Below are 57,671 nucleotides of genomic sequence, written 5' to 3' on the forward strand. Positions count from 1 at the left end.
CACTTTCGACTCACGATACCGAAAGAGCAATCACAGTTATGGCAGGCGAACCGCTTGACGGCAAGGACAGGGAATGGCAGGCTAACACTAAGCTTGATGACGAGCATAAAAAACTCGGTGTAAAGCTGCTCAAGGTTGCAAGTGCAATGCAGTTTACTCTCCCCGGATTTCCGTGTATTTATTACGGTGACGAGGCAGGAATGGAGGGATATCGTGATCCGTTCAACCGTTGCTGTTATCCGTGGGGCAAAGAAAATAAGGAACTCATTGAATGGCACAAAAAACTTGCCGATGTTAGAAAAAGCTGTTCGGCATTGTGGGACGGCGATTTTATAAATGTTCTTTCGGAGGAAAGAAGAATTTCGTACATCCGCCACGACAAAGATTCCGCTATTTTCTGCACATTCAATCTCTATGATTATGAAGTCGAGGCAAAAATGCCGCCCGGATATGCAGACGGCAAACCTGTTTTCGGTTCAAAGCTTGAGAACAGTATACTCACAATTCCGCCCATGTCCGCAGAATTTGTAGTTCTTGAACTCGGTAAATGATGTATATAGTATAAAACAGAATAAAATATAATTACAAGCGACAGAAATTAAACTGTCGCTTGTTTTGTTGCGGTATTTATATGTTTGTTATATTTGATTTACCGACTTACTCGCCTTCCGTTATCGGCGGAATAAAGCATTCTATCGCACTGCGAAGCTTGGGATAACACTCCGCAGGCAACGGCTGTTGACAGAAAGAAAAAGTAAAACAAATAACAGAACAGATTAAACTATAAGGCGGCTATCGAAAACGATAGTCGCCTTGTCTTTTTGCAAAATTCATTTTTAATTTGCGTTTGTTGTTACCTGGGTTGCATTTGCCACATAGCTTTCATACTCGTCAATGCCCCAGTTTTCTTTTACTTCATCAGAGATAGGAAAGGTGCGAAACAGCATTGTACTGCGTTCACTGTCTGCCTTATCCTCATTGGTGCTGAGAGCATAGACATTGCCGTTGTACCACAGCTCATTTGTATTTTCAAAGGTTGTAAGATAGAAAATATCCTGAATTGTATCAACCTTATTAATGCCCATTCCGCTTACTGCGGCAGCCATTACGGCACTTTTCATCAGGATTGTATCGCTGTTATTTTTCTCGTTTTCAATCGAAACAAAGTTGCTCATTGTTGTTCCGAGACCGATATTCATAATATAATTTGTCTTTGTTTCAACAGAGGCTGTGAAGTTGATTTTATCGGCATTGTAGTAATAATACTGATACTCCGTTCCGTTTGCATCATTCTGAGGACTGCCGAGCATTTTCCAACCCTTTGGATTAATCATATCAAGATTACCCGCCTCTTTGAGCATTTCGTTGTAATTATATGTAAATTCTTCAAGAGTGATTGCGTAGCACATTCCGTTTACATTTTCACTTTCTTTGCGAATGTTCGGATTTTCTGTTACCTTTGCCTCATCAAGAGTAGAAAATTTATCGGGCGCATCTACTACACCCGAAACATCGGCATTCTTCTTGTCAGAACAGCCGAAAAGTGAAAGCATGAGGATTGCCGCTACAATCAGAACTAAAGTTTTTTTCATCAAATCACCAAATTTTCATATGTGTCAAAAACTCCACTTAAAAAAGTGGAGTTTTCTTATTTTTATCAATTATTCTTCCGTATTTTCTTCGGTTGAATCAGAAGTTTCACCCTCGTTATTTTCGGAAACTTCTTCTGCAACCGCTTCTGACGGTTCACCGTTTTCTGCGTTATCTTCGCTCTCGGCTGATTCATCATCTTCACCGTCAATGTGGGGAACACGGGCGATTGTTACAACCCTGTCGTCACCGTTTACTTTCATTACGGTTACACCCTTTGAAGGACGGGCGCAAACACGAATTGATTCGGCGGCAATTCTGATAATAATACCTTCTTCCGAGATGATAATAATATCATCGTCAAGGTTAACCACCTTGATAGCGGCAACATCGCCGTATTTTTCCGTGTGGTAGTTGGTAAGACCTTTACCGCCACGGCTCTGAACACGGTAATCATCGGGACTTGAAAGTCTGCCGTAGCCTGTTTCGGAAACTGTGAGAACAAGACCGCCCTCACGGACAACACTCATTCCGACTACGCAATCGCCCTCTTTGAGAGCCATTGCCTTAACACCTCGAGCCTGTCTGCCCATTGCACGAATGTCGGTTTCGTTAAAGCGAATAGCCATACCTTTCTTGGTGGCGATAATAACCTGACTGTTACCGTCGGTCATTCTTACCCACGCAAGTTCGTCACCCTCATTGAGTTCAAGAGCGATAAGACCGCCCTTTCTTGAAGTATTGTATGCATTGAGTTCAATACGCTTGATAATGCCCTGACGGGTGACCATAACAAGGTATTTTTCCTCGTCAAATTCAGGCACTCTTATCATTGAGGTTACCTTTTCGTCGGGTGAAATCGGAATCAGATTTGCAATATTCACACCCTTTGACTGACGGCTTCCCTCGGGAACTTCATAGCATTTAAGGCGATAAACTCTGCCCTTGTCGGTAAAGAACAGAACATAATCGTGTGAATTGATAACGAACATTTCAGCAGCAATATCTTCTTCACGGCGTGACATACCCGATACACCGCGACCTCCTCTGCGCTGAATTTTGTAGGTATCGGCAGAAAGACGCTTTACATATCCAAACTGTGTAAGTGTAAGAACGCACTCCTCCTGCGGAATAAGATCCTCAATATCAACCTCACCGCTGACAGCACAAATTTCTGTTCTTCTCGGATCGGCATATTTATTACGAATCTGCATAATTTCTTCTTTTACGATTTCAAGCTGTCTTGGCTCGCTTGCAAGAATTTCGAGATATTCTTCAATTTTTGCGTGGAGGGCTGCAATTTCATCCTCAATCTTAGTCTGCTCCATATTTGTGAGCTGACCGAGACGCATCTGAACGATAGCCTGAGCCTGAACATCATCAAGACCGAAACGCTCCATAAGACCTGCTTTTGCGCTTGCAGTATCCTTGCTGTTTCTGATAATTTTGATTACCTCGTCAATGAAGTCAAGAGCAATCTTCAAGCCCTCAAGAATGTGAGCTCTGTCACGGGCTTTTTTGAGGTCAAAATCAGTACGGCGGCGAATAACCTCAGCCTGAAATTCAATATAGCATTGGAGCATTTCCTTGAGTGAAAGAATTTTAGGCTCGCCGTCAACGATAGAAAGCATAATTGCACCGAAGGTTGTCTGCAACTGCGTGTATGAGAACAGCTGGTTAAGAACAATCTGAGGTGAGGCATCTCTCTTGATGTCAATTTCAATGTGCATACCCTTACGGTCGGAATGATCCTCGATATTTGAAATACCCTCAATTCTCTTATCCTTTACGAGGTCGGCAATGTTTTCAATAAGTCTTGCTTTGTTGACCTTGTACGGAAGCTCCGTAACGATAATTTTATATCTGCCGTTTTTAGCTTCGATAATTTCGGTCTTGGCTCTTACGGTAATTTTTCCTCGACCTGTTGCATAGGCGGCACGAATACCGCTTCTGCCCATGATAATACCGCCTGTCGGAAAGTCGGGGCCGGGCATACACTCCATAATCTCTGCAAGCTCGGCATCGGGATTGTCAATGAGAGTACAAACTGCATCAATTGTTTCACCGAGGTTATGCGGCGGAATTTCGGTTGCCATACCAACGGCAATACCGCTTGAACCGTTTACGAGAAGGTTTGGAAAACGGCTTGGAAGAACAGTCGGTTCTTTAAGACGGTCATCGTAGTTCGACATAAAGTCAACCGTGTTTTTCTCGATATCCGTGAGCATTTCAAGAGAAATTTTACTCATTCTTGCCTCTGTATAACGGTAAGCGGCAGGCGGGTCACCGTCCACCGAACCGAAGTTACCGTGACCGTCAACAAGCATATATCTCATGGAAAAATCCTGTGCAAGACGAACCATTGCGTCATAAACCGAGGCGTCACCGTGAGGGTGATACGAACCAAGCACCTGACCTACCGTATCGGCACACTTGTGGTACGGCTTTGACGGATCAAGACCGATTTGATTCATTGTATAGAGTATTCTTCTGTGAACAGGTTTCAAACCGTCTCTGACATCGGGCAACGCACGGGAAACAATAACGCTCATGGAGTAGTCCAAAAAGCTTTTTCTCATTTCATTTTGCAGATCGACATCAATAATTCTCGAATTCTTGTTCTGATTCTGTTCGTTATCCATATTCTTTCCTCGCTTTTCAAGCTCTTGTTACTGTCTGTTCAATAATTTATAATAATGTTATTTTGCGCTTTTTTGGGTGGTTTAGTGTGTGATTTTGTTTCAGTAGGGGCGTTCATTGGACGCCCGCCTTGATGAAACGATTTGTTTTACACATATTTTTTGATGTGATGAAAAGTGTGTATGAATTTTGCGGCATTCATCAAAATTGATTTTAAATACAGTTTGTACCGTTACTTGCGGGCGGCCAATGACCTCCCGTCTGAAATATAGTCGCAATGCGTTGCACATAAATGTGCCGCCTTTTGCTCGTTATTTCAGACAGCGCTTTGCTCCCTTTTTCCGCCACCGGCGGCGGTCGCAAGGCTACCCCTACTAACCCGTTAAAACGAATTTCACTGATAAATAAATTTAAAAAATTTAATATCAAAAGTGTTTTACTGCGGCTGAAATATCTTCGTAGAGTTTCGGAAAGCGTTTTTTGATGCTTGTGGGACGGAATGTTTTGGAATCTACAAAACCGTGTTCGGTTGTGCCGTAGCCAAGTTCGGTTTCCGAACCGTCCTTTTCAATACGCTTTACCGTGTATGTAAAAATAATTCTTGCGGCTGTGATAGTCTGCACCCAAGTGCGGATAATCAGCTCGTCCTCATAAAGGGCAGGGATTCCAAAATGACAACTCAGGTTCAAAAGGGGAGTCATTACACCTGCATTTTCCATGTCTGTGTAGCTGATTCCGAACATTTTGATATAGTCATTTCTTGCTATTTCGTACCAAATCGGATAATTTGAGTGGTGTACAATTCCCATTCTATCCGTTTCTGCGTAACGAACTGTAACTTTTGTTCTTGCGTGCATAAAATCACCCCGTTTTCAAAATTTTGGTTTATCGTAATATATCAGACATCGAGATTCTGTACATACTTTGCATTTTTCTCAATGAAATCTCTTCTCGGCTCAACCTTGTCACCCATAAGAATTGTGAAGGTTTCGTCTGCCTGTTCTGCATCACTGAGATCAACACGAAGCATAAGTCTTGTTTCGGGATTCATTGTTGTTTCCCAAAGCTGCTCGGAGTCCATCTCACCAAGACCTTTGTATCGCTGAACTTCGGTTTTACCCTCAATTTGAGCCAGAATTTGGTCACGCTCAAGGTCCGAATACGCATATTTATGCTCTTTGCCCTTTGAAATTCTAAAGAGAGGCGGCTGGGCAATGTAAACATGGCCCTCTTCGATAAGCGGACGCATATATCTGAAAAAGAAAGTTAAAAGAAGGGTTCTGATGTGCGAACCGTCAACATCGGCATCCGCCATAATGATAACCTTGTCGTATCTGAGCTTTGCAATATCAAATTCATCACCTATGCCTGTGCCGAGCGCAGTGATAACGGGCATAAGCTTGTCATTTCCGTAAACTCTGTCAATTCTTGCTTTTTCAACATTGAGCATTTTACCCCAAAGAGGGAGGATAGCCTGAATTCTTCTGTCACGGCCGCCCTTTGCTGAACCGCCCGCAGAGTCACCCTCGACTATGAAGATTTCTGTTTCACTGCTGTCTTTTGACTGGCAGTCGGCAAGCTTACCCGGAAGCTGTGCGGAGTCAAGCGGAGATTTTCTTCTTGCATTTTCCCTTGCTTTTCTTGCAGCCTCTCTTGCTCTTGACGACGCAAGCGCCTTTTCAAAAATTACCTTTGCAACAGCAGGATTTTCTTCGAGATAAACAGAAAGCTTATCCCTCATAAGGCGGTCAACCATTGCTCTTACCTCGGTATTACCGAGTTTTGCCTTGGTCTGTCCTTCAAACTGAGCCTCTTTGAGCTTTACACTGACAATTGCGGTAAGTCCTTCACGAACATCTTCACCGCTGAGGTTCTTATCATTGTCCTTCAATTTTCCAAACTTTCTTGCATAGTCATTCATAACATAGGTGAGTGCTCTTTTGAAGCCTTCTTCATGAGTACCGCCGTCGGTTGTATGAATGTTGTTTGCAAAAGTGAGCAGATTTTCGTTGTAGCTTTCGTTGTACTGGAGTGCAATTTCAACCGCAATCGTGTCATCTGCGTTTCTTGACGCAAAGTAAATTACATCGGGATGAATAACTTCAAGAGAACGCTTTTTGTGAATATACTCAACAAAGCTCTTGATACCGCCCTCATAGACAAAGTTATTCTGAATAATATTTTCAAGGTCACGCTCGTCACGAAGCTCAATGTGAACACCTGCATTGAGAAATGCCTGTTCACGAAGTCTTCTTTCCAAAACGCTGTAATCGTAAACCGTAGTTTCTTTAAAAATTTCAGGGTCGGCTTTAAAGCGTACTTCCGTACCCTTAACATCAGACTTTCCGATTTTTTGAAGGTCGGTTACAATTTTTCCTCTTTCATAACGCTGGAAGTAAACATCCTCGCCGTCACAAACCTTGACTTCGAGCCACTCGGAAAGTGCATTTACAACAGACGCACCTACGCCGTGCAAACCGCCCGAAACCTTGTAACCGCCTCCGCCGAATTTTCCGCCGGCGTGGAGAACTGTGAATACAACCGTTACGGCAGGGAGTCCTGTTTTGCTGTTGACACCGACAGGAATACCACGGCCGTTATCGGTTACTCTGATTATATCGCCCTTTTCGATAACAACATCAATTTTTGTACAATAACCTGCAAGTGCTTCGTCAATTGAGTTATCTACGATTTCGTAAACAAGGTGGTGAAGTCCTCTCGGTCCTGTTGAACCGATGTACATGCCGGGACGCTTTCTTACAGCCTCAAGTCCTTCAAGAACCTGAATTTCATCTGCACCGTATTCCTGTTCAACCTTTGAAAGCTCCATACCCTCGGATTCGCCGTCAAATTCAACCAATTTTTCAGCCTCAATCTCTTTTTCGTAGGCTTCATCAATGGCTTCTTCGTTTATATTTTCGTTGGTTTCATCAATATTTTCATTCATATTTTCGTTGTTTTCAAGATTATCCAAAACACTTACCTCCGTTTATTCGATGAACGAACAGCGTTTTTGTTCGTTTGTTTTTTCTGCTGTTTTTTTGATATTTGAATACTTTCGCTTTTTTGAGCGTCTGCTCCGAATTTTCTGAATTTTGTAAAAAACGGCACAAAAAGCAGAAAAAACAGTATAAGTACGATGTTTGTAATCATCAACGCTATCACATTTGTGCCTGAAAAAGCCGTCATTTCAAAGATATTGACGAAAATTCCTATCACAACTGCAATCAAAAATAAAATCCAAAGTCCCGAAAATGAGGTTTTGAACTGCTTTTTGCAGTGATAGCAGGTGTGAATTTTTGTATTTAAGCTCTTCCTTGCATCACCGTAACGATAAATTGCGTGACAATGCGGGCATACGGGCAGTCTGAACACAATATCACCCGTTAAAACTTTCTGTTCACGGAATAACGGTTGCCGTCATCCGTTTTTTTATTTTCCGAAGCTTCCTCGGAATTTATGTAGTGTCTGCTTCTGTTCACCATATGGTGCTGGGGCATTTCGGAGTGAATTTTTTTGAGTGTTGCTCCGCTTGACGCATGATTCTCACTTGTATTATTAATCACGGAAACATATTCCTGCTTTTCAAAAGACGATGAATCGGAAGAAATCTCATTTGAATCAAGTCTTTGTCTTGCGGCATTTCTTTCGGCTCTGATTTTATTAAATACATCCGTGTTAATTTCAAAATTATCATCGGTATCATTCTGCTGAGGAGTGATACTCGGAAAAGTATAGTTTTCATCCTCGTCAAGTTCAGAGGTAAGAAGATTGTCGGAATAAGCGATACCTGCTTTTTTTGCCTCCATAGACTTACGGTATTTCTTGTACGGCTCATAGTGAACGAAGTTCGGTGAAGCTGCCGTAAAAATTATAAGCGGAATCGCAACGAGTAAAATTCCGAGAGGATTGCTCACAAGACCTGCAAGAATCCAACCTGCCATTATTGCAAGAGAAATTACCACAGCAACAATAAAAAACAAAATTACCTTCTTATCAACTGCAACCTTGCTCTCTTTTCCGCACTTTTGGCAGATATATTCTGCTTTTCTTCTGCTTGCAAACGATGAGGTATATGAAATTCTTCTTCCGCAGTAGGGGCATTTTCTCATTTTCATACACAGAACTCCTTTTTATATCCGTATCAACGGTACATAAGCTCCTTATAGGGAGATTGACTTCTTTTTATGAGTGTTTTGGATGAAAGCTGGCTGATATAAACGGTAATTTTGCCGTTTTTTTCACAGACAACAAAGGATTTCGGCAATTCAAACGAAACATTTACAACTCTGCCTCTTTTTTCGGCAGCAGTAAGATAATCCCTTGTCTTTTTTGACACTGTACACTCGTCCATATCGAAAATTCCGATAACCGTTTCGGTTGTGATAACGGTGTCCTGTCCGAGATGAAGATACATCAGCTCACCTCTCCGTTGTTCAGCAGAAAGATTTTTCCGTCTTTAAGCTGTTCTTTATTCGACTTTTCACAGCAGGTAATAAACACCTGACATCCGTGAAGTTCGTTGAGTAAAAAATCCTGTCTTTTTGCATCAAGCTCAGAAAGCACATCATCAAGCAGAATAACGGGTTCTTCGCCCATTCTTTCACGCAATACAGATGCCTCGGCAAGCTTCAGCGACAGAACCGCACTTCGCTGTTGTCCCTGAGATGCAAAAGCTCTGGCATTTTTACCGTTTATTATTATTTCAATATCATCACGATGAGGACCGTAATTTGTAAAACCCGTCCTTATATCGTCACTCTTGTGTTTTTCAAGCTTACACTTGAGTTTTTCATAAATTTCACCGACCGTATCATCCTCGGAGGCTTCATATCCCGACATATAACGGATTTTCAGCTCTTCTTTGCCTTTTGAAATTCCGTTATGATATTCAACGGCACGGTCGGAAAGCATTTTTACATAGTCGATTCTGTTTTTTACAAGCACTGCGCCGCTTTTCAAAAGCGGTTCATCCCATACGGGAAGTGTGTCCGCAAGTGACGGCCGCCTGTAAATGTCTTTCAAAAGCGAATTTCTTTGATTGAGAATCCTGTTGTATTTTGAGAGAACAACCGCATTTTTAAGCTTTTCACGACAGATTGCGCTGTCAATAAATTTTCTCCGCTCACCCGGACCTCTTTTTATAAGGCTGAGGTGCTCGGGAGAAAATACAACGGCGCAAAACCGTTCAATCAGTGCGGCGGCTGAATTTTTCTGCACACCGTTGATTTCTACGGACTTTTTTCCGCCCCTGAAAAGAATTTTTGCTGTTTGCTCACGCTCCTGACCGAGAAAACGCATCTCAATCCTCGCAAAATTCTCATCCCAATTGATAATTTCGCTGTCCTTTGAACCTCTGAAGCTGTGACCTCCGCAAAAAAACCACAGTGCCTCAAGCAAATTTGTCTTTCCCTGAGCATTGTCACCGTAAATTATATTTACTCCGTCACAAGGAGTGATTATATTGTCCTTTAAATTTCTGTAATTTTCAAATTTAAGAGCAATTACCTTCACTTACTTCATCAATCCCAAAGTTATTCAACGATTATTTCAAGACCGTCAAACACAGCCGTGTCGCCGACACGCATTTTTTTGCCTCTCATTGTGCAGATCTCACCGTTTACGGTAACATCTCCGTTCTGAATTACAACTTTTGCCTGTCCGCCGGTTTCAACCGCACCGCCGAGTTTAAGTAAATCCTGCAATTTTATGTATTCGCTGTCAATTTTAATTTTCTCAGTTTTCATTTGCCAACCTCATCGGAACAACTATGCTCAGATAGCTGTCACCCTTAACGGGTTTTACAATCATCGCCGTAAGTGAACCGTTGAGAATAAGCTTAATCTCATCGGTATCGGCATTTTTCAAAGCGTCAAGAAGGTATCTGTTGTTAAAGCCGATTTCAACCGACTCTCCGATGATAGGAACAGAGATTACATCATTGGCTCTGCCTACTGCAGATGTGCATGAAAGTTTAATTTCATCATCCGAAAAAATGCATCTTACCGGGCTTTGGATTCTATCGTTGTTCAAAAGCGACATTCTTTCAACTGCATCAATAATTGTTCTTGTATTGATAACTACCTCAGTTTTTGTCTCTTTCGGAATTGCAGACTTGTATTCTATGAATGTGCCCTCGATAAGACGGGAGATAATTCTGTAATTTTTGATTTTGAATGTGATATGTCGCTGACCGATGATAATTTCCGTATTTTCTTCGTCATCGGTGAGGAGTTTAAGCACCTCGTGCTGAGTTTTTCCCGGAACAACAAAACGGTTTTTGCTTTCGCTGTCTACATTTTCACTGCGAATTGCCATTCTGTAACCGTCAATGGCAATAATTTTGAATACACCGTCCTCAATTTCGTAAAGTGAACCTGTGTAAATAGGCTTTGCCGTGTTTTCGCTTACTGCGTAGACTGTCTGTCTGATCATATCACGCAGAATTTTTGCATTGAGAGTGATTCTGTCAGTCTGTTCAAATGACGGAAGGTCGGGATATTCAACAGATGACATACCGACAATCTGATAATTAACCTTTCCGCAGGCAATGTATGTAACCATACGCTCATCGGTTTCGATAAAGACAATCTCTTCGGGAAGTCGGCGTACAATATCAAGAAACAGCTTTGCGCTTACGACAATTTCGCCTTCTTCTTTGATTGTTGCCTCAATATCGGTTGTTATACCGATTTCAAGGTTATAACCTGAAATATTCAGTGTGTTACCGTATGCTTTTATAAGAACGCCTTCAAGTGCAGGAATTGATGCCTTTGTTGACACAGCTCTTGACACATTGGATATGGCTGTTGCCAAATCGGAGCGCAAACATGAAATTTTCATCGGGTGCATTCTCTCCTGTCTTTTTATTAATATTTTTATTGTAGTAGTAGTAGGGGATGTCAAAATGTCAAAAAGCGGTGAGATTCCGCATTGACACTGAAAAAAAGCATAAACAAAAGATTTTTTCGATTTGTTTGCTTTTGTTGACAAAAATATTTTTTAGTAAATTTTTCAACATCGGGTTGAAGAATGTTTATGGAATGTTGAAAAATATGTTAAATAATTCAGTCTATCTGTCACGGATATTTTTGATGGTATCGTCAATGATTTCTTTGACCTTTCTGTCCTTTTCCATCATCTTCTGAACCTTCTGAATTGTATATATAATGGTAGAATAATGACGGTTGCCGAATTCTTCACCGATTGCAACCATTGAAAGCGTTGTAAGCTCTCGTGTAACATATATTGCAATATGTCTTGCGTTGCTGATATTGGCACTGCGGTTTTTTTGTGAACGAATTTCGTCTGCCGAAACGCCGTAGGTTCTTGCAACCTCGTCAATAATGCGTTCAACGGTAACCTCGGGCGGAGCGTCATTGTTGAGAATGTCGGAAATTATGCCCTGAACCGAATTAATTGTCGGTTTTTCACCGTCAAGGTAGTATTTGGCTTTGATTTTTTTAACTGTTCCCTCAAGCTGACGAATATTTGCCTTGATTTTAGATGCAACATACTCGCAGACTTCGTCCGAAATTTCAACTCCGTCAAGCTCTGCCTTTCTTTTTATAATGGCAATTCTTGTTTCAAGATCCGGAGGCTGGATATCTGCAATAAGATCCTGCTCAAATCTTGAACGCAAACGATCCTCAAGAGTTTTGATTTCCTTAGGAGGACGGTCTGATGTGAGAACAATCTGTTTTCTTGCGTCATAAAGTGCGTTAAAGGTATGGAAAAATTCTTCCTGTGTACTTTCTTTACCGCCGATAAACTGAACATCGTCCACGAGCAGAATATCCGCCTGTCTGTATTTTTGTCTGAATTCATTCATCTTGGCAAGACGGAGCGACTCAACAAGCTCAACGGTAAAATCGTCGCCTTTTATGTAACAGATAACCTTTGACGGATCGTTTTTCTTGATTTCATTGCCGATTGCATACAAAAGGTGAGTCTTGCCGAGTCCCGAGTTTCCGTAAAGAAAGAGGGGGTTGTAGGCATGTGACGGATTTGTTGCAACTGCAAGACAGGCTGCATGAGCAAACTTATTTGACGAGCCGACAATAAATGTGTCAAAGGTGTATTCGTAAGAACTGCTGTCGGGGCTTTGCAAAAGAGGAGCGGTTGCCGCCGATGTTGTGATTGATGCCGCCGCAGACGGCTTTGATTTTTTCGGCGCATTTGCCGGTGTGCGGAACTCAATATTGAACTTTGTTCCGAAAATTTCTTCAAATCCCTCGTTGAGAAGCGACATATAGCATCTCCTCAATGTTTGGGCGTGAAAGTCATTTGGCACAAGCAGATAAGCGGTTCCGTTGTCAAAGTCAAGGTCAACGGGCTGAATTCTGCTGATCCATGTATTGTAGGCGATGTCGGTAATTTTAGATTTACAGTAATCGCTTATAACTTTCCATGCGTCTTCAAAGGAGTCCATTAATTTAATCTTTCCCTTCCACGGTGCAACACACTGCACCCATTTTCCATAATTATCCCATTTTGATAAAATACCATTCTGCTTTATTATAACGCAACAAATTTAAAATTGCAATTACAAAAAGCCATTTGTAATTTATTGTAATTTATACTTTATTATTATTAAAGTGCGCAAACAGGGTGCAAATTTTACAATAATTCGGATATATAGTGTGTGTTAAATTCTGCGTTGCAATATATTGTATTTACCGATAAAGAAAAATAATTTGCTGCTTTTTTTAAAATCAAAAGAAAATTTTAAATTTCATTTTTGAAAATAAAAAAATAAAAATTTTTGTTGACTACGGGCTGAAATTAAGATATAATGCTATATTGCAAGGTTATATTTTGAAGGGAGGGTTTTCATTATGTTGAGAACTTATCAGCCTAAGAAGCTCCACAGAAAAAAGGAGCACGGCTTCAGAAAGAGAATGTCTACATCTAACGGCAAGAAAGTTTTAGCCAGAAGAAGAGCTAAAGGTAGAAAAAGGTTGTCTTATTAAAGAGAAGACCACTTTTAACCGGTGGTCTTTCTTTTTTAATGCACCTGTTTGCAAGGTGGTAAATTTATGAGTGAATATATCACTTTGAAGGATAACAGGGATTTTTCCGGACTTTACAGACGGGGAAAATCCTTTGTTGGTCCTGTTTTGGTAACTTATGTGTTAAAGAATAAATCCGATAACCTGCGTTTTGGAATAACCACCGGCAAAAAAATCGGAAAAGCCGTAAGGCGCACAAGGTCAAGGAGGGTAATAAGAGAGGCTTATTACAAACTTTATCCCGATATAAAAAAAGGATATGACTTTGTTTTTGTTGCCAGAGGTAAAACACCCTATGTTAAAAGCACTGTTGTTTACAAGGAAATGAAAAAACAGCTTTCGCTTGCAGGTGTTCTTAAAGAGGGATAGTTTTATGAAACGAATTCTTCTGGCAATTATCAGGTTTTACCGGACCTCAGTTTCTCCGTTGACGGCAAGTCATTGTAAATACATTCCGACTTGTTCGCAATACGGTATTGAGGCAATTGAAAGGTTTGGTGCACTCAAGGGCACAGCGCTTACCGTTTGGCGTATTCTGCGCTGCAATCCGTTTTCAAAGGGCGGGTATGATCCCGTTCCGGAAAAAAAGCCAAAGAGTAAGAAATTAAAGTGAGGTAACCGTATGCAGATCTTTGGTTTTCTTGGAAGCTTGCTCGGCTATGTGCTGTGGGGAGCTTTCTATCTTCTTAAAGATTTCGGACTGTCAATTATCGTCTTTACAATTATTGTAAGACTTTGTATGTTTCCTTTTACAATCAAACAGCAAAAATCAATGGCAGGTACCGCAAGACTTTCCAAAAAACAAAAGGAAATTCAGGAAAAATATAAAAATAACAGACAAAAGGCACAGGAAGAAATATATAAGCTCTATGAAAAAGAGGGCGTAAAGCCGACAGGCGGCTGTCTTACGATGATTGTTCCGTTCCTTGTTCTTTTCGGAGTATTCTACGCTGTTGCATATCCGCTTACAAACACGCTTCATATCGACAGCGCAAAGGTAACCGAAGCTCTTAACTATGTAAATACAATTCCCGGATATACTGCGGCGTCGGGCGCAACCAATGCCACATATCAGGAAATTTATTTTTTGAAGGATTTCAGCTGTTTCCAAAATATTGACGCTATTCAGCAGATTTTTTCTGCCGACCAGCTCAATACAATCACTATGTTTGAAAAGGGATTTAATACATTCGGTATGAACCTTTTCGCAATTCCGCAGGACTACGGTCTTTGGAGTCCGATGATTCTTTTCCCTGTAATATGTTTTGCATCAAACGTACTTACACAGTTTATCACAATGAGAATCAACGGAAAGAACAATCCTATGCAGCAACAGCAGGGCTGTATGAAGGTTATGATGTATGCAATGCCGCTTTTCTCGGCATATATCGCCTACATTGTTCCGTCAGCCGTTGCATTTTACTGGATTGTATCTTCACTCGTAAGCCTTGTTCAGTCAGTTATCGTGGGCAAGCTTTTCAGCCCTCAGAAAATGACAGCAACATCCGAAGCAAGACACGCCGCTCTTATGTTTGAGCAGGAGGCTCTTGTTCAGTATAACTATGTTCCGCACGGTCTTTCAGAGAGTGCAGAAGAAAATACAAATTCCAAAAAGAAGAAAAAGAAGTAGAAGTTTGAAATCAGGTGATATTGTGATTAAAGAAGCTATCGGCATTGGCGATAACGAAGTTGACGCATTAAACGATGCAAAAAAGCAGCTTGGTCTTGACGAAAATGCAGAGGTTGATTTTGAGGTTATCCAGAGAGCCGAAAAGAAAAAATTCGGTCTTTTCGGAGGTCAGCCTGCAAAGGTTAGGGTTACTCTCAAAGAAACTCCTGCAGAAAAAGCAGAACAGTTTTTGAGAGATGTTCTCGACAACATGAAGCTTGAAAGCGTTATGATAGAGAAGAAAGAAATTGAAGGCGGTATCGAGTTCAATCTTTCGGGTGAGGATGTCGGTTTTGTAATCGGCAGAAGAGGTGAAACACTTGACTCACTTCAGTATCTTACAAGCCTTGTTGCCAACCACTCTGACAACAGCTATTTTAAGGTAACTATTGATACCGGAAACTACAGAGAAAAAAGAGAAAAGACTCTTGAAATTCTCGGTAGAAAGCTTGCTTTCAAAGCTGTTAAAACCGGCAGAAAGACAAATCTTGAGCCAATGAATCCTTATGAGAGAAGAATTATTCACACTTCTGTTCAGAAGGTAAACGGTGCTATTTCATGGAGCGAAGGCGAAAACGCAAACCGCCATGTTGTTATCGGTCCTGATCCAAAGGCAAAGCCCGTTCGCAGAAACGGCGGTTATAACAACAGAGGCAGAGGCGGCAGACGCCCATACAGCGCAAACCGTTCCGAGCATAACACTCCCGCAAACCCTGACAGAAAGCCCCTTAACGAGGGCGGTGCAACAGGTCTTTACGGAAGAATAGACAAATAATTACAGGGCGGTTTTTAACCGCCCTTTTTTCTTGGTGATTTTATGAATTACGATACAGTTGCCGCAATAAGTACCGCTCAGGGCGAGGGCGGTATCGGCGTTATTAGAATTTCGGGTGACGATGCACTTCGGATTGCCGACAAAATTTTCTACTCCGTTTCTGGTAAAAAGGTTACTGAGATGAAAGGCTATACGGCATCGTTCGGAAAAATTTCAGAAGACGGTGAAGATATTGACGAGGCGGTTGCACTTGTTTTTAAGGCGCCTCACAGCTATACCGGTGAAGATGTTGTTGAACTTTCGTGCCACGGCGGACTTTACATTACAAAAAGAGTTCTGCGTGCTGTTCTCAATGCCGGCGCCGTTCCGGCTCAGGCAGGAGAATTTACAAAGCGAGCATTCCTAAACGGCAAAATTGACCTCACCGAAGCAGAGGCTGTAATTGATATTATAAGCGCTAAAAGCAGAGGGGCGGCAAGGTCTGCTCTTTGTGTAAAAGAGGGTGCTTTGCGTAAGAAAATTGACGGTGTAAAAAATGACCTCCTCTCAATGGCGGCTCACCTTTCTGCGTGGGCAGATTACCCCGAGGAGGATATTGCCGAGGTTACGGCTGATTCCGTAATTGAAACCTGTGACAATGCAATCAAGTGTTTTAAGTCCTTACTTGACAGCTATGACTGCGGTCAGGCGATAAAAAAAGGCATTGATACCGTAATTGCCGGCAGACCGAATGTAGGAAAAAGCACGCTTATGAATTTGCTTTCGGGATATGAAAAGAGTATTGTAACCGATATTCCCGGAACTACGAGAGATATTGTTGAAGATACGGTAACTGTGGGTGATGTTGTTCTGAATCTCAGCGATACGGCAGGACTTCGTGATACTGAGGATACGGTTGAGAAAATCGGTGTTGACAGAGCGAGAAAAAGACTTGAGCAATGCGGTCTTTTGCTTGCTGTTTTTGATAACAGCAGAGAACTTGACGAGGACGATTATGCACTCATTGAGTCTGCAAAGCTTGTGCCTTCAATTGCTGTAATTAACAAGACTGATCTTGATAATAAGCTTGATATAGAATATATCAGTAAAAATATAAAATATATAGTATATATATCTGCAATCAGTGGTGACGGCAGAGATGAATTAACAAAGGCTGTTGAAAAAATTGCAGGAACTCAAAACTTTAATCCGAGTGAAGGCGTTCTCTCAAATGAAAGACAGCGAATTGCCGTTAAAAATGCACTTGATTCGGTTGTTGAGGCAATGAACGCACTTAAATGCGGTATGACATTTGACGCAGTAACAGTTTCAATTGAGGATGCAATTTCACACTTGCTTGAATTAACGGGTGAGAGAACAAGTGATGAGGTTGTGGATAGGGTGTTTCACAACTTCTGCGTAGGAAAATAGGTGATATTATGAATTATTTTGCAGGTGAATATGATGTTGCAGTAGTCGGTGCAGGTCACGCCGGAATCGAGGCGGCTCTTGCGGCGGCAAGGCTTGGCTGTAAAACTGCAATATTTACCATAAATATGGATGCGGTCGGAAACTGTCCCTGCAATCCGTCAATCGGAGGAACAGCAAAAGGACATCTCGTCCGTGAGATTGACGCACTCGGCGGTGAAATGGGAAAGACTGCCGATGAATGTTTTTTGCAGTCCAGAATGCTTAACAGGGGAAAAGGTCCGGCTGTTCATTCGCTGAGAGCACAGATTGACAGAAGAAAATATTCTTCCGTTATGAAACATAAGATTGAATTACAGAAAAATCTCGACCTTCGTCAGGCTGAAATTACGGATATTGAAAAGACGGAGGGCGGTTATAATCTTACTACAAGAATGCTTGCCGTTTTTAAGTGCAAGACCGTTATTATTGCAACGGGTACATATCTCGGCGGCAGAATTTTTGTCGGTGAGGTTTCATATGAAAGCGGTCCCGACGGAATTTTTCCCGCCGCATTTCTCGGTTCAAGCCTTAAAAAACTCGGTCTGCCTTTAAGAAGATTTAAGACAGGTACTCCGGCAAGAGTTCTGAAAAGTTCAATTGATTTTTCTGAGCTTGAAGTTCAAAAAGGTGATGAACCTCCCCAGCCGTTCTCTTATGAAACTGAGAATCTCGGTGAAAACAAGGTTGAATGCCATGTCAGTTGGACAAATGACGAAACAAAGCAGATTATTCTTGAAAATATCAACCGTTCTCCGCTTTATGCCGGCAAAATTGAGGGTGTTGGTCCCCGTTATTGTCCAAGCTTTGAAGATAAGATTATGCGTTTTAAGGATAAGCCAAGACATCAGCTTTTTATTGAGCCGTGCGGACTTGATACCGAGGAAATGTATCTTCAGGGAATGAGCTCTTCACTACCGGAAGAAGTTCAGCTTAAATTCTATCACACAATAAAAGGTCTTGAACATTGCCTTATTATGCGACCTGCTTATGCAATTGAATATGATTGTGTTGACCCTCTTGCAATGAACCCTACACTTGAATTTAAAGATTTTGAAGGACTTTTCGGTGCCGGTCAATTCAACGGTTCTTCGGGATATGAGGAGGCTGCGTCTCAGGGACTTGTTGCAGGAATTAATGCCGCAATGAAGGTTCTCGGCAGAGAGCCTGTTATATTCGACCGTTCGGAAAGCTATATAGGCACACTTGTTGATGACCTTGTTACAAAGGGAGCAAATGAGCCGTATAGAATGATGACTTCAAGAAGTGAGTACAGACTTGTACTTCGTCAGGATAATGCCGACGAAAGACTTACTCCTCTCGGTCACAGAATTGGTCTTATAAGCGACGAAAGATACGCAAAGTTTCTTAAAAAGCAGGAGCTTAAAAAAGAAGAACTTAATAGACTTAAAAGTACGGTGATTTCACCTACTGATGAAGTAAATGAGATACTTGTTTCACGTGAAACATCTGAAATTACTTCGGGTGTGCGACTTATTGACCTTATGAAACGGCCTCAGCTTGGATATGATGCACTCAAGAACATTGATAAAACAAGACCGGAGCTTGATCCGAATATCTTTGAACAGGTTGAAATTGAAATTAAGTATGAGGGCTATATTCAAAAACAGCTTAAACAGGTTGAACAAATGAAAAAGCTTGAAGTTAAGCAATTGCCAAAGGACTTTGATTACAATGAAATTGAAGGACTTCGACTTGAGGCAAGGGAAAAGCTTAATAAGATTAAACCGCTCAATATAGGACAGGCGTCAAGAATTTCGGGCGTTTCTCCTGCGGATATCAGCGTACTTCTTATCTGGCTTGCTCAGAACAACAGGAGGCAGTAATGGCAATTAAAGATACTCTTACTACCGTTACTGATGGTTTTAAAACCAAACTTGACGATGAAATGCTTCAAAGGCTTGAAATCTACTTCAAATTGCTTGTTGAGTGGAACGAAAAGATGAATCTTACTGCAATAACCGATGAACACGGTGTTGCGGTCAAGCATTTTGCCGACAGCCTTACACTTTACAACTTTGTTGATGTAAAGAAGAATGCAAGCATTATTGATGTGGGAACAGGTGCCGGTTTTCCGGGTGTTGTGCTTAAAATTGCAAGACCTGACATTAAACTGACACTTCTCGACAGCCTTAACAAAAGACTTACATTTCTCGACACAGTTCTTAAAGATACAGGACTTGATTCAGAGCTTGTTCACAGCAGGGCAGAGGAGGGCGGTAAAAATAAGCTTTATCGTGAAAGGTTTGATATTGCCGTTTCAAGAGCAGTTGCAAGGCTGAATGTTCTCTGTGAATACTGCTTGCCGTATGTCAAGGTAGGCGGTTCGTTTGTAGCAATGAAAGGACCGAATGCCGATGAAGAACTTGACGGAGCAGAAAATGCTTTGAAATTACTCGGCGGTAAGGTTGAAAAGGTTCACAAGTTTAATCTTCCGTGTGACGAGGGCGAGCGTACAATCATTGTAATCAAAAAGGTAAAACCTACACCAAAACAATACCCGAGAATTTCGGGCAAAATAAAGTCACAACCGTTGTGATAAATATCGACAGCTTTTTTGATAAATTACCATTTTGTGGTAAAACTTCTTAAAAAAGTTGCTCACAAAGCGACAACAACCGCACCGTGTCTATGTTATTATAATAGCACAGGGACAACCCCTGATGCTAACGAACATTGAGGCGATGCGGTTGAATTTTATGCTCAAAAACGATAACAAAGTTTTAGAGATTCCGATTATTAAAATCAGACCGAACAAAGCACAACCTCGCAAAACCTTTGACGAAACCGAACTTGCCGCTCTCTCCGCATCAATCAGCGAAAACGGTATCTTGCAACCGTTGTCAGTGAGAAAAATCTCGGCTGCGGAGTATGAACTTGTGGCAGGTGAGCGCCGCCTCAGGGCATCGGTTTTGGCAGGATTACGAAAGGTGCCGTGCATCGTTTTAAAGTGTTCGGAAAAAGAGTCAGCCATTTATGCTCTCCTTGAAAATCTCCAGCGAAGCGACCTCGGTATATTCGAGGAAGCTCGCGGGATTTCAAAGCTGATCAGGCGCTACGGTCTTACCCAAGAGGAAGCAGCGAACCGACTGGGCAAAAGCCAATCAACAATTGCAAACAAGCTAAGACTTCTTCGCCTTACATACGAGGAGCAGGAATGGATTGTAAATGCAGGATTGAGCGAAAGACACGCAAGGGCTCTTTTAAGAATTGAAGATGACGCTTTAAGACATGAGGCTCTGTCAAAAATAATTTCGGAGAATCTCAACACAAGTCAGACTGATGAACTCGTCGGCATTTTAATTAATTCAGTACCAAAAACAACAAAATCCAAAGGTACAAGCAAAGCGGTGATAAAAGACTTACGAATTTTTCTTAACACAATCAACAAGGCTATTGATACGATGCGTCTTGCAGGAATTGACGCACAATCAGACAAAAAAGACACAGACAATTTTATTGAATACACAATTCGGATTCCTAAAAGACATCAAGAGCCTGATGCAGAAAAAACTGCTTAATTCACTTTTCAGAGGGTGCGAAAGCATCCGTTCCACTCATACCCATTTCCTTATCTAAACCCCTTGCAAAGAGTCGCACAGTAATGTGCGGCTTTTTGCGTTGTATAGTTTTTATTTTTTGGTTACACAGCAAATGTTTCACGTGAAACATTTGCTTTTGATTAAGAAAAAAAGTTGCATTAAATCCCAAAAAATCTTCAAAATAGCTTTAAAAATGGTGTGCATTATGATATAATTTTAAAGTAAAAGATATAAAAATCATAAAAACAAAAGACAAGGTGATTTTTTGGCAAAAATAATTGCAATATCAAACCAAAAGGGAGGTGTGGGAAAAACCACAACCTCCGTTAATCTTGCGGCTTGTCTGGGAAAAATGGGAAAGAAAACATTGCTTGTTGACGCTGATCCACAGGGAAATGCCACAAGCGGTGTCGCCATTGATAAGAGCAAAGTTAAGTTTTCAACATACTCAATTCTTGTTGACGGTGCAAAAGCCGAACAATGTGTTCTTACAACCCCGTATGACAATCTGCATATTCTTCCGTCAAGCCTTGATTTGGCTGCCGCAGAGCTTGAAATTGCAGAAAAACCGCACAGAGAGGCACTTTTAAAGAATGCTTTGCTCCCGATAAAGCAGTATTATGATTACATAATCATCGACTGTCCTCCGTCACTCGGACTTATCACGGCAAATGCGTTGACGGTTGCCGACACATTTCTTGTGCCGATTCAATGCGAATATTATGCACTTGAGGGATTGTCACAGCTTATTAACACGGTAAGAAGAATAAAAAGACAGTACAACGAATCAATTGAAATTGAAGGCGTTCTGCTAACAATGTATGACGGACGACTTAATCTTACACAACAGGTAGTAGATGAAGTGAAAAAATTCTTCCCACGAAAGGTTTTCAAAACAGTTGTTCCGAGGGGAGTAAGACTTTCCGAAGCACCGAGCTTTGGTATGCCTGTTATCTACTACGACAAATCCTGTAAGGGCAGTCAGGCATATACGGCACTTGCCGAGGAAATAGTCGGAAAGGAGAGAGGCTGATTTGGCAAAAAAACTCGGTGGTCTTGGAAAAGGCCTTAACGCAATATTTATAGAGAACGATTCCGAAACAGAGGGCGGAACAGTAACACTTAAAATTTCGGAGATTGAACCGAACCGCACTCAGCCGAGAAAAGAATTTGACGAACAGGCTTTGTCGGAGCTTGCAGAGAGTATTTCACAGCACGGACTTTTACAGCCGTTGCTTGTTCGTCCGCTTACACTCGGCGGTTATCAGATTGTTGCAGGCGAGAGAAGGTACAGAGCAAGCCGTATGGCAGGCCTTACTGAAGTTCCTGTTATAATAAAGGAGCTTACCGATACCGAAACAATGGAGATTGCTCTTATTGAAAATCTTCAGCGTGAGGATTTAAGCCCTGTTGAAGAGGCGCTCGGCTACAAGGCTCTTATTGATGAACATGGTTTTTCACAGGAAGAAGTTGCAAAGTCGGTCGGAAAATCCCGTCCCGCAGTTGCAAATGCATTAAGACTTCTTAAACTTCCCGATAATATAATGGAATATCTCAAAGACGGCAAAATCTCGGCAGGTCATGCAAGAGCATTGCTTACGCTTGAGAATGAAGAACTTATGACAGAGCTTGCAGATGAAATTGTTGCAAAAGATCTTTCGGTAAGACAGGTTGAAAAAATCTGCAAGAAAAAACCGACAGTTCAGAAGGAAGAGAAGCCTGAGAAAAAGCCTTCGTTCTACAGCATGGTTGAACTTGCACTTTCGGAAAGCCTTGGACGAAAAATCAGCGTTTCAAAGAGCAAGGGCAAGCAGGGCGGTGTTCTTCAGATTGAATTCTATTCGGACGAAGAACTGACAGAGCTTTCAAACAAACTTAAATAACATTACATAAAGAGGTATTTTAAAATGATAGATATTAAATTTTTAAGAGAAAATCCCGACGCAGTAAAAGAAAATATCAAAAAAAAGTTTCAGGATTACAAGCTTCCGCTTGTTGATCAGGTAATTGAGCTTGATGAGCAGAGCAGAGCCGTTAAAAAACAGGCTGATGAACTCCGTTCAAACAGAAACAAAATTTCAAAGCAGATTGGCTCTCTTATGGCTCAGGGCAAAAAAGAAGAGGGTATGGCTCTTAAAGAAGAGGTTACAAAGCAGGCACAACAGCTTGCAGAGCTTGAAAAGCAGGAATCAGACCTTTCTGCAAAGGTAACGGAAATCATGATGCAGATTCCTAATATTATTGATCCGTCTGTTCCGATTGGTAAGGATGACAGTCAGAATGTTGAAATTGAGAAATTCGGCGATCCGTTTGTACCTGATTTTGAAATTCCTTATCACACAGAAATTATGGAAAAATTCAATGGTATCGACCTTGATTCTGCAAGAAAGGTTGCGGGTAACGGTTTCTATTATCTTATGGGCGATATTGCAAGACTTCACAGTGCAGTAATCGCATATGCCCGTGATTTTATGATTAACAGAGGCTTCACATACTGTGTACCGCCTTTTATGATCAGAAGTAATGTTGTAACAGGCGTTATGAGCTTTGCCGAGATGGATTCAATGATGTACAAGATTGAGGGCGAGGACCTTTATCTTATCGGCACAAGCGAACATTCAATGATTGGTAAGTTCATTGACACAATCAACAAGGAAGAAAATCTTCCTTACACTCTCACAAGCTATTCGCCTTGCTTCAGAAAAGAAAAGGGTGCTCACGGCATTGAGGAGAGAGGCGTTTACAGAATTCATCAGTTTGAAAAGCAGGAAATGATTGTTGTTTGTAAGCCTGAGGACAGCAAAATGTGGTTTGACAAGCTTTGGCAGAACACAGTAGACCTTTTCCGTTCAATGGATATTCCTGTTCGTACACTCGAATGTTGTTCGGGCGACCTTGCTGACCTCAAGGTTCGTTCACTTGATGTTGAAGCCTGGTCACCTCGTCAGAAGAAATATTTTGAGGTTGGTTCATGTTCAAATCTCGGTGATGCACAGGCTCGCCGCCTTAAAATCAGAGTTACAGGCGAGGACGGCAAGAAATACTTTGCACATACTCTTAACAACACGGTTGTTGCACCTCCGAGAATGCTCATTGCGTTCCTTGAGAACAACCTTAACGAAGACGGCACAATCAGGATTCCTGAGGCTCTTCGTCCTTACATGGGCGGTATGGAGGTTATCAAGTAATCAACATACTGTGTTCTCACAAAAATCAGCAAACTATAGCAAATATCTAAACAAAATTATAAAATTATATTGACATTGTACCATGCTAATGGTATAATTTACCTTGCTAAAATCCCTTGAAAGAGGTTAACGGAGGTAATTATTATGAAACAGAGAAGTGTAGGTATTGCAATTCTTCTTTCAATCATCACTTGCGGTATTTACGGAATTTACTGGCTTATCATGCTTAATGACGAAACAAACTATGTTTCCGGTCATCAGCAGGACGGTACATCAGGCGGAGTCGTATTTCTGCTTACACTTGTAACTTGCGGTATTTACGGTTATTACTGGTGCTACAAGCAGGGCGAAAAGCTCAATGAAGCAAAGATGCAGAGAGGTATTATGGTTGATTCAAGTGCTTCGGTACTTTATCTTATACTTTCAATTTTTGGTCTTAGCATTGTTTCTTATGCTCTTATGCAGAGTGAGCTTAACAAGATGCTTCCTCCACAGTAATCAATGAAAAAAAGATTATTAAAATTTTCAACGGCTGCGATTTTTTTGGTCGCAGCCGGTGTTTTATATTATTTAATTGTTTCGTTTACCGGCTTTGCAATTCCGTGTGTATTCCGAAAGATAACGGGACTTTATTGCCCCGGCTGCGGTGTTACGGGAATGTTGACTCATATTGTAAGGCTTGATTTTAAGGGTGCTTTTGAGTGCAATCAGGTTTTGTTTGTAATCTCACCGTTTATTCTGTATCTGCTTGGAAAAATGCTTTACGGCTACATAAGGTACGGCAGACTTACTCTGAAAAAATTCGACACGGTTCTGACATTTGTGCTTATAGGAATACTGCTCGTTTTCGGAGTTGTCAGAAATCTTCCGCCTTTTGACTTTTTAAGACCGTATGGATAAGATGTTAATAACTTTCTGAAAATTAGAAATCCCCGAACATTTTTGTGTTCGGGGATTGTTGTTATGATGTTAAGAAAATACGAAAAGTTTTCAACATTGAATCAACGGCGATTCATCACTTTAAATCGCTGAAAGAAATTCTTGAGTATGTATCATTGTTGAGTGTAAGAGTGTCGCCGTCAACAGAGTATGTGTATTTATCTGTTGTTTTTTTGTCGGAGGTTGTGTATGTTGAAACAATTTTACCTTCGCTTGCCGTGTAGTTTGAATATGCAAACATATAGTCAAAAAGATTCTGATACATAATTCCGCTCTTGTCAAAGCAGAGATACTCACCGCTTTCTGATTTCCAACAGCCTACAAGCTTATCATCAATTGATGCGTCTTTGTCGGGGGTGGGAATAAAGTCGGGATCGTCTGTTTTCTTGAGCGTTGAAACCGCCTTTGTATCCGTATTTGTCAGCTCGGCAGTTTTTTTGTCATCTGAAAGCTTGTATGTGTAAGTTCCGTTCAGTCCGAACACAAGCTTTGTGGTAAATGTCGGATTGTTGTCATCATCGGTATCGTAGCTGTATTTGCCGAAATATCCCGAAGTTCCGCTGATGAGTATAGACTTGCCCTCGCCGTTAAACATATAGTAAAAGCTTGTATACTGCGAACCCTCGCCTGAGGTTATCTGCCATGTGCCTACAAGGTCATCTTCGTCATTTTCTTTGCAGGTATGCAATGATTTCAAGTCAAACGATTCATTCGTCGTACCGGATTTTGCAGTGCCTTCAGTAGTCTGTACGGTTGTCTGAGCTTCAGTGGGTTTTGTGGTATCAGCTGTTGAAGAATTTGCCGAGTCGGAACATCCTGCAAATACTGCAATCGAAAGAGCGATTGTACCGACTAAAACGCTTTTTTTAAAAATCTGTTTTGTTATGTTCATTTTATACCTCTGTTATCACATAATAAGCCTGTCACGGTAACCAAAATAAAGCAAATATTCAGTAAAACAGGCAACACAATACTATTTTATAATTTACGGAACATATTGTCAATACAGAAAAATGAATTACAAATTTTTTGTTTAAAAAAACTTTTTCTGTCTTGATAATCACAGGTCGATTTGTTATAATAATAGGTAACAATAAAAATCGAATTTTGTAGTATGGAGGAATAATATGCTGAATACAAGTTATGACGAGAAATTTGGCAAGAAGGGCCTTACATTCGACGATGTTCTCCTTATTCCGGGCGAATCAGATGTTGAACCCAAGAATGTTGATGTGTCAACTCATCTTACCAAGACCATCAAGCTTAACACTCCGCTTATGACTGCCGCTATGGATACCGTTACCGAAACAGATATGGCAATTGCCATGGCTCGTGAGGGCGGCGTTGGTATTATTCATAAAAATATGTCAATTGAAAAGCAGGCAGATCAGGTTGACAGAGTAAAGAGAAGTGAAAACGGTGTTATCGTTAATCCGTTCTTCCTTTCTCCCGAGAACACAGTAAGAGATGCGGATGAACTTATGGGTAAGTACAAAATTTCAGGTGTTCCGATTTGCCGTGACGGCAAGCTTGTCGGTATTATTACAAACCGTGATATGCGTTTTATGACAGGCTCCGATTTTGCACAGCCGATTTCTGCTGTTATGACGCACGAAAACCTTGTTACCGCTCCTGTCGGCACAACTCTTAAGCAGGCTCAGCAGATTCTCCGTGAGCACAGAATCGAAAAGCTCCCGATTGTCGGCAAGGACGGCAGTCTTAAAGGACTTATCACAATTAAAGATATTGAAAAGAGCGTTCAGTATCCCAACTCTGCCCGTGATGACAAGGGCAGACTCATCTGCGGTGCTGCTATCGGTGCTACAAAGGATGTTCTTGACAGAGTTGCCGCTCTTGTTGAGTCACAGGTTGATGTTGTTGTTCTTGACTCAGCACACGGTCACAATTCAAATGTTGTTCAGTCTGTTGCAAAGGTTAAGAAAGCATATCCGAACCTTCCTCTTATCGCAGGTAACATTGCTACGGCAGAAGCCGCAAAGGCTCTTATTGATGCCGGCGCAGACGCTATTAAGGTTGGTATCGGTCCGGGCTCTATCTGTACAACAAGAATCGTTGCAGGTATCGGTGTTCCTCAGATTACAGCTATCTATGATGCCGCTTGTGAAGCGTCAAAGTACGGTATCCCTGTAATCGCAGACGGCGGTATCAAGTACAGCGGTGATATCGTTAAGGCACTTGCCGCAGGCGGCAGTGTTGTAATGGTCGGCTCACTTGTTGCAGGTTGTGCCGAAAGCCCCGGAGACAACGAAATCTATCAGGGCAGACAGTTTAAGGTTTACAGAGGCATGGGCAGTCTCGGAGCAATGGGCAAAGGCAGTGCAGACAGATACTTCCAGGCAAGTAACAACAAGTTTGTTCCCGAAGGTGTTGAAGGTCGTGTACCTTACAAGGGACCTCTTTCAGACACAATTTATCAGATGCTCGGCGGACTTCGTGCAGGTATGGGTTACACAGGCTGTGCAACAATCAAGGATCTTCATGAAAAGGCAAGATTTGTTCAGATTTCAGGTGCAGGTCTGCGTGAAAGCCATCCGCATGATATTCAGATAACAAAAGAAGCTCCTAACTACTCTTATCATTCATAATTGATAAATCATAAATATTTGCATAAAATAAAAGAAAAGGATGTGCCGACAGTTTATGTACAGACTCGGAATTGATCTGGGCGGAACAAACATTGTAGCCGGTGTTGTTGACGAAAATTACGAAATTATCGCAAAGGCAAGCTGTAAAACAAATGTGCCCCGTCCCGAAAGCGAAATCTGCGACAGTATGGCAGATGTTGCATTAAAGGCAATTGAAAAAGCAAAACTCACAATTGATGATATTGAGTCAATCGGTATCGGTGTACCGGGTGCGGTTAATCCGAAAACAGGCGTTATAGAGTATTCGGCTAATCTTTTCTTCCATAACTGGCAGGTTGTCAAGATGATGGAGGAAAGGCTCAAGACAAAGATTTGCGTTGAAAACGATGCAAACGCTGCTGCCCTCGGCGAGTATCTTGCAGGCAGTGCAAAGGGTGCAAAAAATGCGATTGCAATAACACTCGGCACAGGTATCGGCGGCGGTATCATTATTAACGGCAAGATTTACAGCGGTTCTAACTATGCAGGCGCTGAGCTTGGACATATGGTTATCGTTAAAGACGGTAAGGAATGTGCGTGCGGCAGAAAGGGCTGTTGGGAGGCGTATGCGTCTGCAACAGGTCTTATTAACCTCACAAAGCAGGAAATCCTCAAGGAGAACTTCGACTTCAGCTATATGCTCAAGTCATGTGACGGTGATATTAACAAGGTTACAGGCAAGACTGCGTTTGATGCTGTTCTTGCAGGTGATGCAAATGCCAAAGCCGTAATTGACGAGTATATCGGTTATCTCGCTTGCGGTCTTGTGAATATTATTAATATTTTCCAGCCGGATATCCTTTGTATCGGCGGCGGTATTTCAAATCAGGGCGAGAATCTTCTTGCTCCGCTCCGTACGATTGTTGAAAAGGAAAGATATACAAAGCATAACGATAAGCAGACAGTCATCTGCAAGGCTAGCCTTGGCAATGATGCAGGCATTATCGGTGCGGCTTTTCTTGAATAATTGACAAACTGTTAAAATTTACTTCGTGATTTCGGGCGGAAAAATGTATTTTCTGCCCGAAAAGCGGATTCTTAAAATAATAAAAACTTTTTTGAAAAAATTTAAAAAAAGTGTTGACAAATCGTCCTTTTTGCCCTATAATAAATCTTGCTGATTTCGGTTAGAAATCCTCATGTATTACATGGCGGAATAGCTCAGCTGGCTAGAGCATTCGGTTCATACCCGAAGTGTCGTAGGTTCAAGTCCTATTTCCGCTACCATATTTGGCCCGGTGGTCAAGCGGTTAAGACACCGCCCTTTCACGGCGGTAACACGAGTTCGATTCTCGTCCGGGTCACCAAATATATTTGCCGGTGTGGTGGAATAGGCAGACACAAGGGACTTAAAATCCCTCGGTCATTGCGACCGTACCGGTTCAAGTCCGGTCACCGGCACCAAAAAACAGCCACGAGGGCTGTTTTTTTCGTTTCGGTGATTTTTTAATTGTATAGTTGTTGCTGTTTAAGGACCATCCGTTTTGGATGGTCTTTCTTGATTATTTGTGAATATATCATTGACAAGATATGTTTATTAGTTTAAAATTAAAGCAGATAGTATAAATACTTTTTTGTTGCATACAGATATTTGTATGCTAAAGAAAAGGGTGTGGTGTGCTATTAATAATACGAAGGAGGAAACTAATATGGCTGTTCTTGCAGTACCAATGGATAAAACATTTGAAGTTGCTGTTGATAAGGTTGAAAATTTCGATAAAAAAGCAAAAGAGCATTCCGGAAAACATCTTCTTCAGGATAGGTTGAAAAAGCACAACAAAGGTGATGTTGAGTGGGATTTGAAGAAGTAAAAAAGTTTAAATATAAATTTAAGAGAATTTCCTCAATTAACATTGAATTAATTGAGGAATTTTCTTGTGGTTTAGAAGAACTTGACAAAAAGCTTATACAGATGAAAGAAAACGACGAGGGAACTACATTTGTTTTTCTGAATGAAACAAATGGTCAGATAATCGGATATTGTACCTATTGTGCATCAGGACTGAAAAAAGCTTATGAAAATGATTCAATAACTTATCCTGCAGCCGAAATAAAATATTTTGCAATAGATAAAACCTATCAGCATAAATCTTATGACGATGATTTTAAATTCAGCGATTTAATGTTGTGTGAGGTTTTGAAAAAATTGATTGAGATTTCCGAAGAAGCAATTTCTTTTGATTATATCTTATTGTATTCAGTACCCGAGGCTGTAAACTTTTACAAAAGAAATGGATTTTGTGAATTTACAGAGTTTATGAAAAAGGATTCTTACAACTATATTGACGGGTGTATTCCGATGTTTTTTACATTATAATTAAACACAACAAAGCCTTGTAAGTAAAAAAATTGCAAGGCTTTTATAATTTGGGTGGCAACATAAACTTATGTTGAAACAGTTTCTGTATAGCTTGCGTAGCAAATATAGTTCGCCAATGGCAGATGTATATGAAAATGACCTACTGAAAAACAGCAGGTCATTTTCGGAGAGAGTATATTTTAAGAAGAAAGATTTATACGATTCTTCGGTGTTAATAAAATTGTATTTATGTATGTTTGGTGGAGAGAAAGGAAATTTGTATCAAAAAAATTTATGAATAGGATCTGCACAAATCCATGCTGTAAACCATATTGTCCTTTGAAACCATGGTTATGGGGGTTGTGGGGGAAAGCTCGTTAAACTTTACAAGGAAGCTGTTGTCTTTTCCGTCGTGCATACCCGTTACAATGCGTTCAACATTGTTGTCACCTACAAATTCGGCAGTAACCTTTGGTGCGTCATCCGAAAACATCACGGTCATATCTGCACCCGATTCCTTTGCAATAAGGTAAAGATACTCGATTTCATCACTTACTGACGAATAGTCTGACATCGGTTTTAAAACGCTCATAACTCTGAGTTCGCAATCAGAGCTGTCGGCAATTTCTTTGGCAATTCGGATAATTCTGTCACAGTTGTACTGACTTGTGACGCAGGCAAGAACTGCCGACTTTGTATTTTTCAATTTTTTCACCTCCTTCGTTTACTGTGCCTATATAATAACAGGCGTTTTTGACGGAAAAATATTCATATTGTGAACTTATTGTGAATTTTTGCTTTTTTAATAAATGTGCGCAAAATTCAAAAAAATCAGTATTTATCGGCATTTTCAGAAAATTATTTTAAAAATAGTATGTGAGTATACTAGAGTATATGAGAGTAAACAAGCGTATTTGAGAGATTGTTCAAAGCTAAATTAAATTTTTTCAAAAAAGTGTTGACAATGGGCATAAATTGTAATATAATCAATCTCACAGTGAAAAAATACAGGAGGATATTGTTATGTCAACTTTTTTAGCTAAACCAAACGAAGTTGAGCGCAACTGGTATGTAATTGATGCAGCCGGCAAGTCACTCGGTCGTGTAGCAGCTCAGGCAGCTACTCTCCTCAGAGGTAAGAACAAGGCTACTTTTACTCCCAATGTTGACTGTGGTGATCATGTAATCATCATCAACTGCAAGGACGCTGTTCTTACAGGTAACAAGCTCACACAGAAGAAGTGGCAGCGCCACACAGGCTATATCGGCCATCTTAAGGAAACTCGTTACGATACACTTATGGCAACAAAGCCTACAAAGGCTATGGAGCTTGCTGTTAAGGGTATGCTTCCTAAAAATACACTCGGCAGAGCAGCTCTTTTAAGATTAAGACTCTTTGAGGGTGCAGAACACAATCATCAGGCTCAGAAGCCTGCAATGATTGAAGACTAATTGAAGGAGGCAAAAGATAATGTACGATAAGACACCTTATTTTTACGGTACAGGCAGAAGAAAAAGTTCTGTTGCTCGTGTAAGACTTTATCAGGGCACAGGCAAAATCACAATCAACGATCGTGACATTGACGATTACTTTGGTCTTGAAACACTCAAGCTCATCGTAAGACAGCCTCTCGCTCTTACAGAAACAGACGAGAAGTTCGACATCGTTTGCAGAGTATCAGGCGGCGGCGTAACAGGCCAGGCCGGTGCTATCCGTCACGGTATTTCAAGAGCTCTTCTTCAGTATGACACAGAGAATCTCCGTGGCAAACTCAAGAAGGCAGGCTTCTTAACTCGTGATCCGAGAATGAAAGAGCGTAAGAAATACGGTCTTAAAGCAGCTCGTAGAGCTCCTCAGTTCTCAAAAAGATAATCTTTGTGCTTTCCAGCACGCTTCAAGGCTACTGTTTACAGGGTTTTTGGAGTATTCAGACGGTTTGAGATGTGCTTAAATGTGTTAGATAAGCAACAAGCAAGTAACACATAAGTAGCAACAGTTCTCAACCTCAATAAGCAATCAAAAGAGATGTTTTTCTAAGTTCAGAAAGACATCTCTTTCTTTTTTTGCTTTTAGATTTTATTGATCGCATTGATTAGCACCTCAACGTCTAAATGTGTGTACACTCTTTCGGTCATCGTCATAGCGCCCGAGTGTCCGACAATCTTTTTAATTGTGGTTTGGTCAACCTGTGCTTCCGCCAGCATTGAGATACATGTGTGTCGTGTACAATGCGGTGTGTGATCCATATTCAGATTGACCATAAGCGGCGTAAAATAACTATCGTAGTAATTGCGGTAATCAAACTTGTTTCCATTTTCGGTGTGAAGCAGATATTCGCTCTCGCCGTCGTTGTACCAGTTCTTAAAGAAGGGCAGTACCTTATCGGCGATCGGTACTCGTCTGATTCCGTTGTCAGTTTTGCTGAGCTTGATATCAAAATATTGTTCTTTCAGGTTTACATCTTCTCGTTTTAGATTCAGTATTTCGGAAATCCTCACACCCGAATAAATCAGCATGAGGACGATCTGATAATACTTGTCATCTGACGCTTTCCATAAGCGGTCGATTTCTGCTTTGGTGAACTTTTCCCTATCCCTTTTGTTCGGGTTGCGGCCTTTATGCTTTACAATGTCCACATATTCGGAGTAATCCTTGTTGCACAGCTCATTTTTCATAGCGTATTCGTAGAGCTGATTCAAAAGAACTTTCAGTTTTCGCAACGTGGGATAATTCTTGCCGCAGGTGTCCACGACGTTTTGCAGCTCTGCAAGCTTGATTTCCTTGAACACCTTGTCGTAAAGCGGTACGCAGGCTTTATATGAAGCCTTGTAACCTTTTACATTGGAATCCGATACCGTCGGAAACTTCTCCGCAGACCAACGCTCATATACTTCCTTGAATGTGATCTTGGAAGCAGAAACGTCAAAGGGATTGTTGTTGTAGTCTGCCAGCATTTGCAGTGCCTCAGATTTGGTGGCTGCATAGCCTATGACCACATAGTCCTGAACCTTTTTGTCTGTCTTTTCATCAATGTGCCAGCCGATAGTTTTTCTGACCATATAGGGTTTTCTACGCCTACCCGATAGCTTTGTGACGCCGCCGTAACCGTTTGGCAACCTCACTCTCCAAAACCTCCTTGTTTTAGTTTTATTTATGATAAGAGCTTATTGCTCCGTATCACCTTTGTTTGCTTGTTCTTGGAACTTCTTTATGTAGTATTCGTTGAATTTTCTTAGCCGTTCCTCGTTATCTAAAACCTCATATTCTCTGTCCGTCAGGAAGTAATCGCTCCGGGATTTGATTTCTTTTTCTTCCCAATCACGGAACATCTCGTAGTCGATTTTATAGGTTTCAAAACTTTCACGATTATAATCGAAGTTCCTCAACATTGTATAAAGCGCACTGTTGCCATCAGCTTCGTGTACATCGAATACAAGTGATACCTTTCTGATTGTTTCGGGTCCTTTAGTAAATTCGACCTCAAAGCGAAGGTCTTGTTTTCGATCCAGCTCGAACAAGTACGCATACACATCGCCCAATGTTTCCAATTTAATATGCGACGAATCGTAGCCTATCAAGTAATTGATGGGCATTTTTAATATGTCCGCTATCTGTTCTAATACAGAGACGGACATATCTATTTCTCCACTTTCGTACTTCTGCACGGTGCGGAGTGATTTTCCCAATTGTTCCGCAAGCTCGGTCTGACTAATCCGAAGCTGCTTGCGCTGTTTGGCGATTCTTTCGCCGATTAAGGTTTGCAAATTATCCATTTCGTCATCACCTCATTATAATAATAGCACACTTCTTTGTGAATTGCAAGTGCATTTGCGAAATTAAAATACATAATTTTTGAAATTAGGTATTGACAAGTCATATAAATGCGTATACAATGAATATGTGAACTTAAAGTGCGCAAATAATTAACAGGAGGATATGCTATGGAGAATAAGCTATATATAGATTGTCCGAAATTCACAGGAAGGAACGTTCCTATTACCGAGATCGCAAAGGCTATCGGCAAAGACGCTCAATATGTCCGTGTTGGTTTGCAACAGGGCATCTTGAAATTCGGCTATGCTATGAAGCTTGACAAATCAAGCGAGTACAACTACTACTGCCCCGACAAAAAAGTCTGGGAAGAAACCGGCTACTTTAGAGATAAAGAAGCCAGCTAAAAGGAGGATTGAACTATGAATGAAAAATACGACCTTTGCGATATTGACGAATCGTATTTACACACGGTCTCGATGACCGAGCTGTTTGACAGCGCCTATCAGAGTAAGCCGCCGATCATCGACGGCTTGCTCTACCGGGGAACATATCTTTTCGCCGGCTCTCCGAAGATAGGCAAGAGTTTTTTGATGGCACAGCTTGCCTATCACGTCAGCACAGGCACAAACCTGTGGGGCTTTGATGTTCGGCAGGGTAAGGTATTGTATCTCGCTCTGGAGGACAACTATCCGAGATTGCAAAAGCGGCTGTATCGTATGTTCGGAACAGCCGAAAACGAAAACCTGTTCTTTTCGGTATCAGCTCATCAGCTCGGCAATGGCTTGGACGAGCAGCTGGACGGCTTCTTACAGAAGCACCCAGATACTTCGCTTGTGATTATCGACACCTTGCAGAAGGTCAGAGAAGTCGGCGGCGAGAATTACAGCTACGCCAATGACTATCAGATCATCACGAAGCTAAAGAGCTTCACCGACAACCACAACATTTGTATGTTGGTTGTCCATCATACACGCAAGCAAACGGCGGACGATAAATTCGATATGATTTCCGGCACTAACGGTTTGCTCGGCGCTGCTGACGGAGGATTCGTTCTTTCCAAAGATAAGCGTACGAGCAATAATGCCACGCTTGAGGTATCTGGCAGAGATCAGCAAGACCAGCGTGTGTACTTGAAGAAGAATACGGAAACGCTGGTGTGGGAGCTTGACAAAATCGAAACAGAGCTTTGGAAAGCGCCGCCGGAGCCGTTGCTCGAGAGGATCGCCGAAAGGGTGACTGCCGACAATCCGCAATGGTGCGGAACGCCGACGGAGCTGTGCGAGTATCTCACCGTTGACATCAAGCCAAACGCTATTACACAAAAGCTGAACGTCAACGTTAACCGTCTGATGGACGAATACAAGATCGCCTATCACTATCAGCGGACACACGACGGTCGAAAGATAACGCTTATCTTTGAGGGCGGCGTGTCAAAGCGTGACAGCCGTGACGGTGATTGTGGGGCGCGTGAAACACCGACACAGCCGACACGGACTGACACGCAATAAAGTTTAGGCGGGGTGCAGGGAGCTCTTTTCAAAGGGCTGCCCTTGCTCCTCGAAGAGCGCAAAACCTGCTCGCAGGTTGCATTTTTGATGGCTCTGCTGTCAAAAGTGCTTTTGCGTTACTCTTGGCAAGAGTAACAGAACCTGAGTTAGAGATAAACCAATAAGATAACCATATTATTATACAGATTTGAGGTAGATAAATGAAGAGAACGATCAGCGCAATGGTGGGTAAAGGCTCCGTCACGCACAACAGCCGCAGCTTCACAGCGGAGAACGTGGACAGCGAGCGTACCCATTTGAATATAGATTACTGCAACGAGCCAATCAAGAAAGTGTATCACGAAATGTTTGATGAAGCTCTAAAACAGTACAACGATAAACAGAAACGCAAGGACAGAAAGATTTCCGATTACTACAAGCATATCGAGTCCGGAAAGCAGGAAAAGCTGTTCCACGAGATCATCTTCCAAATCGGCAACATGGAAGACATGTCGGCAACAGGAGAGCACGCCGAGCTTGCGAGGATAGTCCTCGACGAATACTATCAGGGCTTCCAAGAACGCAATCCATATCTGCGAGTGTTCTCGGCGCACCTTCATATGGACGAAGCAACGCCGCATATCCATATCGACTTTATACCGTTCACCACCGGGAGCAATCGAGGTTTGGAAACACGAGTTTCGCTGAAACAGGCTCTGCTCAATATGGGTTTCAAAGGCGAGGGCAGAAGCGACAACGAACTGAATCGCTGGATACTTTCCGAAAAGAAAGTCCTTGCTCAGATTATGGAGCGGCACGGTATCGAGTGGGAACAGAAGGGCACGCACGAGCAGCACCTATCTGTCCTTGATTACAAAAAACAGGAGCGAGCCAAAGAGGTCGCCGAGCTCGACCGGGAGATTGAGGGAAAGCAGTTGGAGGTCAAAGGTCTGAAAGCGACGGCTGAAAAAATCAAGGAAGCAACGGATTCACTCGACAGCATAGAACATCAGCTTGACAATAATCCAGAACTGCAACTCCCGGAACCGCAGGGCTTGATGTCGGCAAAGAGTTACAAGAAAAAGTTTGTAGATCCGTTAATCCAGCGGCTGAAAAATCTTGTTCGATCTGCGGTAGCAAAAAGCTATTTGGGTTGGGAAAACTATCACCGCATCAACAATCTGAACGGCAGATTATACAACGAAAACAAAAGTCTGAAACACGAAAATTCAAGGTTGAAGGAATTGAATAATCAACTCCGAGAGCAAAACAAAGCCTATCGCCTGTTGGAAAAGGTTTTCGGTAAGCGCAAGCTCAATGAGATTATCGAGCAGGCGAGAGGATACAAAAAGTCAAAACAGCGTGACGCACGCTAATATATTATGAAAGGTTGATGAACAATGGAAAAGAGAATTTACGACAAGAAAACGGGTATCCACTACGAACTGCAAGGTGATTATTATCTGCCGTGTTTGGAGCTGCCCGAACAGCCAAAGGTTGAAATCGGGATATGGGGCAAGCGGCATTTGAGGTACATCAAACAGTACCACAAAATCCGCTATACCAATCTGATGGCAAGCTGTAAGCTCACCGCCTACCTCGCCGACATAGACAAACAGGCAGAGGATATGTTCTTTCGGTTAGTAAAACAACTCTCCGAAAAAGAAGGCGTAACCGAACAGCTCAAAGCGGAAAACCAAATGATGTGGGTTGCGAGAATGAACAATATCCGTAATCGTGCAACGGAAATCGTTAATACAGAATTGATTTATAAATAAGTGATTTAGCGCCCGAAAGATAAAATTTCGGGCGCTAAACTATTGGATTTTGAGAAAAGCTATGATATAATAACCCTAAGTATATGCTCAATTAGACAGGTGATTTCTTAATGAATGTTAGAAAAGATGCTCTCAAAGATTTAGTTACCAGATTTGATAATAACATTACTGCATACAAGGACGGGAAAAACGCTTATAACGAACACTCTTGCAGGATTGAGTATATAGATCCGTTTTTACAATTGTTGGGTTGGGATGTTCCTAATAAAGCTGGATTAGCTCCACAATACCGAGAAGTTATTGCAGAAAACTATTCAAATAAAACAGATCGTCCGGATTATTCATTAACACTTCGTGGTGTAACAAAGCTATTTGTAGAAGCGAAAAAGCCTTCTGTTGACATTGATACTGAATCTGCTCCAGCTATGCAGGCAAGAAAATACGGATGGAATGCAAAGCACAAGATTTCCATACTAACGAATTTTGAATATTTCATTATTTATGATACTACAACTGTACCAAAAGGGACTGATGATTGTCGAGTTTCAAGATACCGTTGCTATCATTACAAGGATTATATTGATAAGTTTGACGAGATATTTCACCTTGTTTCAAAAGATTCGGTATATTCCGGAGAGTTTGACAAGTTTTTTAACGACACATTTAAAGGCGAAGGCAGCCAAAAGCAACAAGTAGATAATCTATTTTTAAATCAAATCAATGACTGGAGAGTTAAACTTAGTAACGAACTTTATTCTAAAGGGAATCAATACACATCTTTAGAGAAGCTTAATGATGTTGTTCAAGAGTTTATTAACCAAATCGTATTTTTACGAATCTGCGAAGATAGAAATCTTCCGCTTTATCATAAACTGAATGAAACTATATCGGATAGGGATGCGTTGCACACTAAGCTGGAGGAATTGTTTAGAGAAGCAGATAAACGTTATAATTCAGGTATGTTTTCTGGCGAAAATATTATCTTTGATTTGAATAACAATGTAATTGTTGAAATGATCGAAGGGTTATACTATCCGCAAAGCCCATATATGTTTAACATTATTGAGCCGAATATGTTAGGTAAGATTTATGAGCTGTTCTTAACAGAACAACTTATCTTGCTTGAAAATGGTCGGATGGGTTTAGCTAAAAAGAAAGATTGCGCCAATCGATCTGTCGTTACAACTCCAACTGAGATTGTAAAATATATGGTTGAGAAATCGCTGTCGAATGTTTGCAAAGGTAAATCACCGGCAGAGATCTGCAATTTGCGTATAGCTGATATAGCCTGCGGTTCTGGTGTTTATCTTGAAGAAGCGTTTCAATATTTGCAAGCTTATTGTGTAGAGTGGTACTTGACAAATGAACCAGATCATTTGATTGAAATCGGGAACGGTAAGTATAAGCTTCCTTTAGATGAAAAGAAACAAATACTTTGTTCCTGCATTTTCGGAATTGATATTGATATTCACGCTGTAGAAGTTGCTAAATTCTCGTTATTGATTAAACTTATTGAAAATGAAACTGAGCCTTCTGTGCGTGATACTACGCCTATACTGCCGGAATTAAGTAGTAACATTCTTCATGGTAACGCTTTGGTTGGTAACCAAGAGCTTGCGGGTAAGCGTTACTCAACAGATACAATTATTTCACTGGTTCCGTATGATTGGGACGAAATGCCGGCTGATGGCTTTGATGTGATTTTGGGAAATCCGCCGTATGTAACAACAGAAGATATGCATCAACTCTTGTCCGATGCTGAGTTCACAATTTATAAAAACAAGTATAAATCATCCCACAAACAGTTCGACAAGTACTTTATATTTCTTGAGCGTGCTCTGCAAAAAGTAAAAAACGAAGGATATGTTTGTTATATCGTTCCAAACAAATTCTTTAAGATTAGTGCTGGCGCTAAATTGCGTGGTATGTTATCCAATCATTTAATTAGCCTTGATGACTTTGGAGCAGCGCAGCTATTTGAAGATAAGACAATATATAGTTCCATTGTGTTACTTCAAAAACAAGTTCAAGAAAGATTTACATATACAAATGTTGATTCCGCTAATGATTTATGGTTGGGAAAACCGACAGATAGTATTGAACTTAATAATTCTTCCTTGAATGACCTTCCGTGGAAACTTACCCCAGACTTTGATTTTTTAGCTATAATTAAAAATATTGAGTCCGTATCTGTTCCGTTAGAAAAAGTGGTAGAAGTTTTTAACGGTATTCAAACAAGCGCTGAAAGACCTAAGCCGATTTATTGGTTTTCCGGGGATGAAATAATCGATGAAAATGATACTACTGTTACTATTCAAAAAGACAACAAGAAATACGAAGTAGAGAAGTCAATATTGAAACCGTATTTCAAGCCTACTAAAGCAACAGAAAAAGGTTTAACAACATATACAAAGCTTTCAACCGACAAAAGAATCATATTCCCGTATGATAAAAGCGGACATTTGATTCCAATCGAAAGAATGAAATCGGATTATCCTGGAACTTATGCGTACTTATCAGATTATTATGATAGATTAGTTCCCAAATGCGTATCAAAATCAGGAGTACGTGATGTTCCAAATGCTACAGTTGACACTTGGTATCAGTATGGCAGAACACAAGCATTAACAGCTTTTATTAATACGCCAAAACTTATTGTTAAAGTTATGGCTAAAGACAATCCAATGTATTCTTTAGATAACGAGGATATGTTGATTGCTTCGGGTGGTACAGCAGGTTATTGTGCTGTTGCCAAAAAGAATGACAGTCCTTATGAATTAGAATACATCCAAGCGTGGCTTGCAAATGCTTACACCGAGAAAATCATTCAAATAGTTGGCAGTGACTTTGAAGGTGGATTTGTTTCAAGAGGAACTTTTGTATTATCTTCACTTCCTTTTGTACAGCTTGATTTTAATGATTCTAAACAGAAAGCATTATATGATAGAGTTGTAGAGGCAAGTCGTGAGGTATATTCCATTAATGATAGATTAGATCAATGCCCGCCTAAGCAAATTGAAACAACTCTTGTTCGCCAGAAAGATGTATTAATTAAAGAAATAGACGATTTGATTTCCCGTGTGTATCGATTAGAATTTTAAGAAGGTAGTTTATGAAGCTCAAAAAGGACAGCTCTGAACAAAAATTAAGAGGGGCATATTATACGCCACTGCGTTTAGCAAATGCAATGGTTAGCCTTTTTGCGCCTGAAAACATCCAAACTGTATTAGAACCAAGTTGTGGCGATGGCGTTTTCCTTGATAGCTTATTCTCTGTTGGATTAATGGAACAAATATCGATGATACAAGCTATTGAGATTGAGAGCGAGGAAGCAAACAAGGTTGCTGAGCGCTACAAAGAAACGAAAAATGTTGATGTCATTTGCGAGGATTTCTTCGATTTTTATCAAAGGAACTACAAATCCAGTCAGTACGATTTGATTCTCGGCAATCCTCCATATATCCGTTATCAGTACTTGACAGAAGAACAACGAAAAATTCAGTCTAATATTCTTACAACCCACGGTATGAAAGCAAACAAACTGATTAATGCTTGGGTTGCTTTTGTAGTTGCCTGTGTTCAAATGCTTTCTGATAACGGAAAGATTGCTTTTGTACTTCCGGCAGAAATACTTCAAGTTGCTTATGCAGAAGATCTGCGGCTTTATCTATCCAACCACTTGCAAAAAATAACACTAATCACATTTGAAGAATTGGTGTTTCCAAACATTGAGCAAGAAGTAGTTGTTTTTATCGGAGAAAAGGGCGGAGAAGAAAAGGGTATCAGGATCTTCGAAATGAATAATCTTGATGATTTTGATACTCTTGACTTGAGTCAAAACGGATTTAAAAAACTTCAACACGTTAGAGAAAAGTGGACAAAGTATTTTGTATCTGCAAAAGAAATGGAGCTCATCAATACTATAAAAACCGATAAACGCTTCACGAGGTTTTCGGATTATGGTTTGATTAATGTAGGTATTACGACCGGAAATAATAATTACTTTTCGGTAACAGACGAAGTTTGTGAAATGTACGATTTAGAAGATGTAACTTTACCGTTAATAGGAAGAAGTTCTCACCTTCACGGCGTTTATTTTACAAGCCAAGATTGGGACGAAAACCGTAAAGACGGAAAACGAGCTAGGCTCATATACTTCCCTGATACTCCTTTAGAGCAATACTCTGAAAAACATAAAGAGTATATCAAACTTGGTGAGGATTCAGGAGAGGACAAAGGATATAAGTGTTCTATCCGTGATAGGTGGTACATTGTTCCGTCTGTGTGGGTTCCTGATGCTTTCTTCTTGCGTCGTAATAATCTTTATCCAAAGTTTGTATTGAACCGATGCAATGCGGTTTCAACCGATACAACACATAGAATCAAATTTTACGAAGGAGTAGATCCAGAACTGGTTCTGATCTCGTACTACAACAGTATTTCCTTTGCTTTTACTGAGATTTGCGGCAGAAGCTATGGCGGCGGTGTCTTAGAAATCTTGCCGGGTGAGGTTGGAAACATTATGTTGCCCAAGATACAGGATTTACCTCCCGAAAAGAAAAACGACATTATCAATCGGATAGATAACATTGTACGCAATAATCTGGATATTGAACTTGCACTTGATATTGGAGATCAAACAATTATTGATTTGCTTGGTATTGATTCTGACTGGTGCAAGCAATGCAGAAAGATTTGGAAAAAACTACAACATAGAAGATTAAAGAGAAGCTAATATAGATATTATACGAGGAGGAAACACTATGTCTTTACAAGATGAATTAAAAGAGCGATCAAGCAAAATATTCAGAGAATCTTATCAGATGTCAATTGGAGAGTTAATAAATCTATATAGAGATGGTGAAATGGATATACATCCTGAATTCCAACGAGTTTTCAGATGGAGTGAATACCAAAAGACTAAGCTGATAGAGTCAATTATGCTAAATATTCCGATTCCTTCTATTTTTGTAAGTCAAAACGATGATGGCGTATGGGATGTTATTGATGGTGTTCAGAGATTATCTACTATTTTTCAATTTGTTGGTGTATTTAAAGATGAAGATGATAATCAACTGCCGCCACTAACTCTACAAAAGACTGATTATTTACCTTCGTTCGCTGGAATGCAATGGAATTGCGAAAATTCGGAATTAAGTTTTACCAAGGAACAACAATTGTTTTTTAAGCGTTCTAGGATAGATATTATTATTATGAAGAAAGAGAGTGATCCAAACACTAAATATGAACTATTCCAAAGATTAAATACTGGTGGTTCTCTGTTGAGTGATCAAGAAGTAAGAAACTGTTTGATGATAATGACAAACAAGGCATTCTATGAATTTGTAATGGAATTAAACAGAGATGCTAATTTTCAAAGGTGTTTGCCTATAACTGATAGAAAAGCAGATGAACAATATAGAGTAGAATTATTATTGAGGTTGCTGATTACTCAAAGCGTTGATTGGGATAGTATAAATAATTACTCGGATTTTTCTGAGCTTTTAGACAAGGAAACCATATGTTTGTGTAGAGCTGATTTAGATACTGACGATATTAGGGAAAGATTTGTTTCAACATTTCAATTGTTATATGGTGTATTAGGTGAAGATTCCTTTAAAAAATATAGTGGACAAAAGCGTTTAGGTCCAGTTATGGCAGCTGTATTTCAGATTATAGCAACAGGTGTTTTCAAAAACATCAATGATATTATTTCACTACCAAATCGTGATGAATGGCTTTTAGAAAAAGCAAATAGCGTTTTTGAAACAGATGAGTATAAAAGAAATACGACACCAGGAATTAAATCAATACCAAGATACAAAGACCTTTCTTTGTTTAGTATGGAGTACTTTAAAGTATGAAAATAAGAACAGAGGATGAACTTCAAGATGTAATTGATTCTGAAATTGCTTGGAGAAAAAAAGAACTCTCTGCCGTTAAAGCAAATATAAATACAGCACGCAACTTTGCAAAGAATACAGCGTTGCGTGCTGGAATTACTTTGCTTTATGCACATTGGGAAGGTGCGATAAAAAATTTAGCTTATTATTATTTGGTTTATGTTTCCAGTTTAAAAATCCCTTATAATAGACTTAAACCAAATTTTTTAGCAATTACACTGAAGAATGATATTAGACACTTCGATGAAACCCAAAAGGTTACTTTACAAACAGAAATTGTCAATAAATTGTTATGTAGATATAACCAAGGTTCTAACATTCCTACAGAGAATATTATTTCAGCGAATAGCAATTTAAATTCAACTATATTTACTGAGATAATGAGTGCAATAGGTTTACCGACTGATGAGTATGAGAAAGATTATGTTTTAATCGACGAAGTTCTTTTAAAAATGAGAAACAAAATTGCCCACGGCGATAATTTAGAATCATTAAGTTTAGATGAGGATCGTTTTAACGAAATCTATAGCAAAATATTTAGATTAATTGAGTACTTTTCTACACAAATTTCAAATGCTGCGTCACTTAAGCAATACTTAAAAACGAATGAATCATATTGATACTTTGCTTGAGTAGTAGTGGATTGTTCTCCGTACACAACACACAAGCAACAAATAAACGCAAAAGCCCTGTAAACAAGCCAATCTTTGCGTGTGAAAAGTTCTCAAAGAGATAATTGTATATTTGCTATTATCAACCCCAAAGTCGCTTATGACTTTGGGGATTTTTTATCTTCGGTTCCTCGGAGTTGCAAAAACAATAAGTTTGTTCAAATTGATCACACGCATCAAGAAATAGTATGTTTTGCTAAATTTTTTAATGTGATGAATGTTGTTTATTCATTTGTAGCGGCGAACAGTGTTCGCCATTTGATTTGGTTGCAAAACCAAATCAACAAAATACCAATAATGTTAAAAATATTGTTAGATGATAGAATTTGCTTTACTGTCTGTCGAACCGATTTTACAATCGTTTCGATTGGCGGTCAATGACCGCCGCTACAATTGAAATACATTTTTATTATATCAAGACATATTTAAAAGGACTGAAAGATAATCGCTTTCAGTCCTTTTGGTGTTTATTTGGTGTTTATTAAATGTTGAAAACTTTTAATGGGTAGGATTACTTATTGTTTTCGTCCTTTTTTTCTTTGAAAGCGAAGAAACGCTGTCCGATGTAGTTGAATGCAACAAAAAGGCAAGCACCTACTATCATTGAGAAGTTTCCTGCAAACTTTTCAACACTCCAGCCGAACATTGTCCAGTTGTTTGCCGTACAGAGCATACTGATGAGCGGAATTGCAATTCCGTAGGCAAGTCCGTAGCATATTGCAATATTGAGTGCAAATTTAACGATTGGTTTCCAGCCCTTGTCCTTGTTTTTGAATGTGAAGTATTTGTTGAGAAAATAGCTTAAAATACTGCCGAGGATGTAGCCGATAAGCGATGAAACCCATTCATTCCAACCGCAGAGGTTAAAGAACAGAAATTGAAGTCCCATACCCACAACCGTGTTTAAAATTCCGACAAGTATAAACTTCCAAAATTTAATGTCAAAAAACTGCTTTATAAAATTACCCATTAACCGTTAATCTCCTTATCATCTTTTTCTTCGTTATCTTCATCTTCAAAATTGGAGAATTTTGTAATGTAAATAGGTCTGTCCTTGGCTTCCATATAAATTTTTCCTATGTATTCGCCAAGAATACCGATTGACATTTCGGTGATTCCGCCCATAAAGAGGATTGCGCACAGCGTGGTGACATAACCGGGTGTGGTAATTCCGAGAAAAAGCGTTTGAATCAGCGTTATTATAATGTATATGAGCGAAATTACGAAGATGATAAATCCCATAACAGCCGTGAATCTGAGCGGTGCAACCGAAAAGCTTGTGATTCCCTCAATTGCATATTTGAACAGACTTGAGAATTTCCATGTTGTCTGACCGAGCTGACGGTCAACTGTTTTGTAGGCAATCCATTTTGTATTGAAGCCAACCCATGAGAAAATGCCCTTTGAAAATCTTTGAACTTCGCTGAGTTCAAGGATTGAGTCAACCATCTGACGGCTCATCATACGGAAGTCCATTGCGCCGTAGGGCATTTTTACATCTGTAAGCCTATTTGAAAGCTTGAAGAACAGTTTTGAAAAAATTCCTCTGAACTTGCTTTCGCCCTCACGGTCGGCACGCTTTGTCGCACAGCAGTCGTAACCCTCATGTTCAACAGCCTGAATCATCTGAGGAAACAACTGCGGCGGATGCTGAAGGTCGGCGTCCATAACAACAACATAGTCGGCTGTTGTGTGCCTGAGTCCGGCATACATTGCTGCCTCTTTGCCAAAATTTCGTGAGAACGAAATATACTTGATATTGTTAAAAGCTTTCGCAAGCTTTTTCATAATGAGATAGGTCCTGTCCTTACTGCCGTCATTTACAAGTATGTATCTGAAAGAATATTCGGGCAGAGAGTTGATAACCTTGTTGGTTTCAAGCACAAAATGCTCAAGTCCAGCTTCTTCATTATAGCAGGGAACAACTAAGTCTATGGTTTTCATTTTTTACATCACCTTTATAAAGTTAAACTCACCGCATAGGGGTGAGAACAGTAGCAATTGTTTTTTTATCTGAATGATAATCTGCTTTGTCTGTAAATAGTTGTATTTAGATTTAAATCGGAGCAAGCAATGCTTTGCTCGCAAGGAGCAGAGCTTGCGACAGATTGCAATCAGTGCGAAGGAGCGAAAGCTCCGTGGAATTTAGAGGGAGTGAAACTCACACTAAATTCCAAAGATAATCTCCGACCTCAAAGAGGTGGAGATTATCCGCACTTAATTATAACAAAGCTAACGCCAAAAGTCTATTTTTTTTAAGATTTTTATGTTTTTTTATTTACATCACACACGAAAAGCGTTAAAATAGAATGGATTACTTGTACCCGATTGCATTTTTGTGCATATCGGAAAACAATTACAAAATATTTCGGAGGTCAAATTATGCCCGCTGTAAAGAAAAGGAAGAAGGCTGAGCCTGTTACGCTGAATAACAAGAGCAACAGCAAAGGCTTTTTCTCAAAAAACATGTTTATCGTTTTGGCTTTTGTCATACCGTTTGTGCTTATGACAGCCGCTTTCGGAGTTATGAAGGTTTCGCCGTTCGGTGACAATCAGATTCTCGTAACCGACCTGTGGCATCAGTATTATCCGTTCCTTGCGGATATGCAGGAAAAACTTAAACACGGCGAATCGCTGTTCTGGTCATGGACGCAGGGCGGAGGTGTAAACTACTTTGCACTTATGTCATACTACCTTATGAGCCCGCTGAATTTTCTTACGGTATTTTTGCCGAGTGAATGGCTGAGAGAATTTTTGATGTTCTCTGTTGTAATCAAGGTTGCATGTGCAAGTATGTTTATGGCAATTTTCTTACGCAGTCTTTTTAAGAAGAATGATTTTTCTCTTGTGATTTTCGGATGCAGTTTCGGCTTTTGTGCATTCTTTATGGGTTACTATTGGAACACAATCTGGCTTGATACGGTTTGTATCACACCGCTTGTTGCTCTTGGCACAGTAAAGCTCTTCACAGAGGGCAAGTTCAGACTTTACATAGTTTCGCTTGCACTTTCACTTTTGACTAACTATTATATAGGTTTGTTCGCCTGCATTTTTGTACTGTTGTCATTTATTGCATACAACATTGTAAAATGGGGCGGCATCAAAAAGTTTGCAACAAATCTTCTTCGCACAGGCATCTACTCATTGATTGCAATCGGACTTACTGCGTTTTTCCTGTTGCCGGCATTCTTCGGTCTGCAAAACACAAACGCATCGGGGGCAACTTTCCCGACAACCTTTGCAATCAATATAGGCTCGACAAACGACCTTATGGGTGTGCTTGAGGCAATCAGAAAGATTCTTTCCAATTTCATAACATTTGCCGCTCCTGCAATTAAAGAGGCTGACGCATTGCCTAACATTGCCTGCGGTACACTTTCTCTTGTACTCGGAATTCTTTTCTTCACAAGCAAGAAAATTTCGCTCAAGGAGAAAATCGTTGATGGCTGCCTTATCGGTTTTATGATTATCAGCTGTATCATCAGACAGCTTGACTACATCTGGCACGGTTTCCACTTTACAAATATGATTCCGTACCGTTTCAGCTATCTTATCAGCTTTGTACTTGTTGTTATGGCATTCAGAGCTTTTATGCTCCTTGAATCAAGCTCTTGCTGGGATGTTATTCTTGCCGCACTTTTTGTTGCACTTGTTATCATCTTCGGTATCGGCACACAGGAGACTTATGCGCTTGTCGGCACGGCAGTTATTGCGGCTGTAATCTGCGTTCTGCTTTTCCTCTATACAAAGAGAATTGTTCCGAAACAGGTTCTTTTGATTGTATTCGGCGTAATCATAATAGGCGAGAGTGCCGCCGCAGGTTATATCGGTGTTAAGACAACAACTGTAACGGGTACTTACGATTATCCGAGAGGCGAGGAGAATACTGCACAGGTAATTGACTATATGGACAGCCTTGAAAGCAACACAACCGAAATGTGGAGAGCGGAGATGACATCAACTCAGACGCTTAACGATGCGGCTCTCAACCACTACAACGGACTTTCGATGTTCAACTCAATGGCTAATGTGGATATGACCGTGCTGTTTGAAAACTTTGGCATGATGGGTTGGAAGAGCGGTAACCGCTATACCTATGCCGAGGGTTCACCGGTTACAAACCTCTTTATGAATCTTAAATATCTTATTGCCCGTGACAATATCTATATGAACACCTATGACCTTACAGAGGTTTACGGTGTCGGTAATGTAAAGCTTTTGCAGAACAATCACTATCTGCCGATGGGCTTTATGACAAACTCCGCACTTGCAAGCTGGCAGGTTGATGAAAACGAAGATCAGTTCAATCCGTTTGACAAACAGAATGAATTTTTCAAACTTGCAACAGGCATTAAGGATGATGTTTACACTCCGCTTGATGTTGTTTCACAGGGACACACAGACTACAACCAGTTTCCTGTAAATAAGACAGGTTACGGACGATATTCATTCAGCTGTACCGATACAACAGTTACTCCGCATGTAAAGTGGAATTACGAAGCACCTAAGGACGGCTTGTATCTTATGTATGCGGATATTTCGGGCGGTGACGATGTTACCGTTATGATTAACGATGTTGCTCAGAGCAAGACCTACGGTATGGGCAGAAGCTACATTGCCTGCATCGGTCAATGCAAAAAGGGCGACAAGATTTCCGTTTATTCAAATCTCCAGCAGGGACAGTCGGGTTCTGCAATGGTATTTGTTGATGTTCTGAATCAGGATGTCTTTGAAGAAGGTTACAATAAGCTTTCAAAGAGCGTAATGACAACAACAAAGCTTACAGGCAGTTCTATGGAGGGAACAATCAATGCACAGGAAAACGGATTGTTCTACACTTCTGTTCCGTATGAAGAAGGCTGGAAGGCATATGTTGACGGAAAGGAAGTAACAATTACTCCTGTCGGCAACGCACTTGTTGCATTCAATCTTGACAAGGGCGAGCATACAATCAAGCTTGAGTATTATCCAAAGGGATTTGCAATAGGCTTGACCGTGACAATCATATGTGCCGCAACCTTTGCGTTCCTCTGCGTATGGACATATATCATCAAAAAACGCAGAAAAAAGAAAGGCGATATTTCTGAAAATCCAGAAGAAGTTCAGATTAACGCTGAATAATAAAATTTAATATCTTTAAAACATTACCGCCGTACAGCGAAAAATCTGTACAGCGGTTTTTCTTTAATTTAACAAAATGCACAAAAAATCATCGGAAAATTCTATAACATAAATAATAAAAAAACTATCAATACTTATTTAATTATGCTATAATAATGTTAGTTATAAAGTTCTATTTTAAATTGCAATAATTGCAATAAAAATAAAATTAATTAAATTAACGATATGTTCTAATTAACTTAACTAAGTTTAGGATCGTCATTTTGGGTGATGTTGATAGAAATAGTGATATTGACATAATTGATGCAACATTGATTCAGAAAATGGCATTAAATATAACAAGGGGGACTAACTAATGAAAAAGATATTAGCAATATTACTTGTAGGAGTTATGTCTGTTACAGCATTTGGCTTTAATGCATCTGCTGTTGAAAAAACAGACGCTGAAATTCAGCAGGAAAAGCTAGGTTACATATTGAATTTGAATAAAGATATTTGGTTGGATTGTGCAGTGATATATGATGGAGTTTGGCCGTCAATAATGGACAACGCAAGAGAGGTGTATGATACTGACGGTTTATCGGCAGATGAATATACTGTTGCATTAAAACAGGTTTATGATATGTATTACGATGCACCGCTTGTAAATATTGAGTATGCAGAGGCTACATATAAGAATGCATTGAAAGAAGAAAATTATAATAATTGGTATTCAGAAAATGAATGGAATGATTTTCAGGAAAAGTTAAAAAATCTTGGTGACGCATTTGATTATTATTATGCACATAAGAATGAATTTCCGTGTAATCAACTTACAAAAGCATTTAAAGAGATGATGACATCTTACAATAAAATGACAAATGCGTATACCGTCAAAGGTGATGTGAACGGTGACGGCGAAGTAAATATTGAAGATGCAACATTTGTTCAAAAATATGTTGTTCATATTGAGAACCTTACAGGTGCGCAGAAAATGCTGACAAATGAAAAAAATTATGAAAACATTACGGTTACGACTGCAACAAACCTTCAGAAACATATCGTAGGTCTTGAGCCTGAATTTAAAAACAATGATATTTTCATTGACGAACAGAGGTGTGTAAGTTCACTTGACGACACTCTGCGTTGGTATAATTACTGCAATTTCAATATCTGTCCTCGCAGAAATGATGTAACAAGCGGCACATACATAGATAATAATTTTATTTGCATGGATAAAATTATTGGATACAGAATATGGTGTGACCAAAATGGATACGATTACCTATAACTGAATAAGGTGAATAAATTAAACCGCCGTACAGCGAAAATCTGTACGGCGGTTTTGTTATTTTTATATTGTAGCGGCGAACACGGTTCGCCGCTACAGATTATACACAGTTTTCATCATATCAAAAGTTATGCGAATAAACAGATGATTTCATCAAGGCGGGCGTCCAATGAACGCCCCTACAGGTGACTACATGTGTAAGGTTCAATTTTTAATAAAATATATGCCTTTACTTATCTCCCGATTTTGTACACAGGGCGGCGATAAGTCCGAAAACTATTGCGGCGGAGATTCCTGCGGCGGCGCTTGTAAGACCTCCTGTAAGAATTCCGAGTGCGCCGTCCTGAGCGAGCGCCTTTCGCACGCCCTCGCTCATAAGAAAACCAAATCCGCTGATCGGCACACTTGCGCCGGCACCCGCAAAATCAACAAGCGGTTTGTACAGTCCGATTGCCCCCAGAATTACGCCTGCGACAACAAAGCCCGTAAGTATTCTTGCGGGAGTGAGTTTTGTTTTGTCAATGAGAATCTGACCTGCCACGCAGATCAGTCCGCCAACCCAGAATGCATTTACATATTGCATACTGACACTTCCTTTGTTTTGTCATTATCAATAAATATTGTTCCGAGTTTTTGGTGAATAATTCCCCAAGACATTTCTTTATGTGATGAAAAACTGAACTTTTGTGAGATGGCGTTGATTTTTTTGGAAAAACTCTACACAAACTGCTCATTTTATAGTATAATCAATAATGTTCGTTTCTGTGTTTTTGTACGGCACATTCAAATCACAGAAATTACGCAATTAATTTTAAGGAGTGAAAAGTCACATGGTCGAGGTTAAAAACCTTACAAAATTTTATGGCAGCATAAAGGCCGTTGATGACATCAGCTTCACTGTTGAAACAGGTGAAGTTCTGGGATTTCTCGGACCTAACGGTGCGGGCAAATCCACAACAATGAATATGATAACAGGTTACCTTTCATCAACAAGCGGTACTGTTACCATTGACGGATGCGAAATTCTTGACGATCCGATTCACGCAAAGTCAAAAATCGGTTATCTTCCCGAAATTCCGCCTTTGTACATTGATATGACGGTTAAAAAATATCTTGAGTTTATGTTTGATCTCAAGAAGGTGAAGCTGCCGAAAAAGGAACACATTGACGAGGTTATGCGTTTGACAAAAATTACGGAGCAGGCTGACAGAATTATCAAGCATCTGTCAAAAGGTTATCGCCAGCGTGTAGGTCTTGCTCAGGCGCTTCTCGGCAATCCGCCCGTAATCATTCTTGACGAGCCGACAGTAGGTCTTGATCCTAAGCAGATTATCGAAATCAGAAAGCTTATCCGCAATCTCGGCAAAAAGCATACTGTAATTTTTTCATCTCATGTTCTTTCCGAGGTTTCCGAGGTGTGTGACAGAATCGTCGTTATTTCAAAGGGCAAAATTGTTGCCGATGCAAAAACAGATGAACTTTCTGCTCAGGTTTCGGGCGGTCAGAAGCTCTCGCTTACTGCAGAGGGAAGTACCGCTGACATTACCGAGGCAATAAAGAAAATCCCTGCTGTTAAGCGTGTTACAAAGACAGGCAGTAATGCTGACGGCAGCGGAAAGTATATGATTGAATACGAAACATCAAGCGACATTAGAAGAGATGTTTACAATGCCATGGTAAGAGTCGGTGCGGTAATTCTTGATATGCAGTCAGGCAATGAAACACTTGAGGATATGTTCCTCAAGCTTACCTCAGGTAAATATGACAGCAGAAAGGAAGATATGTAATGGGTGCTATTTTAAAGAGGGAGCTTTCCTCTTATTTCAATTCGGCAATTGCATATGTTGTTCTTGCCGCTTACTTCTTCTTTTCGGGTGTGTTTTTCTACAACTACTGTATTGTGTACAACTCGGCAAGTTTAAGCTATGTATACGGCAATATGCTTTTGATTATTCTGTTTATAATTCCGATTATAACAATGAAATCTTTTGCAGATGAAAAGTATCAGAAAACAGATCAGGCGCTCTTTACTGCACCTGTAAGCCTTACAAGGGTCGTTTTAGGAAAGTTCCTCGGTGCATTTGTGCTTTATGCAATTTGCAGTGCAATCTTCCTTCTCTATGCGGTTGTAATTTCATTCTTTGCAACTCCGGAATGGTCGGTTATTCTCTGTACATTCATCGGACTTCTCCTCTTTGGTGCGGCTCTGCTTGCAATTAACATTTTCATTTCATCACTTACGGAAAGCACAATTGTTGCCGCAATCGTAAGCATGGCAGTTAACCTTGTTATCTATATGATGACAAACTTCACAAGTATGATTTCAATTGACTGGATCAAGAACATTATTGAAAAGATTGATTTTGCTACATATTATAATTCATTCAAATACGGTCTGCTCAGCGCACCTGATATCGTATTTTTCCTGAGTGTGGCAGGATTGTTCGTATTTTTTACTGTTCGTGTTCTGGAAAAAAGACGCTGGAGCTAAGGAGGTAATATAAATGAGCGAAGAAAATAAAAACCTGAATACTATCTCCGAAGATACTGCAAATGCAGACAGCAATGCTGTGGCGGAAACAGCCGATAAAAAGGAAGATACAAAGGCCAAAAAGAATAAGAAGAATAAGTCCGAAAAGGGCAGATTCAAAAAGTTCATGAAGTCAAGAAAAGCAAAACACGGCACGGTTGCAATGGCAATTACGGCGCTTGTTATCGTTATGGTAATTATTGTAAACATTATTGTCGGACTTCTTGTTAACAGATTCCCCGACCTGGAGCTTGACCTTACATCAAACAAGTCGTTTGCACTTCAGGACGATACAATTGACTATGTTTCACACCTTGACAAGGATGTTACGGTAAATATACTTATGGCAAAGGAATCATTTGAGAGCCAGGGTACCTACTTTGTACAGGCTCAGAAAATGCTTAACAAAATGGCGAGCAAGTCAGACGGCAAGATGAAAATCAAGTATGTTGACCTTACATCCAACCCGTCGTTCACATCCGATTATCCGAATGTTGACTGGCAGTCAAGCTCGGCAAATAACATTGTTCTTGTTGAATCCGGCAAGCAGTACAAGGTGCTTACTCTTACGGATTGCTTTGAATATGACGAGCAGACCTACAATTACTACGGTTCATACAGCTTTACCGGCACAAAGATTGAGCAGGCTGTTGTAACGGCTATTCTCAATGTTACAACAGATGACAAGGTTGTTGTTGATATGATTAAGGGCAACAACGAGCAGGATTATTCATCACTTAAAACACTTCTTGAAAACAATGCTTATCAGGTGAACGAGGTTTCACTCGCCACAGGCGACTTTGACAGCAACGCAAAGATTGCAATTATGTACGCACCGTCTGTTGACCTTGACGAGAAGATTGTTGAAAAGCTTTCGACATGGCTTTCAAATGACGGCAAATACGGACGCTCACTCATCTATGTTCCTACTGCCGATATGGGCGAGATGCCGAACCTTGACGATTTCCTCAAGGAATGGGGTATGTCAATTGACAGAGGATATGTGTTTGAAACTGATGAAAGCACCCTTGTAAGCGCAAGCTCACCGTATGCATTCACGGTAAGCTACGGTGATTACTACAAAGATAACCTCAAAAACAGCAAGATTCCTGTTGTTGTATCAGAGTCACACGCTGTTAATATTACAGATGAAAACACTGCACACGCATTGCTTAAAACTTCCGATAAGGCAGGCGTATTGCCGATTGACGCCGACAAGAACTGGGACTACAAGGACGCAGTTTCGGGTAACGGTGAAAATGTTGCGGCAGAAGGTGTTATGACAAACGAGGACAAGAACTCATCGAGAGTTATCATATTCGGTTCATATGTTATGTTCAGCGACACAATTATGAAGTACAACAGCTTTAATAACTCCGCTTACTTTATGAATGTAATCAACACAATTGCAGATAAGGAAGATGTCGGCATTACAATTGAGAGTAAGTCGATTGACAATACGGAACTCGGCATCACCGATGTTGCAACACAGAACACAATGCTTGTTGTGTTTGTAATCATTATCCCGATTGCAATACTTGTTGCAGGCTTTGTTTTCTGGTTACGCAGGAGGAACAGATAATGAAAAAGAATACTAAAATATTGATTATTGTCTGCGCAGCAGCATTGATTCTTGCGGGACTTATGTGTCTGCTCATCTTTCTTCCGAAGGGCGACGGTTCGTCATCGGGAGCAGCAACATATGATGAGGGTGTAAAGATGAGCGTTACAACCGATAAAGACGGTGTTCATCAGGCACAGATTCAGACAAACGATAAGGGTGAAATTGATAACAACAGCTACGGCACTCTTATGGATTATATCCCTGCAAAGATTTCAAAGATTCATCTCGAAAACAAAAAGGGTACTTTGGACATCAAGTCATACACACCGACCGATAAAAACGGCAAAACAAGTGCTACACAGTACACTATTGTAGGTTATGAAGATTTTGACCTTCAGGGCGGTATTGCCGACAATATCGCAAACAATGCCGCAAGCATTGACTTTACAAAGGTTATGACTCTTGACGGCTCAAAGCTTGCAGATTACGGACTTGATAAGCCGAGAGATACTGTTACCGTAACTTATACCGACAAGACAAAGGCTATTATCTATGTCGGTGATGATGCTCCGCAGAATGCCGGAACATATATTAAGTTCGGCAGCAACGATACTGTTTATCTTGTTGCAAAAGATTCTGTTTCTGCATTTGACTACGGCCTTACAGATCTTATCAGTCTTACAATCAACGATGCGGCATCTGATAATGACAACAGTCAGGCATCGTCAATTGAGATTTCAGGTTCTAATTTTTCAAATACAATCACACTCAAGCCAAATTCAGACAAAAAGAACTCAGCTTCTTATGTTATGACAAGCCCTGTTGAGTGCTACGCAAACGAGAAGGAAAGCAGTCTTGTTGCAGGCGGCATCAGAGGTCTTTATGCCCTCACGGTAAAAATGGTTAATCCGTCATCCTCACAGCTTTCAAGCGTAGGTCTTTCTAATCCGTATGCAAAGATAAAGGCTGTTTATCCCGACACAACAGTCAGCCTCAGAGCTTCAAAGCCTGACGGTGACGGCAATGTGTGCCTTATGAAAGAGGGCGGAAATATTGTATATACAATTTCTGCCGAAAAGGTTCCGTGGGTTAAAACAAGCTATGACAGCCTTGTAAACGAATATGTGCTTTATCCGAAGATGAGCGCATTGTCGGAGGTTTCCGTAAATGACGGCAAGAATACCTACACATTCTCGCTGAGCACTGCACAGAAAACAAAGACAGACGATAACGGCAGTGAGTCAACAACAACCACAACAACCGTTAAGAACGGCAAGACAGAAATTGAGCTTGCAACATTCTCTGGTTTCTATGAGAATCTTACAATGGTTGAGCTTGCCGACACAAAGTCTGACAGCAAAAACGGTTCGCCTGTTCTTACCGTTACATATAAATACTCATCTGACGGCTCAACAGACACCGTAAGCTATTACAAGTCTGACAGCAACCGTTATGTTGCGGTTGTTAACGGCAGAGTTGCAGGTCATGCATATCAGTCAAAAGTCAATACTGCTGTCAAACAGGCTTCAAGTGTTGCCGCAAATAAATCGGAATAATCTTTGAGTTAAATTTATTCTTTTACACCCGAACTTTTTAGTTCGGGTGTTTCTTTTGTCTGGTATATACAGGCACAAGTTTTATAAAATTCAGACAATATATTGCAATGCGATAATTTCTATAGTATAATGATTTTGTAGAAGTGATTTATATTAACTTTAAACGGTGAATGTTATGAATATGATTTTGCATTGTACAATATGTGATGATAACCCTTCGGCGGTTAAACGGGAAAAGGAAATAGCCGAACGTGCTTTTTGCGAAATGAACATATCGGCGGATATTTCGGTATACACCGACAGCAGTCAGTTTATGTTTGAGCTTGGCGACAACAAACAAATGGATATTCTGATTCTTGATATCGAAATGCCAAAAATGTCGGGTTTTGAGATTGCGAATTATGTGAAAAAATCAAACCCGAATTGTCTTATTATTTTTATGACCTCCCATGTAAATTATGCCGTTGACGGATATAAACTTGATATTTTCAGATTTGTTCCAAAGCAAGACGGAGATTATAGGCTGAAGAACGCATTGCTTGACGCAGCTAATGTCATTGACCTTGAAAGCAAAAAATCGTACCTGATTGAACGGCACGATATGTGCGGTATGTTGCCGTGTAAGTACATTCTGTACATTATCAAAAGAGGTAAAAACAGTGAAATTTACCACCTCAAAAGCAAAGAGCCGATAAAAATACGAAAACCGCTGTCTGTTGTGTTTGAAGAACTTGACTCAAATGAATTTATTTATATTTCCAGAGGCTGTATAGCAAATATGGAGAATGTGGAGAAAGTTGACCGCCGGGAATGGGTGTGCAAAAACGGCGACAGAGTGCCGATAAGCGCATCACTCTATGCGGAAATTAAGGAGAAGCTCCTTGATTTTTGGGGAAATAAAATCATTCATGATTGATGCGTGTTGACTAAAGTATTAAATTAGCGGTCAAAAATCGGCAATTTAAAGACTAATTAACACAAACATATTTTTTGTGCTATAATAATATCGAAAACAGGGTATGTGAATTTAACCGGTCACAAATAAATACACAGACCTTGTTCTTTGAAAGTTATTCCGAAAGATATGTTATTTTGGAAAACCTTATCCTGTTTCGCACATCCTAACCCCGAAACACTTTTAACACTGCTGCATTTACATTTATGCGAAACAGAAAAAGCCTGAGCAAAAATGCTCAGGCTTTTTGAATGCGGAAAATAAATTATTTTGTGCCGAAAATTCTGTCGCCTGCATCGCCCAAACCTGGGCAAATGTATGCGTTTTCGTTAAGCTCACGGTCAAGACAGCCAACATAAAGCTGAATATCGGGGTGTGCCTTCATAAGAGCGTCAACACCCTCGGGAGCTGCGATGATTGACATGAACTTGATTTTCTGACCGCCGTGCTTTTTGATGAAATCAACAGCGGCAATAGCCGAACCGCCTGTTGCAAGCATCGGATCGACAACAACAATCTGACGCTGATCAATCGGATCGGGGAGCTTGCAGTAATATTCGTGCGGTTCGTGAGTTTCGGGGTCACGGTAAAGACCGATGTGACCTACTCTTGCGGACGGAACAAGTGCGAGAATACCGTTTACCATACCAAGACCTGCACGAAGAATCGGAACAACGGCAAGCTTTTTGCCTGAAATAACAGGCTGAACAGACTCCTCAATCGGAGTTTTAACCGTGATGTCCTGAGTTTCAAGATCCGAAAGAGCCTCGTAACCCATAAGCATTGCAATTTCTTCAACCAATTTGCGGAATTCGTTTGTTGATGTGTCTTCTTTTCTGAGAAGTGTAATTTTGTGTCTTATAAGCGGATGTGTCATGTACGAAACTGACATATCATTGCCTCCTTGTTGAATTTTGATTATTTGATTAACTTAATGATACTAAAAACCGTTCAAAATGTCAATGATATGGGAACTTTTGGCATTAAAATAAAAAGTTATTGCTTTTATATCTGTGCAAAGGTATAATTAACAGGAATGGGGTTTTTACAGATTTTAAACCCGAAAATGAGAAAGAGGGAATTCTAATGGATAAAAACAACGGCGCAATTTATGATGCCCGCAAACTCGGAAAACCGAAGATGATAATTCTCGGTGTTCAGCATATGTTTGCAATGTTCGGCGCAACAATCCTTGTTCCGATTTTAACGGGACTTGACATTTCAACAACTTTGCTTATGGCAGGTTTGGGAACACTTTTGTTCCACTGCATTACAAAGTTTAAAGTACCTGCCTTC

General features: G+C 40.4%; 56 protein-coding genes and 3 tRNA genes (2 of these 59 only partly in view). 40 read left to right on the top strand and 19 right to left on the bottom strand.

The annotated features are described in order from the left end of the window. Window positions 1-551 carry the 3' end of a glycoside hydrolase family 13 protein gene (locus AC2HW8_RS03075; protein WP_484327137.1) on the top strand. It extends 1,339 nt beyond the left edge of the window, so the window shows 551 of its 1,890 coding nt (coding positions 1,340-1,890); its start codon lies off the left edge, out of view; it ends in the stop codon at window positions 549-551. 285 nt (window positions 552-836) lie between these two features. Here the strand turns inward: AC2HW8_RS03075 and AC2HW8_RS03080 are convergent, their stop codons facing one another. The 11 genes from AC2HW8_RS03080 to dnaA form a co-directional block, all read right to left on the bottom strand. Beyond that, entirely contained in the window at window positions 837-1,592 is a 756-nt protein-coding gene (locus tag AC2HW8_RS03080; protein ID WP_118102137.1) for a hypothetical protein, read from the bottom strand. A gap of 69 nt (window positions 1,593-1,661) precedes the next feature. Continuing rightward, window positions 1,662-4,232, bottom strand: a complete 2,571-nt coding sequence (gene gyrA / locus AC2HW8_RS03085; RefSeq protein ID WP_117951522.1) for a DNA gyrase subunit A — start codon at window positions 4,230-4,232, stop codon at window positions 1,662-1,664. Window positions 4,233-4,655: 423 nt separating this feature from the next. Then, window positions 4,656-5,087: an acyl-CoA thioesterase gene (locus AC2HW8_RS03090; RefSeq protein ID WP_021883881.1), complete on the bottom strand. Its 432-nt coding sequence runs from the start codon at window positions 5,085-5,087 to the stop codon at window positions 4,656-4,658. A 41-nt stretch (window positions 5,088-5,128) separates the two neighbouring features. Next, on the bottom strand, window positions 5,129-7,060 hold the full coding sequence (gene gyrB / locus AC2HW8_RS03095) for a DNA topoisomerase (ATP-hydrolyzing) subunit B (protein WP_242956377.1): 1,932 nt from the start codon (window positions 7,058-7,060) through the stop codon (window positions 5,129-5,131). Between the two features lie 149 nt (window positions 7,061-7,209). After that, a complete protein-coding gene (locus AC2HW8_RS03100) occupies window positions 7,210-7,605 on the bottom strand; it encodes a hypothetical protein (RefSeq protein WP_303665885.1) in 396 nt (131 codons plus the stop codon). Between the two features lie 11 nt (window positions 7,606-7,616). Continuing rightward, a complete protein-coding gene (locus tag AC2HW8_RS03105; RefSeq protein ID WP_296641997.1) occupies window positions 7,617-8,348 on the bottom strand; it encodes a hypothetical protein in 732 nt (243 codons plus the stop codon). Window positions 8,349-8,374: 26 nt separating this feature from the next. Then, entirely contained in the window at window positions 8,375-8,647 is a 273-nt protein-coding gene (gene remB, locus AC2HW8_RS03110) for an extracellular matrix regulator RemB (protein WP_015523018.1), read from the bottom strand. Beyond that, window positions 8,647-9,744, bottom strand: a complete 1,098-nt coding sequence (recF, locus tag AC2HW8_RS03115) for a DNA replication/repair protein RecF (protein WP_021883884.1) — start codon at window positions 9,742-9,744, stop codon at window positions 8,647-8,649. Before recF ends, remB begins: the two co-directional genes overlap by 1 nt. A gap of 20 nt (window positions 9,745-9,764) precedes the next feature. Next, entirely contained in the window at window positions 9,765-9,977 is a 213-nt protein-coding gene (locus tag AC2HW8_RS03120; RefSeq protein ID WP_015523017.1) for an RNA-binding S4 domain-containing protein, read from the bottom strand. Beyond that, window positions 9,967-11,073, bottom strand: a complete 1,107-nt coding sequence (dnaN, locus tag AC2HW8_RS03125; protein ID WP_015523016.1) for a DNA polymerase III subunit beta — start codon at window positions 11,071-11,073, stop codon at window positions 9,967-9,969. Before dnaN ends, AC2HW8_RS03120 begins: the two co-directional genes overlap by 11 nt. Window positions 11,074-11,302: 229 nt before the next feature. After that, on the bottom strand, window positions 11,303-12,661 hold the full coding sequence (gene dnaA, locus AC2HW8_RS03130; RefSeq protein WP_015523015.1) for a chromosomal replication initiator protein DnaA: 1,359 nt from the start codon (window positions 12,659-12,661) through the stop codon (window positions 11,303-11,305). A 406-nt stretch (window positions 12,662-13,067) separates the two neighbouring features. Between dnaA and rpmH the strand changes: the two genes are divergently transcribed. The 14 genes from rpmH (at window position 13,068) to AC2HW8_RS03200 (ending at window position 24,782) form a co-directional block, all read left to right on the top strand. Beyond that, a complete protein-coding gene (gene rpmH, locus AC2HW8_RS03135; RefSeq protein ID WP_015523014.1) occupies window positions 13,068-13,202 on the top strand; it encodes a 50S ribosomal protein L34 in 135 nt (44 codons plus the stop codon). Window positions 13,203-13,268: 66 nt separating this feature from the next. After that, complete coding sequence (rnpA, locus tag AC2HW8_RS03140) at window positions 13,269-13,610, top strand: ribonuclease P protein component (RefSeq protein ID WP_015523013.1); 342 nt, start codon at window positions 13,269-13,271, stop codon at window positions 13,608-13,610. A 4-nt stretch (window positions 13,611-13,614) separates the two neighbouring features. Continuing rightward, on the top strand, window positions 13,615-13,854 hold the full coding sequence (yidD, locus tag AC2HW8_RS03145) for a membrane protein insertion efficiency factor YidD (RefSeq protein ID WP_015523012.1): 240 nt from the start codon (window positions 13,615-13,617) through the stop codon (window positions 13,852-13,854). 9 nt (window positions 13,855-13,863) lie between these two features. Next, on the top strand, window positions 13,864-14,871 hold the full coding sequence (locus AC2HW8_RS03150; protein ID WP_484327138.1) for a YidC/Oxa1 family membrane protein insertase: 1,008 nt from the start codon (window positions 13,864-13,866) through the stop codon (window positions 14,869-14,871). A gap of 4 nt (window positions 14,872-14,875) precedes the next feature. Continuing rightward, on the top strand, window positions 14,876-15,685 hold the full coding sequence (gene jag / locus AC2HW8_RS03155) for an RNA-binding cell elongation regulator Jag/EloR (RefSeq protein WP_242998691.1): 810 nt from the start codon (window positions 14,876-14,878) through the stop codon (window positions 15,683-15,685). Window positions 15,686-15,727: 42 nt separating this feature from the next. After that, window positions 15,728-17,095 carry a tRNA uridine-5-carboxymethylaminomethyl(34) synthesis GTPase MnmE gene (mnmE, locus tag AC2HW8_RS03160; RefSeq protein WP_306527958.1) on the top strand — a complete coding sequence of 456 codons (1,368 nt, stop codon included), beginning with the start codon at window positions 15,728-15,730 and terminating at the stop codon, window positions 17,093-17,095. Window positions 17,096-17,103: 8 nt separating this feature from the next. Further along, window positions 17,104-18,978 (top strand): tRNA uridine-5-carboxymethylaminomethyl(34) synthesis enzyme MnmG, encoded by a 1,875-nt coding sequence (mnmG, locus tag AC2HW8_RS03165; protein ID WP_484327139.1) that lies wholly within the window; start codon window positions 17,104-17,106, stop codon window positions 18,976-18,978. Continuing rightward, complete coding sequence (gene rsmG, locus AC2HW8_RS03170) at window positions 18,978-19,691, top strand: 16S rRNA (guanine(527)-N(7))-methyltransferase RsmG (RefSeq protein WP_484327140.1); 714 nt, start codon at window positions 18,978-18,980, stop codon at window positions 19,689-19,691. The genes mnmG and rsmG overlap by 1 nt, the downstream gene beginning before the upstream one ends. A gap of 124 nt (window positions 19,692-19,815) precedes the next feature. Further along, window positions 19,816-20,673 carry a ParB/RepB/Spo0J family partition protein gene (locus AC2HW8_RS03175; protein WP_021883892.1) on the top strand — a complete coding sequence of 286 codons (858 nt, stop codon included), beginning with the start codon at window positions 19,816-19,818 and terminating at the stop codon, window positions 20,671-20,673. Between the two features lie 286 nt (window positions 20,674-20,959). Continuing rightward, a complete protein-coding gene (locus AC2HW8_RS03180; RefSeq protein WP_046432327.1) occupies window positions 20,960-21,727 on the top strand; it encodes a ParA family protein in 768 nt (255 codons plus the stop codon). Window position 21,728: 1 nt separating this feature from the next. Continuing rightward, window positions 21,729-22,577 carry a ParB/RepB/Spo0J family partition protein gene (locus tag AC2HW8_RS03185; protein ID WP_021883894.1) on the top strand — a complete coding sequence of 283 codons (849 nt, stop codon included), beginning with the start codon at window positions 21,729-21,731 and terminating at the stop codon, window positions 22,575-22,577. 24 nt (window positions 22,578-22,601) lie between these two features. Then, a complete protein-coding gene (serS, locus tag AC2HW8_RS03190) occupies window positions 22,602-23,882 on the top strand; it encodes a serine--tRNA ligase (protein WP_021883895.1) in 1,281 nt (426 codons plus the stop codon). Window positions 23,883-24,026: 144 nt separating this feature from the next. Further along, window positions 24,027-24,380 carry a DUF4234 domain-containing protein gene (locus tag AC2HW8_RS03195; protein WP_021883896.1) on the top strand — a complete coding sequence of 118 codons (354 nt, stop codon included), beginning with the start codon at window positions 24,027-24,029 and terminating at the stop codon, window positions 24,378-24,380. 3 nt (window positions 24,381-24,383) lie between these two features. Next, the gene (locus tag AC2HW8_RS03200; RefSeq protein ID WP_117519555.1) at window positions 24,384-24,782 is read left to right on the top strand and encodes a DUF2752 domain-containing protein; all 399 of its coding nucleotides are present in this window, start codon (window positions 24,384-24,386) and stop codon (window positions 24,780-24,782) included. Between the two features lie 115 nt (window positions 24,783-24,897). Here AC2HW8_RS03200 and AC2HW8_RS03205 read toward each other — a convergent pair whose 3' ends face one another. Beyond that, window positions 24,898-25,713: a hypothetical protein gene (locus AC2HW8_RS03205; RefSeq protein ID WP_117519556.1), complete on the bottom strand. Its 816-nt coding sequence runs from the start codon at window positions 25,711-25,713 to the stop codon at window positions 24,898-24,900. A gap of 235 nt (window positions 25,714-25,948) precedes the next feature. On the opposite strand from AC2HW8_RS03205, the gene guaB reads away from it, so the two are divergent. From guaB to AC2HW8_RS03240, 7 genes are all read left to right on the top strand, one after another. After that, entirely contained in the window at window positions 25,949-27,427 is a 1,479-nt protein-coding gene (gene guaB, locus AC2HW8_RS03210) for an IMP dehydrogenase (protein WP_015523004.1), read from the top strand. Between the two features lie 55 nt (window positions 27,428-27,482). Further along, a complete protein-coding gene (locus tag AC2HW8_RS03215) occupies window positions 27,483-28,433 on the top strand; it encodes an ROK family protein (RefSeq protein WP_309372910.1) in 951 nt (316 codons plus the stop codon). A 183-nt stretch (window positions 28,434-28,616) separates the two neighbouring features. After that, a tRNA-Met gene (locus tag AC2HW8_RS03220) sits at window positions 28,617-28,693 on the top strand. A 5-nt stretch (window positions 28,694-28,698) separates the two neighbouring features. Continuing rightward, window positions 28,699-28,773: transfer RNA gene (locus AC2HW8_RS03225), tRNA-Glu, on the top strand. A 9-nt stretch (window positions 28,774-28,782) separates the two neighbouring features. Then, a tRNA-Leu gene (locus AC2HW8_RS03230) sits at window positions 28,783-28,870 on the top strand. Between the two features lie 245 nt (window positions 28,871-29,115). Beyond that, window positions 29,116-29,277, top strand: coding sequence for a hypothetical protein (locus AC2HW8_RS03235; protein ID WP_021883900.1), 162 nt, complete (start codon window positions 29,116-29,118; stop codon window positions 29,275-29,277). After that, entirely contained in the window at window positions 29,259-29,783 is a 525-nt protein-coding gene (locus AC2HW8_RS03240) for a hypothetical protein (RefSeq protein WP_443706810.1), read from the top strand. Before AC2HW8_RS03235 ends, AC2HW8_RS03240 begins: the two co-directional genes overlap by 19 nt. Before the next feature lie 274 nt (window positions 29,784-30,057). On the opposite strand, the gene AC2HW8_RS03245 is transcribed toward AC2HW8_RS03240, so the two are convergent. After that, the gene (locus AC2HW8_RS03245; RefSeq protein ID WP_046432338.1) at window positions 30,058-30,471 is read right to left on the bottom strand and encodes an adenine nucleotide alpha hydrolase family protein; all 414 of its coding nucleotides are present in this window, start codon (window positions 30,469-30,471) and stop codon (window positions 30,058-30,060) included. A 317-nt stretch (window positions 30,472-30,788) separates the two neighbouring features. On the opposite strand from AC2HW8_RS03245, the gene rplM reads away from it, so the two are divergent. Both rplM and rpsI read left to right on the top strand, forming a co-directional pair. Next, a complete protein-coding gene (gene rplM / locus AC2HW8_RS03250; protein ID WP_015523000.1) occupies window positions 30,789-31,217 on the top strand; it encodes a 50S ribosomal protein L13 in 429 nt (142 codons plus the stop codon). Between the two features lie 19 nt (window positions 31,218-31,236). Beyond that, entirely contained in the window at window positions 31,237-31,638 is a 402-nt protein-coding gene (gene rpsI, locus AC2HW8_RS03255; protein ID WP_015522999.1) for a 30S ribosomal protein S9, read from the top strand. Window positions 31,639-31,835: 197 nt separating this feature from the next. On the opposite strand, the gene AC2HW8_RS03260 is transcribed toward rpsI, so the two are convergent. Further along, window positions 31,836-32,888, bottom strand: coding sequence for a tyrosine-type recombinase/integrase (locus AC2HW8_RS03260; protein WP_215639272.1), 1,053 nt, complete (start codon window positions 32,886-32,888; stop codon window positions 31,836-31,838). A 42-nt stretch (window positions 32,889-32,930) separates the two neighbouring features. Then, window positions 32,931-33,539, bottom strand: a complete 609-nt coding sequence (locus AC2HW8_RS03265) for a helix-turn-helix domain-containing protein (RefSeq protein WP_215639273.1) — start codon at window positions 33,537-33,539, stop codon at window positions 32,931-32,933. A gap of 168 nt (window positions 33,540-33,707) precedes the next feature. Between AC2HW8_RS03265 and AC2HW8_RS03270 the strand changes: the two genes are divergently transcribed. From AC2HW8_RS03270 to AC2HW8_RS03305, 8 genes are all read left to right on the top strand, one after another. Beyond that, window positions 33,708-33,944: a hypothetical protein gene (locus tag AC2HW8_RS03270; protein WP_215639274.1), complete on the top strand. Its 237-nt coding sequence runs from the start codon at window positions 33,708-33,710 to the stop codon at window positions 33,942-33,944. 15 nt (window positions 33,945-33,959) lie between these two features. Beyond that, complete coding sequence (locus AC2HW8_RS03275; protein WP_484327141.1) at window positions 33,960-35,048, top strand: helicase RepA family protein; 1,089 nt, start codon at window positions 33,960-33,962, stop codon at window positions 35,046-35,048. Window positions 35,049-35,248: 200 nt separating this feature from the next. Next, window positions 35,249-36,403, top strand: coding sequence for a plasmid recombination protein (locus tag AC2HW8_RS03280; protein ID WP_484327142.1), 1,155 nt, complete (start codon window positions 35,249-35,251; stop codon window positions 36,401-36,403). A gap of 24 nt (window positions 36,404-36,427) precedes the next feature. Continuing rightward, entirely contained in the window at window positions 36,428-36,805 is a 378-nt protein-coding gene (locus AC2HW8_RS03285) for a TnpV protein (RefSeq protein ID WP_215639276.1), read from the top strand. Window positions 36,806-36,915: 110 nt separating this feature from the next. Next, window positions 36,916-39,906: an Eco57I restriction-modification methylase domain-containing protein gene (locus AC2HW8_RS03290; RefSeq protein WP_484327143.1), complete on the top strand. Its 2,991-nt coding sequence runs from the start codon at window positions 36,916-36,918 to the stop codon at window positions 39,904-39,906. A gap of 11 nt (window positions 39,907-39,917) precedes the next feature. Beyond that, on the top strand, window positions 39,918-41,540 hold the full coding sequence (locus AC2HW8_RS03295; protein ID WP_484327144.1) for an Eco57I restriction-modification methylase domain-containing protein: 1,623 nt from the start codon (window positions 39,918-39,920) through the stop codon (window positions 41,538-41,540). Between the two features lie 28 nt (window positions 41,541-41,568). Then, window positions 41,569-42,669, top strand: a complete 1,101-nt coding sequence (locus tag AC2HW8_RS03300; RefSeq protein ID WP_215639279.1) for a DUF262 domain-containing protein — start codon at window positions 41,569-41,571, stop codon at window positions 42,667-42,669. Then, entirely contained in the window at window positions 42,666-43,328 is a 663-nt protein-coding gene (locus AC2HW8_RS03305) for an MAE_28990/MAE_18760 family HEPN-like nuclease (RefSeq protein WP_215639280.1), read from the top strand. Before AC2HW8_RS03300 ends, AC2HW8_RS03305 begins: the two co-directional genes overlap by 4 nt. Before the next feature lie 562 nt (window positions 43,329-43,890). Here the strand turns inward: AC2HW8_RS03305 and AC2HW8_RS03310 are convergent. Both AC2HW8_RS03310 and AC2HW8_RS03315 read right to left on the bottom strand, forming a co-directional pair. Then, entirely contained in the window at window positions 43,891-44,349 is a 459-nt protein-coding gene (locus AC2HW8_RS03310) for a GtrA family protein (RefSeq protein WP_046432340.1), read from the bottom strand. Next, window positions 44,349-45,323, bottom strand: coding sequence for a glycosyltransferase family 2 protein (locus AC2HW8_RS03315; RefSeq protein ID WP_046432342.1), 975 nt, complete (start codon window positions 45,321-45,323; stop codon window positions 44,349-44,351). Before AC2HW8_RS03315 ends, AC2HW8_RS03310 begins: the two co-directional genes overlap by 1 nt. 438 nt (window positions 45,324-45,761) lie before the next feature. Here AC2HW8_RS03315 and AC2HW8_RS03320 point away from each other — a divergent pair, with 438 nt between their 5' ends. Together AC2HW8_RS03320 and AC2HW8_RS03325 are read left to right on the top strand one after the other, a co-directional pair. Then, the gene (locus tag AC2HW8_RS03320) at window positions 45,762-48,500 is read left to right on the top strand and encodes a YfhO family protein (RefSeq protein WP_303693188.1); all 2,739 of its coding nucleotides are present in this window, start codon (window positions 45,762-45,764) and stop codon (window positions 48,498-48,500) included. A 355-nt stretch (window positions 48,501-48,855) separates the two neighbouring features. After that, entirely contained in the window at window positions 48,856-49,770 is a 915-nt protein-coding gene (locus AC2HW8_RS03325; RefSeq protein WP_021883907.1) for a dockerin type I repeat-containing protein, read from the top strand. A gap of 229 nt (window positions 49,771-49,999) precedes the next feature. Here AC2HW8_RS03325 and spoVAE read toward each other — a convergent pair whose 3' ends face one another. Next, window positions 50,000-50,353, bottom strand: a complete 354-nt coding sequence (spoVAE, locus tag AC2HW8_RS03330; protein WP_117520949.1) for a stage V sporulation protein AE — start codon at window positions 50,351-50,353, stop codon at window positions 50,000-50,002. Between the two features lie 247 nt (window positions 50,354-50,600). Here spoVAE and AC2HW8_RS03335 point away from each other — a divergent pair, with 247 nt between their 5' ends. The 5 genes from AC2HW8_RS03335 to AC2HW8_RS03355 all read left to right on the top strand — a co-directional run bounded on the left by AC2HW8_RS03335 (window position 50,601) and on the right by AC2HW8_RS03355 (window position 56,336). Further along, window positions 50,601-51,557, top strand: coding sequence for an ABC transporter ATP-binding protein (locus tag AC2HW8_RS03335; protein ID WP_015522993.1), 957 nt, complete (start codon window positions 50,601-50,603; stop codon window positions 51,555-51,557). Then, window positions 51,557-52,261, top strand: coding sequence for an ABC transporter permease (locus AC2HW8_RS03340; protein WP_293639439.1), 705 nt, complete (start codon window positions 51,557-51,559; stop codon window positions 52,259-52,261). The genes AC2HW8_RS03335 and AC2HW8_RS03340 overlap by 1 nt, the downstream gene beginning before the upstream one ends. Before the next feature lie 13 nt (window positions 52,262-52,274). Continuing rightward, the gene (locus AC2HW8_RS03345; RefSeq protein ID WP_021883909.1) at window positions 52,275-53,882 is read left to right on the top strand and encodes a DUF7088 domain-containing protein; all 1,608 of its coding nucleotides are present in this window, start codon (window positions 52,275-52,277) and stop codon (window positions 53,880-53,882) included. Next, a complete protein-coding gene (locus tag AC2HW8_RS03350; RefSeq protein WP_484327145.1) occupies window positions 53,882-55,420 on the top strand; it encodes a DUF4340 domain-containing protein in 1,539 nt (512 codons plus the stop codon). The genes AC2HW8_RS03345 and AC2HW8_RS03350 overlap by 1 nt, the downstream gene beginning before the upstream one ends. A 175-nt stretch (window positions 55,421-55,595) precedes the next feature. Beyond that, entirely contained in the window at window positions 55,596-56,336 is a 741-nt protein-coding gene (locus tag AC2HW8_RS03355) for a LytR/AlgR family response regulator transcription factor (protein ID WP_293642679.1), read from the top strand. A 304-nt stretch (window positions 56,337-56,640) separates the two neighbouring features. On the opposite strand, the gene upp is transcribed toward AC2HW8_RS03355, so the two are convergent. Then, window positions 56,641-57,267 carry a uracil phosphoribosyltransferase gene (gene upp, locus AC2HW8_RS03360; protein WP_117965607.1) on the bottom strand — a complete coding sequence of 209 codons (627 nt, stop codon included), beginning with the start codon at window positions 57,265-57,267 and terminating at the stop codon, window positions 56,641-56,643. A 194-nt stretch (window positions 57,268-57,461) separates the two neighbouring features. On the opposite strand from upp, the gene AC2HW8_RS03365 reads away from it, so the two are divergent. Continuing rightward, a protein-coding gene (locus AC2HW8_RS03365; RefSeq protein ID WP_484327146.1) for a uracil-xanthine permease family protein crosses the window boundary here: on the top strand, window positions 57,462-57,671 show its beginning. The gene runs 1,275 nt beyond the window's last position; only the first 210 of its 1,485 coding nucleotides appear in the window; the start codon lies at window positions 57,462-57,464; its stop codon lies off the right edge, out of view.

This window comes from Ruminococcoides sp. (assembly GCF_057037865.1).

What these genes read in the sequence shown, in the direction of transcription:
- AC2HW8_RS03205 (WP_117519556.1), bottom strand. Translation starts at nt 25,713, where the DNA reads ATGAACATAACAAAACAGATTTTTAAAAAAAGCGTTTTAGTCGGTACA.
- AC2HW8_RS03235 (WP_021883900.1), top strand. Translation starts at nt 29,116, where the DNA reads ATGGCTGTTCTTGCAGTACCAATGGATAAAACATTTGAAGTTGCTGTT.
- rpsI (WP_015522999.1), top strand. Translation starts at nt 31,237, where the DNA reads ATGTACGATAAGACACCTTATTTTTACGGTACAGGCAGAAGAAAAAGT.
- remB (WP_015523018.1), bottom strand. Translation starts at nt 8,647, where the DNA reads ATGTATCTTCATCTCGGACAGGACACCGTTATCACAACCGAAACGGTT.
- AC2HW8_RS03280 (WP_484327142.1), top strand. Translation starts at nt 35,249, where the DNA reads ATGAAGAGAACGATCAGCGCAATGGTGGGTAAAGGCTCCGTCACGCAC.
- AC2HW8_RS03350 (WP_484327145.1), top strand. Translation starts at nt 53,882, where the DNA reads ATGAAAAAGAATACTAAAATATTGATTATTGTCTGCGCAGCAGCATTG.
- rsmG (WP_484327140.1), top strand. Translation starts at nt 18,978, where the DNA reads ATGGCAATTAAAGATACTCTTACTACCGTTACTGATGGTTTTAAAACC.
- AC2HW8_RS03215 (WP_309372910.1), top strand. Translation starts at nt 27,483, where the DNA reads ATGTACAGACTCGGAATTGATCTGGGCGGAACAAACATTGTAGCCGGT.
- AC2HW8_RS03270 (WP_215639274.1), top strand. Translation starts at nt 33,708, where the DNA reads ATGGAGAATAAGCTATATATAGATTGTCCGAAATTCACAGGAAGGAAC.
- mnmE (WP_306527958.1), top strand. Translation starts at nt 15,728, where the DNA reads ATGAATTACGATACAGTTGCCGCAATAAGTACCGCTCAGGGCGAGGGC.
- rplM (WP_015523000.1), top strand. Translation starts at nt 30,789, where the DNA reads ATGTCAACTTTTTTAGCTAAACCAAACGAAGTTGAGCGCAACTGGTAT.
- AC2HW8_RS03200 (WP_117519555.1), top strand. Translation starts at nt 24,384, where the DNA reads ATGAAAAAAAGATTATTAAAATTTTCAACGGCTGCGATTTTTTTGGTC.
- AC2HW8_RS03305 (WP_215639280.1), top strand. Translation starts at nt 42,666, where the DNA reads ATGAAAATAAGAACAGAGGATGAACTTCAAGATGTAATTGATTCTGAA.
- gyrB (WP_242956377.1), bottom strand. Translation starts at nt 7,060, where the DNA reads ATGGAGCTTTCAAAGGTTGAACAGGAATACGGTGCAGATGAAATTCAG.
- upp (WP_117965607.1), bottom strand. Translation starts at nt 57,267, where the DNA reads ATGTCAGTTTCGTACATGACACATCCGCTTATAAGACACAAAATTACA.
- dnaA (WP_015523015.1), bottom strand. Translation starts at nt 12,661, where the DNA reads ATGGACTCCTTTGAAGACGCATGGAAAGTTATAAGCGATTACTGTAAA.
- serS (WP_021883895.1), top strand. Translation starts at nt 22,602, where the DNA reads ATGATAGATATTAAATTTTTAAGAGAAAATCCCGACGCAGTAAAAGAA.
- AC2HW8_RS03195 (WP_021883896.1), top strand. Translation starts at nt 24,027, where the DNA reads ATGAAACAGAGAAGTGTAGGTATTGCAATTCTTCTTTCAATCATCACT.
- AC2HW8_RS03340 (WP_293639439.1), top strand. Translation starts at nt 51,557, where the DNA reads ATGGGTGCTATTTTAAAGAGGGAGCTTTCCTCTTATTTCAATTCGGCA.
- spoVAE (WP_117520949.1), bottom strand. Translation starts at nt 50,353, where the DNA reads ATGCAATATGTAAATGCATTCTGGGTTGGCGGACTGATCTGCGTGGCA.
- AC2HW8_RS03105 (WP_296641997.1), bottom strand. Translation starts at nt 8,348, where the DNA reads ATGAAAATGAGAAAATGCCCCTACTGCGGAAGAAGAATTTCATATACC.
- AC2HW8_RS03320 (WP_303693188.1), top strand. Translation starts at nt 45,762, where the DNA reads ATGCCCGCTGTAAAGAAAAGGAAGAAGGCTGAGCCTGTTACGCTGAAT.
- AC2HW8_RS03335 (WP_015522993.1), top strand. Translation starts at nt 50,601, where the DNA reads ATGGTCGAGGTTAAAAACCTTACAAAATTTTATGGCAGCATAAAGGCC.
- AC2HW8_RS03345 (WP_021883909.1), top strand. Translation starts at nt 52,275, where the DNA reads ATGAGCGAAGAAAATAAAAACCTGAATACTATCTCCGAAGATACTGCA.
- yidD (WP_015523012.1), top strand. Translation starts at nt 13,615, where the DNA reads ATGAAACGAATTCTTCTGGCAATTATCAGGTTTTACCGGACCTCAGTT.
- dnaN (WP_015523016.1), bottom strand. Translation starts at nt 11,073, where the DNA reads ATGAAAATTTCATGTTTGCGCTCCGATTTGGCAACAGCCATATCCAAT.
- AC2HW8_RS03290 (WP_484327143.1), top strand. Translation starts at nt 36,916, where the DNA reads ATGAATGTTAGAAAAGATGCTCTCAAAGATTTAGTTACCAGATTTGAT.
- AC2HW8_RS03275 (WP_484327141.1), top strand. Translation starts at nt 33,960, where the DNA reads ATGAATGAAAAATACGACCTTTGCGATATTGACGAATCGTATTTACAC.
- mnmG (WP_484327139.1), top strand. Translation starts at nt 17,104, where the DNA reads ATGAATTATTTTGCAGGTGAATATGATGTTGCAGTAGTCGGTGCAGGT.
- AC2HW8_RS03325 (WP_021883907.1), top strand. Translation starts at nt 48,856, where the DNA reads ATGAAAAAGATATTAGCAATATTACTTGTAGGAGTTATGTCTGTTACA.
- AC2HW8_RS03080 (WP_118102137.1), bottom strand. Translation starts at nt 1,592, where the DNA reads ATGAAAAAAACTTTAGTTCTGATTGTAGCGGCAATCCTCATGCTTTCA.
- AC2HW8_RS03300 (WP_215639279.1), top strand. Translation starts at nt 41,569, where the DNA reads ATGTCTTTACAAGATGAATTAAAAGAGCGATCAAGCAAAATATTCAGA.
- rpmH (WP_015523014.1), top strand. Translation starts at nt 13,068, where the DNA reads ATGTTGAGAACTTATCAGCCTAAGAAGCTCCACAGAAAAAAGGAGCAC.
- AC2HW8_RS03285 (WP_215639276.1), top strand. Translation starts at nt 36,428, where the DNA reads ATGGAAAAGAGAATTTACGACAAGAAAACGGGTATCCACTACGAACTG.
- AC2HW8_RS03315 (WP_046432342.1), bottom strand. Translation starts at nt 45,323, where the DNA reads ATGAAAACCATAGACTTAGTTGTTCCCTGCTATAATGAAGAAGCTGGA.
- gyrA (WP_117951522.1), bottom strand. Translation starts at nt 4,232, where the DNA reads ATGGATAACGAACAGAATCAGAACAAGAATTCGAGAATTATTGATGTC.
- AC2HW8_RS03265 (WP_215639273.1), bottom strand. Translation starts at nt 33,539, where the DNA reads ATGGATAATTTGCAAACCTTAATCGGCGAAAGAATCGCCAAACAGCGC.
- guaB (WP_015523004.1), top strand. Translation starts at nt 25,949, where the DNA reads ATGCTGAATACAAGTTATGACGAGAAATTTGGCAAGAAGGGCCTTACA.
- AC2HW8_RS03295 (WP_484327144.1), top strand. Translation starts at nt 39,918, where the DNA reads ATGAAGCTCAAAAAGGACAGCTCTGAACAAAAATTAAGAGGGGCATAT.
- AC2HW8_RS03150 (WP_484327138.1), top strand. Translation starts at nt 13,864, where the DNA reads ATGCAGATCTTTGGTTTTCTTGGAAGCTTGCTCGGCTATGTGCTGTGG.
- AC2HW8_RS03090 (WP_021883881.1), bottom strand. Translation starts at nt 5,087, where the DNA reads ATGCACGCAAGAACAAAAGTTACAGTTCGTTACGCAGAAACGGATAGA.
- AC2HW8_RS03175 (WP_021883892.1), top strand. Translation starts at nt 19,816, where the DNA reads ATGCTAACGAACATTGAGGCGATGCGGTTGAATTTTATGCTCAAAAAC.
- AC2HW8_RS03355 (WP_293642679.1), top strand. Translation starts at nt 55,596, where the DNA reads ATGAATATGATTTTGCATTGTACAATATGTGATGATAACCCTTCGGCG.
- AC2HW8_RS03310 (WP_046432340.1), bottom strand. Translation starts at nt 44,349, where the DNA reads ATGGGTAATTTTATAAAGCAGTTTTTTGACATTAAATTTTGGAAGTTT.
- rnpA (WP_015523013.1), top strand. Translation starts at nt 13,269, where the DNA reads ATGAGTGAATATATCACTTTGAAGGATAACAGGGATTTTTCCGGACTT.
- AC2HW8_RS03120 (WP_015523017.1), bottom strand. Translation starts at nt 9,977, where the DNA reads ATGAAAACTGAGAAAATTAAAATTGACAGCGAATACATAAAATTGCAG.